Here is a 57671-nt window from a genome sequence, read left to right on the forward strand (position 1 = left end):
TTCGGGTTCCTGCTCACCCTCGACGAGCCGCTCGGGTTCGACGTCGACCTGCGCACCTCCGGCCTGCTCGTCCCGATCGCCCAGGCCGTCGTCGCGATCCCGCTCGTCGTGCGGACCGTGCTGCCCGTGCTGCGCGCGATCGACCCGCGCCTGCGCGAGGCCGCCGCCACCCTCGGCGGGTCGCCCGGCCGGGTGCTGCGCACGGTCGACGTGCCGCTCGCGGCCCGGTCGCTGGGCCTCGCCGTCGGGTTCGCGTTCGCGGTGTCGCTGGGGGAGTTCGGCGCGACGTCGTTCCTCGCCCGCCCCGACACCGCCACCCTGCCCGTCGTGATCTACCGGCTCATCGGCCTGCCCGGGGCCGAGAACTACGGGATGGCGCTCGCGGCGTCCGTGGTGCTGGCCGTGCTCACCGCGAGCGTCATGATGGTGGCCGAGCGTCTCCGCGGGGACGCCGGCGGAGGGGAGTTCTGATGACGCGGACGACCGGTGGTGCGGGCCTGTCCGTGCGCGACCTCGTCGTGCGGTACGCGGCCCGCCGGGGTCCCGGCACGACGGCGGTGGACGGCGTCTCCCTCGACGTCGCGGCCGGGGAGGTGGTCGCGCTCCTCGGGCCGAGCGGTTGCGGGAAGTCGTCCCTGCTGCGCGCCGTCGCGGGCCTGGAGCCGCCCGCCGGGGGAACGGTCGCGTTCGACGGCGAGGACCTCGCCGGGGTGCCCGTGCACCGGCGCGGGTTCGGGCTGCTGTTCCAGGACGGCCAGCTGTTCCCGCACCGGGACGTGGGCCGCAACGTCGCCTACGGCCTGGAGGTGCTCGGGGTGCCGCGGGCCGAGCGCGACGTGCGGGTGGCCGAGCTGCTCGACGCCGTCGGCCTGGCCGGGTTCGCGCGCCGCGCCGTCACGACCCTCTCCGGCGGGCAGCGGCAGCGCGTCGCCCTCGCTCGGTCCCTCGCCCCGCGCCCGCGGCTGCTGCTGCTCGACGAGCCGCTGTCCGCGCTGGACCGGCAGCTGCGGGAACGGCTCGCCCTCGACGTCCGCGCCACGTTGCGGGACACCGGGACGACGGCGCTGTTCGTCACCCACGACCACGCCGAGGCGTTCACCGTGGCCGACCGCGTCGCCGTCATGGACGCCGGGCGGCTGCTCCAGGTGGGGACGCGCGACGAGCTGACCTCCGCGCCGTCGTCGGAGCGCGTCGCGGAATTCCTCGGCGTCTGATCTCGCGCCGAGCGTCTCTGAACGTCTCGCATCAGCGCCGGATGCGGGACTTTCAGAGACGCTCGGCGGCCGTGCGGGCGGGCGGGTCAGCGGGCGAAGACGGCCCGGGCGTGGGCCATGAGGAGCAGCAGGGGGTCGCGACGGGCGGTGAATGCGGGCAGCTCGACGACGCCGAGGTCGTAGCGGCGGTGCAGCATCGCGAGCTCGGTGGCGGCCTGCTGGTAGTCGGCCAGGGCGCGCGCCGGACCGCGGCCGAGGCGGGCCCGGACCCGCTCGCGCGCCTGCCGGCGGGCGCGCAGCGTCGACAGCATGCGGACGTCGGCGGGCGTGACGACGCCGGTGGGCTCGTAGGGCGGCAGGTAGGTGCGCACGAGGCCGACGATGCGCAGCCGGTCCCGGTGCAGCACCACGCCCAGCACGACGAGCACCGCGGCGCCGGCCACGTACGCCACGAGCAGCCCGCCGAGACCGAACCCGGTGGACGCGTTCCACAGGGCGTGCAGGCCGATGGCGCCCGCGAACCCGGCGACCACCGGCCGGGCCCGGCCGGCACCCCGAGGACGCAGGGCGGCGGCCGCCACCCCGACGCCGACGAGCGACGTGCACAGGGGGTGCAGCAGCGGCGACACGACGCCGCGCACCACGAACGTCCACGCCAGGGTGCCGGGGGCGGCGAACGCGTAGTAGCTGATGTTCTCGACGGTGGCGAACCCGAGGCCGACCATCGAGCCGTAGATGATCCCGTCGGTGGGGCCGTTGAGCTCGTGGCGGCGGAACCACAGCAGCCCCACGAGCACCGTGCCCTTGACGAGCTCCTCCACGACCGGCGCCACCAGCGAGACGGTGGCGTACGTGCCGCCCTCCACGCCGAGCAGCGGCGTCCACAGCTCGAGGCCGGCGGTGTTGACGAGCAGGGCGAGCAGCACGGAGACCCCGGCGCCCCACGCGAAGGCCGCGACGAGGGCGTCGGGAGGTTCCGGCTCCAGCCGGTCCAGCGCGAGCACGCCGGCGAGCAGCAGGGGCAGCGGCGCGAGGGCCAGCACGACGGACGTCGCGACACCGGACGCGCCGTCGTGCAGCATGAGGGCGAGCGCGACGGCGAGGCACACCGACGACGCCGCGACGGTCACGACGACGCCGACGGACGGGCGCGCCGTGGGACGGCCGGCGAGGACGGCCCGCGGATCGAGGGGCGGCACGGCGACGACCCTACCGAGCGCTCGGAGCGGGTGCGATGAGTTCCGGTCCGCGGACCGGTCGGCAGTGCACGAACCGACGGAAGGAACCACCATGACCAGCGTCGTCTCCACCCTGTTCGTCGCGCTCGACGGTGTCGTCGAGCCGGACGAGGTGTGGCACTTCCCGTACTTCGACGAGCAGATGGGCGCGGCCGTCGGCGACGACTACGCCGGGACGGACGTCCTGCTGCTCGGGAGGGTCACGTACGACAGCTTCGCGGGCGCCTGGCCGGAGCGGGAGGCCGCGGGCGGCGAGGACGCCGCGTTCGCCGCGGTGCTCGGCGACCTGCGCAAGGTCGTCGCGACGCGCGCCGGGGGTGACCTCGGGTGGCGGAACGTCGAGGCCACGGACGACGTCGTGGGGCACGTCCGAGAGCTGAAGGAGACCGGGGAGGTCGGCAAGGTGCTGATCCCGGGCTCGGTGAGCGTGGTGCGCCAGCTCCTCGCGGCCGGGCTGCTCGACGAGCTGCGCCTGCTGCTGCACCCCGCCACGGGCGGCGGGTCGCGCCTGCGGCTTTTCGCCGACGACGACGTCTCGCGCGCGTTCGACCTCGTGTCGGCCGAGGCGCTGCCCCGGGGGGCGGTGCGGCTGATCTACCGGCCGGTCGCCGGACCCGGTGCGAAGGCCTACGACGACGTCACCGGCGAGGTGCCGACGGGCTCCTGACCCCGGGGCGTGCGGCGGGCCACGACGATGGCGACGTCGTCGTCCCGCACGTCGTCGAAGCGTGCGAGCAGGGCGTGGCAGACGTCGTCGGGCTCCTGTCCCGCCGTCGCGGCGGCGGCGGTGGCGAGCCGGTCGAGGCCGTCCCGCAGGGTGCTCTCCCGGCGCTCGATCAGCCCGTCGGTGACGAGCAGCAGCTGGTCGCCGGGCGCGAGCACGACCTCGGCGGGCGCGCGCTCGTCGGGACTGGGCAGGCCGAGGAGCCGCGACGACCGCTTGACCGTCTCGACGGTGCCGTCGGCGCGCACGAGGAGGGCGGGCAGGTGGCCGGCGTCGGTGACCTCGGCGGCGCCCGTGCCCGGGTCCACCAGGCACAGGCACAGGGTGGCCATCTCGCGGTGGTCGGCGCGGAGCGTCTCGTTGAGCAGGTGCAGGGCGCGCTCGGCGGTGTGGCCCTCGCGCAGGTAGGCGCGCAGGGTGAGACGCACCTCCGCCATGACGGTCGCGGCGCGCAGGGAGTGCCCCTGGACGTCGCCGATGACGACGGCGACGCGGCCGTCGGGCAGGTCGAACGCGTCGTAGAAGTCGCCGCCGACGTCGAGACGGGCGTCGGAGGCCACGTAGCGGGCGGCGACGTCGAGGCCGGGGTGCTCGCCGAGGCGCGCCGGAAGCATGGTCCGCTGCAGCGTCATCGCGATGCCGTGCTCCTCGGTGTACGTCCGCAGGTTCGCCAGGGCGACCGACGCCGCCCCGATGAACCGTTCGACGGCGGCACGGTCCTCGGCGGACACGTCCTGCGCGTCGTCGGCGCACAGGGCGAGACCTCCGACGAGGACGCCCTCGTCGTCGTGCAGCCAGACGGTCCACCAGCCCGCCGGCTCGAGCCCCGCCCGGTCGGCGAGACGCTGCCACGGCTCGGGGACGGCGTCGGCGGGGAAGTGGGTGGGGCCCGCCGGGCCGGGGGGCAGGACGGGGCTGGAGCCGGTGCCCCGCACGAGCGGTGCGCCGGGGGCGGGGCGCAGCGCCCGCAGGACGGTCGTGGGGTCGACGACGACCATCGCCAGGGCGCCGCGCTCGAGGACGGTCGCGGCACCGGTGGCGAGCCGGTCGACGGCCTCCTCGTACGTGCTGGCCCGGTGCACGCGGACGAGGGACTCGCCGAGGAGCTCCAGCCGGCGGGCCGAGCGGCCGATCCCGCGCACCTGCTCGTGCCCGCGGCACAGGGTGTCCAGCGTCGCGAGGAACTCGGCGCGGTCCAGCGGCTCGGCCAGGTAGGCGTCGGCCCCGCCCTGGAGGCCTGCCGTGCGGGCGGCCGCGTCGATGTCGGTGGCCGACACGTGCAGCACGGGCACGCGGGCGGTGGCCTCGGCGTCCTTGATGCGACGGCAGACCTCCCGGCCGGAGAGGTCCGGCAGGTTGACGTCCAGCACGACGGCGTCGGTGTCGGCGGTCACCAGGGCGAGAGCCTCGGCGCCGGTCCCGGCCTCCACGACGTGGAACCCGGCCCCGCGCAGCCACGTCGCCATGACGTAGCGGTGGGCGGCGGTGTCGTCGACGACGACGACGGTGCGCGTGCCTGCGGACGTGGTCGTCGTCATGGTGCCGTCCGTCCGGCGAACGCCGCCGCGAGGGTGGCCCGGTCGAGCCGGGCCTTCGGCAGGAACGGGGTCCCGGCGAGATCGTCGGGGAGGTCGGGCGCGGGGCCGCTCGACATGAGCACCGCGGGCAGGCGCGGCACCTCGGCGCGCAGCCGGGCCAGCAGGGTGATGCCGTCCGTCCCGGGCATCCGGACGTCGAGCGCGACCGCGTCGGCCGGGTCGTCGCGCAGCAGCGCCAGCGCGTGCTCGGCGTCGTGGGCCAGGCTGACCCGGGACGCGTCGTCGCGCAGCAGGCCCGCCACGACGGCACCGAACGCGCGGTCGTCGTCGACGACGAGCACGTGGCCGAGCGTGCCGGGCTCCTCGACTGCCTCGACTGCTTCGACGGCCCCGGCGGGTCCGGCGGGTCCGGCGGGCAGGGTGAGGGTGAACGTGCTGCCCCGGCCCGGCGTCGACGCCGCGACGAGGGTGCCGCCGAGCGCCTCGGCCACGCGCCGCGCGTACGGCAGGCCCAGGCCGGTGCCGCGCGCACCCGGCTGGAGGTGGTTGGGCACCTGGACGAACTCCTCGAAGACGTCCTCCAGGTGCTCGGCGGGGATGCCGACCCCGGAGTCCTGCACGGTGAGGACGACCTGGCCGTCCACGGTGGCCGCCCGCAGCCGCACCGCCCCCCGCTCGGTGAACTTCACCGCGTTGGTCAGCAGGTTGCGCGCGATCCGCGCGACGAGCCGCCGGTCGGTGACGAGCGCGACGCCTGCGGGGTCGTCCACGACCAGCTCGACGCCGTCGCGCACCAGCGGCGCGGTGGTGCCGCGGAGCTCGTCGAACAGCGCGGCGAGGTCGACGGGGGCGGGCTGCACGTCCAGGTGCCCGGCCTCGGCGCGGGCGAGCTCCAGCAGCTCGTCCACCAGCGTCAGCAGGGTGCCCGCGCTGTCCGCGAGGAACCCGACCTGGTCGGCCTGCGCTGCGTCGAGCCGCGACTCCGCGAGCAGGGAGGTGAGCCCGATGATCGAGTTCACGGGCGTGCGCAGCTCGTGGCTGACGTTGCGCAGGAACCGTGACTTCGCCTCGTTCGCCGCAGCGAGCTCGCGCCCTCGCTCGTCCAGCTCGCCGTAGAGCGCGACCACGCCCGAGTTGGTCTCCTCCAGCTCGGCGGAGAGCTGGGCGTACATCGCCTGCGCGTCCGCCTGTGCGCGCGCCAGGGTGGAGTTCAGCCGCCGCAGCTCGTCCCGCTGCGCCCGCAGCTCGTCGTGGGCCCGCAGCAGCTCCGCGTGCCGGGCGCGGAGCTCGTCGAGGGCGCCCCCGTCGTGCCCCAGGCCGAGCGTGCCGCGCAGGTCCGCCAGGTCGTCCGTGCGGGCCCCCGGTGCGAGGGCCATGCCGAGCGTGACCGTGCGTCGGTCGTCCGTCACGTCGAGGACGTCCACCAGCCGGGCCGCGGCGGGCACGCCCCCGTCCGCTGCGGCGCCGTGGACGGCGAGCGGCGCCGACGCGACCAGCTCCGCGCGCAGCAGGGGCGCCGCCCCCCGCGGCACCACGGCGAGCTGCACGTCGACCGGCCCGCCGGGCAGCGCCGCGCGGCCCACCTCGGACAGCGCCGTCGCCAGCCGCACCTGGGCGTGGGGGTCCAGACCGAGCGCACGCGCGGCCTCCCGGCCCGACCGGCGCAGGGCCAGCAGGTCGGTGTCGCCCGCCAGGCGGGTCACGAGCAGCACCGTCGTCACGGCTGCCCCCGGGCGGGGAGCACGGCGAGGCAGGCGTCGTCGCGGCGCACCCCGAAGTCGCGCAGCAGGACGCCCGCCACCACCAGCGGCGTGCGAGTGGCGAGCCCCGGGTAGTCGGCCATGCTGACCCGGTCCGTCAGGCCGTCGCTGGACAGGGTGACGACGTCGTCCGGACCGAGCGGGTACGACGTCTCCTGGATCGTCGACGCGTGCGACCCCGCGATGCCCGGGTTGCTGAGGAGCGACCGGGAGCGGGTGCCGTGCAGCGTCCCGGCGACGTTGCCGACGCCGGCGTGCCGGAGCGTGTCCCCGGACCGCTGGACGATCGCGACCGCGGCGCCCCGGGTGCCGCGCAGGGCGTCGTGCACGCGCCCCAGCAGGGCGCGGGGCGTGCCGCCGGGTCCGTCGTGGAACGCCCGGACGGCCGCGTGCGACGCCGCTGCGGCGAGCGGGCCGTGCCCGAGCCCGTCCGAGACCATCAGCGTCGTCGTGCCGTCGTCCTCGCGCCAGGCCCACCCGTCGCCGCAGACCGTCTGCCCGGTCATCGCGCGGGTGATCCCCGTCGGCACGGCCGGTTCCGGGGCCGGGCCCGAGACGGCGAACACCGCGGCGACGGCCGTGCCCCGGCCGGGCGCCGACCACGCGTCCCACGCGGTGGTGAGCCGCACGAGCGTGCCGAGGCCGATGCCGAGGGTGCCGCCGGACGAGACACCGTCGAGCATCGCCGCGGAGACGTCGCGCATGCCCGGTCCGGCGTCGACCGCGAGGACCTCGAGCGCCGCCTCCAGGCCGGTGCGGCGCACCCGCAGCAGCACGGAGCCCGAGCCCGCGTGCCGGACCTGGTTCGTCGCCAGCTCGGTGACGACGAGGCTGACCTCGGCCGCGCGGGAGGGGGACATGCCCAGGTGCAGCGCCGTCGTGGACGCCGCACGGCGCACCCCGCCCACCGCCGACGGGTGGTCGATGGTGTACCAGGCACCGTTGTCGAGGACGCTCAGCGGGGACTCGGGGTCCACCACGCCCGTCATCGGGACCAGGCCGTGATGACGACGCGCGTGCCCACGCCCGGCGTCGTGTCGATCTCGAAGTGCTCCACGAGGCGCCGGGAGCCCGACAGGCCCAGCCCGAGCCCGCTGCCGCTGGTCCAGCCGTCGGTCAGGGCGAGGTCGAGGTCGGGGATGCCCGGACCGGAGTCGGCGAAGACGGCGCGCACGCCGTCGCGACGGCCGTCGGACACGTGCTCGATCTCCGCGACGCCCCCGCCGCCGTGGATCAGCGTGTTGCGGGCGAGCTCGCTGGCCGCCGTGACGAGCTTGGTCTGGTCCACGAGGGACAGCCGCGCCTGCTGGGCGACGGTGCGCACCAGCTGGCGGACACGCACGACGTCCGAGTCCGTGCGGACCGGCAGCTGCGTGACGGACGGCAGGGCGGTCATCCGGACCTGCGTTCGGCGGCGGCGAGGAGCACGTCGGCGGCGGAGTCCTGCGTGGGGGCGAGCAGTGCGAGCCCGCGGTCCACGTCGAGCGCGGTGCGGACGCCGCCGAGGGACAGCCCCAGCTCCACCATCGTGATCGCGACGGCGGGCCGCATCCCGACGACGACCGTCTGCGCGTCGAGCACGCGGGAGATCGACGCGACCGAGGCGAGCATCCGGCCGATGAAGCTGTCGACGATCTCCAGGCCGGAGATGTCGATGATCACGCCGCGCGCGCCGGTGCGGGTGATGCGCTCGGCCAGGTCCTCCTGGAGGCGCAGGGCGGTGTCGTCCTGCAGGTCGACCTGGATGGACACGAGCAGGGTGGAGCCGATCTTGAGGATCGGCACGCCGTCGTTCACGCGAGCACCTCGTTCCGGGTGGACGCCCGGCTCCGCAGCGCGTCGACCAGCGCGTCGGCGAGCGAGGCACGGGTGCTGATGTCCCCGAACTCGATGCCGAGCGCCACGATCGTCTGGGCGATCTGCGGGCGGATGCCGCTGATCGTGCACTCCGCGCCCATGAGCCGGGCCGCGACGACCGTCTTGAGCAGGTGCTGCGCGACCTGGGTGTCGACCGCCGGCACCCCGGTGATGTCGATGATGGCGTGGTCGCTGCCCGTCTCGACGAGGGTGTTGAGCAGCTTCTCCATGACGACCTGGGTGCGGGCCGAGTCGAGCGTGCCGACCAGCGGGACCGCCACGATGCCGTCCCACAGCTTCACCACCGGGGTCGACAGCTCGAGGAGCTGTTCCGCCTGCTCCGCGATGATCGACTCGCGGGCCGCGGCGAACGACTCGAACGTGAACAGGCCGAGGGCGTCGACGAGCCGCAGCAGCGGGCTGACGTCGTCGCGCACCTGCGCGTCCAGCACGTACAGGCCCTCCTTGAGGGCGAACACGGCCACGGCGGTCTCTCGCGGCGTGAAGCCGAGGCGGGCGCGCGCCGAGGAGACGTCGGAGAGGGTGCCGCGCAGCTGGTCGAACGCCGGGTGGTCGAGCGAGGTCGCGCCCTGGGCGAGCCCGTCGACGAGGGCGTCGAAGATGTCGGACTGCTCGCGCTCCAGCTCGCCGCGGGACGTGCGGCCGCGCAGCTCGTCGGCGACGGCGCTCAGCCAGGCCGTCCGGACGGCGTCGGCGTGGTCGGCGAGGATCTGGTGCAGCGGGGTGCCGGGCATTCGTGCTCCTTCGATGTCGCCGCCGGGGGGTGAGCGGTCGCGGAGCCGATTCTAGGGGCCGGAGTCGTCGCGGCGTGAGGTGAGGCGTGGTGACGTTGTCGGTCTGTGGCGAGGGGCCCGCCGGGGCGACCCGGCGGACCCCTCGTGGCTGTGCTGGTCAGGCGCGGTGCGCGCGGTAGTACTCCACGAGCGCCTTCGTCGACGAGTCCTGCGCGGCGAGCGCCTCGTCGTCGCCGGACACCGCGGGCGCGATCTCCAGGGCGAGCTTCTTGCCGAGCTCGACGCCCCACTGGTCGAACGAGTCGATGCCCCACACGACGCCCTGGACGAACGTGACGTGCTCGTACAGCGCGACGAGCTGGCCGAGCACGGACGGCGTGAGGGCGGGCGCCATGATCGACGTCGTCGGCCGGTTGCCGGAGAACGTGCGGGCGCTCACCAGGTGCTCGGCGGTGCCCTCGGCGCGGACCTCGTCGGCGGTCTTGCCGAACGCGAGGGCCTTCGTCTGGGCGAAGAAGTTCGCGAGGAACAGCTCGTGGACGTCGGCCCCGGGCCGGACGGCCCCGCCGTCACCGTCGGCGTCGGTGAGCGGGTAGGCGGGCGTCGCGAACGCGATGAAGTCCGCCGGGATCGTGCGGGTGCCCTGGTGGATGAGCTGGTAGAAGGCGTGCTGGCCGTTGGTGCCGGGCTCGCCCCAGAACACCTCGCCGGTCTGCGACGTGACGGGGGAGCCGTCCGCGCGCACCGACTTGCCGTTGGACTCCATCGTGAGCTGCTGGAGGTAGGCCGGGAAGCGGTGGAGCTGCTGGGCGTAGGGCAGCACGGCGTGGGTGTGGGCGTCGAGGAAGTTGACGTACCAGACGTTGAGCAGGCCCATCAGCGCGGGCACGTTCCGCTCCAGCGGGGTGCTGCGGAAGTGCTCGTCCATCGTGCGGAAGCCCGCGAGGAGCTCGCGGAAGACGTCGGGGCCGAACGCGATCGCCAGCGAGGTGCCGATGGCGGAGTCGACGGAGTAGCGCCCACCCACCCAGTCCCAGAAGCCGAAGGCGTTGGCGGGGTCGATGCCGAACGCGGCGACCTTGTCCAGCGCCGTCGAGACGGCGACGAAGTGCTTCCCGACGGCGGCCTGGCGGGCCTCGTCGGTGTCCTCGATGGCGCCGGCCGCGACGAGGCCCTCCCAGAGCCAGGCGCGGGCCAGCCGGGCGTTGGTCAGCGTCTCCAGGGTGCCGAACGTCTTCGACGCGACGATGAACAGCGTGGTCTCGGGGTCGAGGCCGGCGGTCTTCTGCGCGACGTCGGTGGGGTCGATGTTGGAGACGAACCGGGCGGCGGGGCCGCCCTCGCCGTAGGGCGCGAGCGCCTCGTAGACCATGACCGGGCCGAGGTCGGAGCCGCCGATGCCGATGTTGACGACGGTGCGCACCGGCTTGCCGGTGACGCCCGTCCAGGCGCCCGAGCGCACCTGGTCGGCGAACGCGCTGAGCTTGTCGAGCTCGCGCGCGACGTCCGCGTCGACGTCCTGGCCGTCGACGACGAGCGGCGGCTGCGTGCCGGGCGCACGGCGCAGGGCGGTGTGCAGGACGGCGCGGTCCTCGGTGACGTTGATGTGCTCGCCGGTGAACATCGCCTCGGTGCGGGCGGGCAGGTCCACGTCGTGGGCGAGGCGGACGAGGATCTCCAGGGTCTCGTCGGTGACGAGGTTCTTGGACAGGTCGACCAGGAGGTCGCCGGCGGTGCGGGTGAGCCGCTCCGCGCGGCCCGGGTCGGTGGCGAACCAGCCGCGCAGGTCGCCGCGGAAGTCGCGGTGGTGGCGCTGGAGGTCGGCCCAGGACGGCGTGGCGGTGGCGTCGGCAGGGGTGGTCGTCATGGTGCCTACGGTAGTGACCGCCGGGGAGTGCCGCGCGATCGTCCCACCAGAGGGCAAGCGCTTTCCTCGTTGCTGTGGCGGGGGCCGGAGGGCGGTGCCAGGATCGGGACGGTCGGTCCGGGACAAGCCGGACGATCCCGGACGTCGCACCATCCGAAGGAGAAAAGCTCATGGCCAACTTCACGGTCTGGAAGTTCGACACCCCCGAGGGCGCAGGGCGGGCCGCGTCGATCGTCAAGGACGCCGCCGGTGACGGGCTCGTCACGCTCGTCGACCACGCCGTCGTCTCGTGGCCCGAGGGCGCCGAGCACCCCGAGACCCACGGCATCAACGACGACGCCGCCAAGTCCGGCGGCTGGGGTGCCCTGTGGGGCCTGCTCATCGGTGCCCTCTTCTTCATCCCCGTCATCGGCGCCGTCGCCGGCGCGGCGATCGCCGGGCTGTCGAGGGCGCTCTCCGACGTCGGCATCCGCAAGGAGGACCTCGTCAAGATCAAGGAGGAGGTCGTCCCCGGCACCTCCGCGCTCTTCCTCGTGCTCGAGCAGACCGACACCGACCGCTTCGCCGAGCGCCTGCACGGGCTCAAGGCGACCCTGGTCAGCTCGAACCTGTCCGACACCGAGACCCGGGAGCTCAAGGAACGGTTCGGCTCCTGAACCGCGCACCCGCGCCCGCCACGACGCCCTCCGTCCCCCCGTCGGGGCGGAGGGCGTCGTCGTCCCCCGCACCTCGTCACGTCCGGATGAGAGTTCTCTCATCCGGGCCTCCTCCGCGTCTCATGCCCGGCACCCAGGCTGAGGAACGTCAACGAAGTCCGTTCGGAGGGGAACGCCATGAGGTCGTCGGTGAGGAAGCGTTGGGCGGTCGGGACCGTCGCGGTGCTCGGCATGGGAACCGTCAGTGCGGCGGCGCTGGGACTGCTGGACAAGGTGCCGCTCGGCGAGAGCGCCGCGGCCGTGACGCTCTCGGCCGAGGATCTCGCCGCGGCACGGGCCGCCGCCGACGTGAGCCCCACGCCGTCCCCGAGCTCCACGGCCGTCCCGAGCGCGAGCTCGGCCCGGTCGGCGCAGTCCGCCGGGACGCAGACCGGCGCCTCCGCCGCGTCGGCGCGGTCCGCCGCCTCGGCCACCGGCGCCTCCGGCCAGCAGGCGTCCGCAGCGTCGGCCCGGTCGGCGGCCTCCGCCCGGTCGGCCGCGTCCGCGCGGTCCGCGGCGTCGCCCGCCGCCGCCCCGCGTCAGCAGGCCGCCTCCGCGGCGTCGGCCCGGTCGGCCGCGTCGGCCCGTTCGGCCGCGTCCGCGCGGTCCGCGGCGTCCCCGGCCGCCGCCCCGCGTCAGCAGGCCGCCTCCGCGGCGTCGGCCCGGTCCGCGGCGTCCCCGGCACCCGCCCCGAAGAAGGCCCCGGCCGCCTCGCCGGCGTCACCCGCGACGCCCGACTCGCCCGCCTCCGCGGCCTCGCCCGCGTCGCCGGCCTCGCCCGACTCCCCGGAGTCCGCGGACTCCGGGGACTGACCCGCCACGACCCCGATGAGACCACTCTCATCGGGGTCTCCCGGAGGTCTCATCCCCGGGTCCCACGATGGTCGTACCCCGCACCGAGCGGGCACCGCAGCACACGAGGAGCAGCACCATGAAGCCGTCCGTCACGAAGCGCTGGATCGTCGCCGGCACCGCCGCCGCCCTGGGGGTGGGCGTCGTGAGCGCCGCCGCCGTCGGCCTCGACGACAGGGCCGCGCCGACGGAGACGGTCGCCGCGGTGACGCTGCCGGCCGCGCAGACCACCCCGGCGGCGTCCACCACGGACGCCGTCCCGGGCGACGTCGACCCCTCGCCCGAGTCCGCGGACTCGCCCGCCGAGTCCGCCGTCGACTCCGCCGACTCCCCACAGGCGGCGCAGCCGCGCGCGAACGAGGTCGTCGAGACCGCGGCCTCCGCCGGCAGCGGGCAGTCGCCCCAGTCGGCCGACTCGACCGACACCCCGCCCTCGGTGCAGTCCGCGCGGTCCGCCGACTCCGCGCGCTCGGCCGGCTCGGCGGACTGACGTGCGCGCGACGGGCGCCGTCCTGGACCGGCGTGGTGAACGAGCGCACCACGCCGGTTCTGGTGAGGATGGGGCCGTGGCGCAGAACGACCTGGACCTCCTGACGGGCGAGGACGCGACCGAGCTCCTCGCGACCGCCGTGGCGACCGCGGGGGGTGAGCTCGTCGACTGGTCCGTGCGGCAGGTCGACCACCGGCCCGGCCGGTCGACGACGGTGGCCTACCGGGCGCGCGTCCGGTGGGCGGGCCCGGGCGAGGGGACGGTCCGCACCGAGACCCTCGGCGCCTCGCTCGGCCGGCCCGCCGACCAGCAGGTCCCCGGGGTCCTCACCCTCGACGACGGCGAGCACGCCGTGGCGGTGTGGCGGTTCCCCGGCGACCCGGCGCTGCCCGCGCTGGCGACCGCGTTCGACGCGCACGCCGTGGCCACGCTGCTCGGCGACCTCGGTGTGCCCGAGGTCGCGCGCGGGCCCGTGACGCTCAAGGTGCGGGCCTACCGGCCGACGCGCCGCGCCGTCATCGAGGCCAGCACTCCCGGGGCCCGGGTGTTCCTCAAGGTGGTGCGGCCGGACAAGGTCGACGACCTGCACGCCCGGCACGCCCTGCTCGCCGGGGCGGGCCTGCCCGTGCCCAAGCCGCTGGGCCGCAACAACGACGGTCTGCTCGTCATCGCGCCGCTGCCCGGGGAGTCGATGCGGCACGCCGTCCGGGACGGCGGTGCCGTGCCAGGCCCGGAGGAGGTCGTCGAGCTGCTCGACCGGCTGCCTCGCGACGTCGCCGACCTCCCGCGCCGCACCTCGTGGAGCGAGAACGCCTCGCACTACGCGTCGGTCATCGGTGCCGCCCTGCCGGGCGAGGCGCAGCGTGCCGCCCAGCTCGCCACCGCCGTCGAGCAGCGCATCGCCGGGCTCCCCGCCGACGACCCGACGCACGGCGACCTCTACGAGGCGCAGGTCATGCTCACCGACGGCCGCATCACGGGCCTGCTCGACGTCGACTCCGCCGGGCCGGGCCGCCGCGCCGACGACCTGGCGTGCCTCGTCGCGCACGTCGAGACCCTGGCCCTGCTGCGCGGCTGGGACACCGAGCGGCTCCACGGGCTCGCCGTGCGGTACGCGCACGGGTTCGCCGGCGTCGTCGACCCGGACGAGCTCACCGCCCGGATCGCGGGCGTGCTGCTGTCGCTCGCGACCGGTCCGCACCGGGTGCAGGAGGCCGACTGGCCGGCGCAGACGTCCGTGCGCCTGGACGCCGTCGAGCGGTGGTTCGCCGGGATCCCGGGGTGAGCGGGCGACGGCGCGGCTGGCGCCCGTCGTCCCTGCCCGTCCGCACGAAGGTCCTCGCGTCCGTCCTGACGATGACGGCGCTGGGCCTGCTGATCGCGTGGGTCGTCACCGACGCCATCCAGGCGCGGGGCCTCACCGCGCGGATCCACGACGAGCTCGACCAGGAGGTCGAGGAGTTCCGGGTGCTGGCCGAGCAGGGCGTCGACCCGGAGACCGGCGACCCGTTCGCCAGCGTCGACCAGCTCCTGCGCGTCGCGATCGAGCGCAACGTGCCCGGGCCCGACCAGATGCTGGTGACGTTCGTGCAGGACGTCCCGCAGCTGTACGCGCCGCAGTGGGCGCGGCCCGTCGTCGACGACCCCGCGCTGCTGGACCTCGTCGCCGCGATCCCGCCCGACGCCGCACGGGTCGTGGAGACGACGATCGACACCGACGTCGGCCGGATGCGCGTCGCGGCCGTGCCCGTGCGGGTCGACGACGGTGACGAGCACGGCACGTACGTCGTCGGGGTGGACACCCACCTCGCCCGCGAGCAGCAGGACGAGCTGCGGCGCACGTACGTGCTGGTGTCGGCGGGCACCCTGGTGCTGGTCGGCGTCGTCGGCTGGCTCGCGACCGGGCGGCTGCTGCGCCCGCTCATGCAGCTGTCCGCGACCGCGCAGCAGGTCGGCGGCGACGACCTGTCGCTGCGCGCACCGGTCACGGGCGACGACGACGTCGCGACCCTCGGCCGGGCGTTCAACACGATGCTCGACCGGCTGGCGGCGGCGTTCGAGACGCAGCGCCAGTTCCTCGACGACACCGGCCACGAGCTGCGCACCCCGCTGACGGTGCTGCGCGGCCACCTGGAGCTGCTCGACCCGCACGACGCGCACGACGTCACCGAGACCCGCGCGCTGCTGCTCGACGAGACGGAGCGGATGAGCCGGATCGTCGAGGACCTGGTGCTGCTGGCCAAGGCCGACCGGCCCGACTTCGTCCGGCCGGGCGAGGTCGACCTGGGCCGCCTCACCGACGACCTGCTGGACAAGGCCCGCGCGCTCGGCGACCGTCGGTGGCGGGTGGACGCCCGGTCCGAGCGGACGGTGCGGGGCGACGAGCAGCGCCTCACGCAGGCCGTCCTCCAGCTCGCGGACAACGCCGTGAAGTACACCGCGCCCGGCACGACGGTGGCGGTGGGCAGCGCCGTGGTGGACGGCCGGGCGCGGCTGTGGCTGCGCGACGAGGGCCCCGGCGTGCCGGACGGCGACCACGACCGCATCTTCGAGCGGTTCGTGCGGGTGGACGCCTCGCCCGACGTGCGCGGGTCCGGCATCGGCCTCGCCATCGTCGCGGCCGTCGCGCAGGGCCACGGCGGCGACGTGACCGCCGGGGCCGGGCGGCCCGGCGCGGCGCCTCCGGGTCTGCGGGTGGAGCTGTCCTGGCCCGCCGGTGCGGCGGGCGAACGGGACGTGCCCGACGACGTGCCGGACGACACGACCCCAGGACCCGGGCGACCGGGCGACGAGCAGGAGGGACGACGGTGAGCAGCATCCTCGTGGCCGAGGACGAGGCACGGATCGCGCAGTTCGTGCGCAAGGGCCTGCGCGCCCACGGGTTCGCGCCGACGGTGGTGGGCGACGGCCTGACGGCGGTGCAGCACGCCCTGAGCGGGGAGTTCGACCTCATGGTGCTCGACATCGGGCTGCCCGAGCTGGACGGGTTCGAGGTGCTCGAACGGCTCCGCGGGTCGGGCAGCACCATGCCGGTCATCATCCTCACCGCGCGCGACTCCATCACCGACCGCGTGGCGGGCCTGGAGGGTGGCGCCGACGACTACATGGCCAAGCCCTTCGGGTTCGAGGAGCTGCTGGCACGCATCCGGCTGCGGCTGCGCGAGCCGGCTCGTGCCGAGCAGTCGGCGCTGGAGCACGGCGGGCTGCGGCTCGACCCCGCGACCCGGCAGGTGAGCGTCGCCGGGCGCGCCGTCGACCTGTCGGCGCGGGAGTACACCCTGGCCGAGGTGTTCCTGCGCCACCCCGGCCAGGTGCTGTCGCGCGAGCAGCTGCTCTCGCGGGTGTGGGGCTACGACTTCGACCCGGGCTCGAACGTCGTCGACGTGTACGTGCGCTACCTGCGCCGCAAGATCGGGGCGGAGCGCATCGAGACGGTCCGGGGGATGGGGTACCGGCTGGTCTGAGCCGTGGCCCCGGCGCTCCGCCCGGCGCCGGCCGGGGCGGTCAGGCCGGGGCGGGGCCGGTGCTGGCGCGGACCACCAGGGACGTCGGCAGCCGCAGGTGCTGCTCGCGCGGGGTGCCCTCGAGGACGTCGAGCAGCATCCGCAGCGCCTCGGCGCCCATGCGGTGCAGCGGCTGGGCGACGGTGGTCAGCGGGGGAGACGTGGTCGCGGACTCGGGGATGTTGTCGAAGCCGACGACGGAGAGGTCCTCCGGGACGCGCAGGCCGAGCTCGGCGGCGACCTCGAGGACGTGGATCGCGGACTGGTCGTTGGCCGCGAAGACGGCGGTGGGGCGCTCGCCGCGGGTCGGCCGCAGGAGCTCGCGGGCGGGGGTGTCGGCGGTCTCGGGGCGGTAGCCGCCGACCCGGACCAGCGCGGGGTCGACGCCGATGCCGGCCCCGTCGAGCGCCTGCCGGTAGCCGAGCTCGCGCAGGCGGGCGGACTCGAGGTCGGTGCGGCCGCCGAGGTGCGCGATGCGGCGGTGGCCGAGGGCGACGAGGTGCTCGACGGCCTCGCGGGCGCCGGTGGTGTTGTCCGAGTCGACGGTGTGCGTGCCCTCGGGGCCGGTGTGCGGGTCGACGGCGACGACGGGGATGCCGTTGGCCTCGGACAGCACCATGGTGGGGGTGACGACGATCGCGGCGTCGATGAGCGTGCCGGCGAGCCGGGACAGGGAGCGGCGCTCCCAGCCGGTGACCGTGCCGCCGTCGGACCCGCCGGAGTAGGCGAGGAGCTCATAGCCGGTGCCGGCGACGGCCGACGAGATGCCCTTGAGCAGCTCGGTGGAGTAGGGCTCGAACTCGGCGACGAGGACGCCGACGACGTTGGTGGACTGGCGGCGCAGGCTGCGCGCGACGAGCGACGACTCGTAGCCGAGGTCGGCGACGACGCCGAGGACGCGCTCCGCGGTGGCGGACGCGACGCCGTACCGGTTGTTGACGACCTTGGAGACCGTGGCGACGGAGACCCCGGCGACGCGCGCGACGTCGGAGATCGTCACGCGGCCGGTGTACGGCTGCGCGGCAGGCTGGTCGGCGGCTGTGCTCACCCCTGGAGCGTAGCCGTCCCGGGCCCGGGACGCGGGCGTCCGTCCGCGTTGTGAAACCGTTATCGAAAACGATTGACAGCGGTCCTCCAGGTTTGCGACGGTAGGCCTGCGCGGGAGCTCGGACCTCAGCGACGCACCGCGCCGGCATTCCGTACGACGAGTCGACGACGACCAAGGGGTTCACGATGACGAGGACAATGCGCCGCGCAGGAGCGGTCGCGATGGGCGCCACCATCGCCCTCCTGGCCACGGCCTGCGCCGGCCAGGGCACCGCCAACACCGACACGGAGGAGACCGCCAGCGCCGGCGGCGACACCACCGTCGAGTGGTGGCACAACTCCAACACCGGTGAGGGCAAGGAGTACTACGACCAGGTCGCCGCCGACTTCGAGGCGGCCAACCCGGGCGTCACCGTCCAGGTCGAGGCCATGCAGCACGAGGACATGGTCACCAAGCTGCAGGCGGCCATGCAGGCCGGCACCGACGTCCCCGACGTGTTCATGAGCCGCGGTGGCGGCGAGCTGCAGGCCGACATCGAGGCCGGCCTCCTGCGCGACCTCACCACCGACGCCTCCGACACGATCGAGAAGATCTCCTCGTTCGCCGGGCAGTACAGCGTCGACGACAAGGTCTACGCCCTGCCGTTCTCCATGGGCATCGTCGGGTTCTGGTACAACAAGGACCTCTTCGAGCAGGCCGGCATCACCGACGTGTCGCCCAGCCCGACCATCGAGGAGTTCGACGGCTACCTCGACCAGCTCAAGGCCGCGGAGATCGACCCGATCTCCGTCGGTGCGGGCGACAAGTGGCCGGCCGCGCACTACTGGTACTACGGCGTCGTGCGCGAGTGCGGCTTCGACACCGTCGAGGCGGCGATCGACTCGGGCGACTACTCCGACGAGTGCTTCCTCAAGGCCGGCGAGAACGTCCAGGACATCATCGGCCAGGAGCCGTTCAACCCCGGCTTCCTCGCCACCGCCGCGCAGTCCGGCCCGACGTCGGCCTCCGGCCTGCTCGCCAGCGAGCGCGTCGGCATGGAGCTCGCCGGTCACTGGGAGCCCGGTGTCGTCGGCGGCCTGCGCGAGGACCAGCAGGTCCCGGACTGGCTGGGCTGGTTCGCGTTCCCGACCTTCGAGGGTCAGGCCGGCGCCCCCGCCGACCAGATGGGTGGCGGTGACGCCTGGGCCGTGTCCCAGGACGCCCCCGACGCCGCCGTCGACTTCGCCGCGTACCTGCTGAGCGACGAGGTCCAGACCGGCTTCGCCGAGCTCGACATGGGTCTGCCCACCAACCCCGCCGCGACCGGCTCGCTGTCCAACGAGACGCTCGCCCAGCTCATCCCGGTGCGCGACGGCGGCGGCGAGACCCAGCTCTACCTGGACACCCGCCTCGGCCAGTCCGTCGGTGGAGCGATGAACGACGCGATCGCCCTGATGTTCGCCGGCGAGGCCGGCCCGCAGGACGTCGTCGACGCCATCGAAGAAGCCGCTGCGGCGCAGGGGTGACCGAGATGGCAGACGACGCCGCCGTCACCACGACGGCCGCCGTGTCGCCTGCCACCTCCTCCCGCCCGGCTGCCGGTGCGACCCGCGAGGGTCGACCGGCAGCCGGGCGTCCGGCGGGAGGTCGGCGGACGAGCGGCAAGGACCTCCGCAAGCGCCTGGAGATCGCGTTCTTCGTGACCCCGGCCCTGGCGATGCTCGTGCTCTTCGTCGTCTGGCCGGTCCTCACGGCCGTCCAGATGTCGGTCTACCGCTGGAACGGGCGCGGCCCGCTCGTGGACTTCGTCGGGCTCGCGAACTACGTGTCGGTGCTCACCGACGACGTGTTCGTCGGCTCGCTCGTCAACAACCTCGTGATCGTCGTGGCCTCGATCGCGATCCAGCTCCCGCTGGGTCTCGCGATCGCCCTGCTCCTCAACCGCAAGATGCGGGGACAGGGCGCGCTCCGCACGATCATCTTCGTGCCGTACGTCCTCGCCGAGGTCGTCGCCGGCGTCATCTGGTTCCAGCTCCTGCAGCCCTACTACGGCGTGCTCGACACGCTCCTGCAGGCCGTCGGCCTCGAACCGCCGGCCCAGGGCTGGCTCGGTGACCCGGACCTCGCGCTATGGACCGTGCTGGTCATCCTCACCTGGAAGTACCTCGGCCTCGCCGTCATCCTCTTCCTCGCCGGCCTGCAGAGCGTGCCCGAGGAGCTGTACGAGGCCGCCCAGCTCGACGGGGCCTCCTGGTGGCAGGTCCAGCGGCGCATCACCATCCCGCTGCTCGGCCCCACCATCCGCACCTGGGGCTTCCTGTCCATGATCGGGTCGCTCCAGCTGTTCGACATGGTCTGGATCCTCACCAAGGGCGGCCCCGCGAACGCCACCAGCACCATGGCGATCTTCCTCGTCAACGAGGGAACCCGGAGCAACAACTTCGGCATCGCCGGCGCCGCCTCCGTGATCCTGTTCGGCATCGCGCTCGTCATGGCCGTGCTCTACCAGCGACTCATCCTGAACCGCGACAAGGGGGTGGCGTGATGGCCACGACGACCCGACCGCCGGCCGGCCCGCCGGCCACCGCGCCGCAGCAGACCGCACGGCGGCACAGCGCGTCACGCCGGTTCCAGGGCGGCAGCCCGCTCGTCTACGCGGTGGCGTTCGTCGTCGTCTGCGCGACCCTCGGACCCGTCGTCTACGGCGTGCTCAGCGGGTTCCGCAGCAACGGCCAGCTCACCGAGGCGCCCGCCGCCCTGCCGGACCCGTGGGTCTTCACCAACTACACGGGCGTGCTCACCAACCCGTCCTTCTGGCAGTACTCCCTCAACTCGGTGATCATCGCGGTCGTCACCACGGCGATCGTCGTGGTCTTCGGGGTCATGGCCGCCTATCCGCTGGCGCGGTACACGTTCCGCGGACGCGAGGCGCTGTTCATGGTGTTCGTCGCCGGGCTGCTGTTCCCCGCCACCGTCGCCGTCATCCCGCTGTTCATCCTCCTCACCCAGAACTTCGGCCTGGGGAACACCTGGTGGGGCGTCGCGCTGCCGCAGGCGGCCTTCGCGCTGCCGATGACGGTCGTCATCCTGCGGCCGTTCCTGCAGGCCCTGCCGAAGGAGCTCGAGGAGGCCGCCCAGCTCGACGGGACCAGCCGCATCGGGTTCTTCTGGCGGATCCTGCTGCCGCTGTCCGGCCCCGGCATGGTCACCGTCGGCGTCCTCGCCTTCGTCGGCTCCTGGAACGCCTACCTGCTGCCGCTGCTGCTGCTGCAGGGCGACATGAAGACGCTGCCGCTGGGCGTCGCCGACTTCTCCTCCGAGCACTCCGCCGACACCGCCGGCGTGTTCGCCTTCACCTCCCTCGCGATGATCCCCGCGCTCGTCTTCTTCCTCGCGATGCAGAAGCGCATCGTCAACGGCCTCCAGGGCGCGGTGAAGGGATGACCGTGCAGAAAGAGAACCCGATGTCCTCCACGCACCTCCCGGCGACGCCGCAGGTCTCCGACCGCGTCGCCGCCCTCCACGCCCGCATGACCCTCGAGGAGAAGCTGGCGCAGATCGTCGGCTACTGGCTCGACAAGGGCGGCGAGGTCGTCGCACCCCTGCAGGGCGAGATGACCGCCCACCAGGCCGGCGCCGACAAGCTCGGCGAGATCACCCGGCACGGCCTCGGCCACTACACCCGCGTGTACGGCACCCGACCCGTCGCACCCGCCGAGCGTGCCGCGTGGCTGTGGGGCGAGCAGAAGCGGCTCAAGGCCGAGACCCGGCTCGGGATCCCCGCGCTCGTCCACGAGGAGTGCCTCACCGGGCTCGCCGCGTGGCAGGCCGCCACGTTCCCCACCCCGCTCGCCTGGGGTGCGTCGTTCGACCCCGAGCTCGTCGAGGAGATGGGCGCCGCCATCGGCGAATCCATGCGCGAGCTCGGCATCCACCAGGGCCTCGCCCCCGTGCTCGACGTCGTCCGCGACCCCCGCTGGGGCCGCGTCGACGAGTGCATCGGCGAGGACCCCTACCTCGTCGGCACCGTCGGCACCTCCTACGTGCGCGGCCTGCAGTCCGCCGGGGTGCACGCCACCCTCAAGCACTTCGTCGGCTACTCCGGCTCCCGGGCCGGGCGCAACCACGCACCCGTGGCGGCCGGCGCCCGGGAGATCGCCGACGTCTACCTGCCGCCCTTCGAGATGGCCGTCAAGGACGGCGGCGCGCGCTCCGTCATGGCGTCGTACGTCGACGTCGACGGCGTGCCCCTGCACGCGTCGTCCGAGTACCTCACCGACCTGCTGCGCGAGCAGTGGGGCTTCGACGGGACCGTCGTCGCCGACTACTTCGGCGTCGCGTTCCTGGAGGTCATGCACCACGTCGCCGCCGACCGCGCCGACGCCGCCGGGCAAGCGCTCGCCGCCGGGCTCGACATCGAGCTCCCCACCGGCGACGCGTTCCTCGAACCGCTCGCCACCGCCGTCCGCGACGGCCGCGTCGACGAGGCGCTCGTCGACCGGGCCGTGCTGCGCGCCCTCGCGCAGAAGGAAGAGCTCGGCCTGCTCGACGACGACGCGTTCGCCGGCGACGCCCCCACCGACATCGACCTCGACACCCCCCGGCACCGCGCCATCGCACGCCGCCTCGCCGAGGAGTCCGTCGTCCTGCTCTCCAACGACGGCCTCCTGCCGCTCGCCGGTCGCCCCACCGCCCCGCAGCGGGTCGCCGTCGTCGGGCCCAACGCCCACCGCGCCGACGCCCTCATGGGCTGCTACTCGTTCGCCAACCACGTGCTCGCCCACCACCCGCAGCACGAGCTCGGGTTCGAGATCCCCACCGTCCTCGAAGCGCTCGGCGGCGCCTTCGCCGCCGCCGGGGCCAACCGCCCCGCGCTCGCCCACGCCCGCGGCTGCGACGTCGAGGGCGAGGACACCTCCGGCTTCGCCGAGGCCGTGGCCACCGCGTCGTCCTCCGACGTCGCGATCGTCGTCGTCGGCGACCAGGCCGGCCTGTTCGGCCGCGGCTCCGTCGGTGAGGGCAACGACACCGAGACCCTCGACCTGCCCGGCGTGCAGCGGCGCCTCGTCGAAGAGGTCGTCGCCACCGGCACCCCCGTCGTCATGGTCGTCGTGTCCGGGCGTCCGTACGCCGTCGACTGGGCGCTCGACGGCGACCGCCGACCCGCCGCCGTGATCCAGGCGTTCTTCCCCGGCGAGGAGGGCGGCACCGCCATCGCCGGCGTCCTCACCGGAGCCGTCAACCCGTCCGGCCGCCTGCCCGTCTCCCTGCCGCGCTCCGCCGGCGCCCAGCCCTACTCCTACCTGCACCCCGCCCTCGGCGGACCCAGCGACGTCACCTCCGCCGACTCCACCCCGCTGCGCCCCTTCGGGTTCGGGCTGTCCTACACCGAGTTCGCGTACGCCGACCTCGTCGTCGCCCCCACCGCCGGCACCGACGCGGGGCTCACCGTCTCCGTGCGCGTCACCAACACCGGGGACGTCGACGGCGCCGACACCGTCCAGCTCTACGGCCGCGACGTCGTCGGCTCCGTCGCCCGTCCCCTCGTCCAGCTCCTCGCCTACCGGCGCGTGCCGCTCGCCGCCGGGGAGTCCGCCGTCGTCACCTTCGACGTCCCCGCCACCCGCCTCGCCTTCACCGACCGGCGCGGCGTCCGCGTCGTCGAGCCCGGCGACCTCGAGGTGTGGGTCGGCTCCCACGTCGCCGCCGTCGCCGGCGAGACCACCGAGCCGGACGACGCCACCGGTGGCGCCATCTCCAACGCCAAGGCCACCGCCAAGCGGGAGCTGCCCGGCACCGCCACCGAGCGCGCCGTCGTCCGGCTCACCGGCCCCGTGTACCCGCTCACCGGCGACGAGCCCCGGCTCGTCGGGGTGACCGTCACCGGCGGCTGAACCCCAGCCACCTGCCGGACCGTTCGCCCCCCGGGCGGTCCGGCAGGTCTTTCACGTGGCGAGTCAGCGCAGGTTGGCGCGAGTCAGCGCTGATTGGCGCGAGTCAGCGTGAACTTCGTTCAATCAGCGCAGGTGGGCGCCAGTCAGCACACGGCGGCGTGAGGCAGCGTGCTTCGGGTTCCGGACGGCGGAGGGTGCCGCGCGTCGTCGCGTTCACGGGCCCCAGGGGGCCCTCCACTTCGGGTTGGACGACGACGCGCGGCACCCTCCGCCGTCCTTCGTCGTCGTCACGTCGGGCTTGGGGTGTTGACGACGACGGTGGCGGCGACAGCGAGGCAGTCGCGTCGGGCTGTCGTGCACGGTCGTGTGCTGACTGAACGACGTTCACGCTGACTCGCGCCCGCCTGTGCTAACTGGGTGAGAACTGCGCTGACTCGCGCCGTCGTGTGCTGACTGAACGACATTCACGCTGACTCGCGCCCGCTTGCGCTGACTGGGCGAGCCCTGCGCTGACTCGCGCCCGCTTGCGCTGACTCGCGTCGAACCGCGCTGACCGGCGGCCGATTGCGCTGACTCGGCGGCGGGCCGGCGTGGGAGAGTGGACGGATGCGGATCGACATCTGGCTCTGGGCGGTGCGGCTCTTCAAGAGTCGCTCGGTGGCGGCCTCGACGCTGCGGTCCGGCAGGGTCCGCGTCAACGGGACGGTCGCCAAGCCGGCGACGTCGGTGCAGGTCGGTGACCGTGTCACGTGGCGTGACCCGCTGCGGGACCGTGTCGTCGTCGTCCGAGAGCTCCTGCCGAAGCGGGTCGGTGCGCCCCTCGCCGTCAAGGCCTACACCGACCAGAGCCCGCCCGTCCCGACTCGCGAGGAACGCGCCGAGGTCGGTCTGCGCGACCGTGGCGCCGGACGACCCACGAAGCGGGAACGCCGCGACATCGACAGGTTGCGCGGGCGCCGGTAGTCGACGGCCCCGGCACCCGCGGTGCGCGCCGCGGACGCGCCGCGCACACTGGTCGGATGGCGAGAACCAGCGCGGGGCTGCTGCTCTACCGTCTCGCCGGGCAGGCCCTCGAGGTGCTGGTCGGCCACATGGGCGGCCCCTTCTGGGCGCGCAAGGACGCCGGCGCCTGGACGGTGCTCAAGGGTGAGGCGGAGGACGGCGAGGACCTGCACGCCGCCGCCGAGCGGGAAGCCGTCGAGGAGCTCGGCCTCGTCCTACCGCCGTCGTCCGGCGACGTCGACCTGGGCGAGGTGCGGCAACGCTCCGGCAAACGCGTCGTCGCCTGGGCGCGGGAGTGGCCGCCGCCCGGTCCCGACCTCACGGCGGCGCGGAGCAACACCGTCGCGATCGAGTGGCCGCCGCGGTCCGGGCGCACCGTCGACGTTCCCGAGATCGACCGGTTCGCCTGGTTGGCGCCCGACGATGCGCGACGGCTGCTCGTCCCGGCCCAGGCCGCCTTCGTCGACCGACTGTGCGCGGCCGTCGCCCACGCGGAGGTGCGCTGACTCGCGCCGTCGTGCGCTGACTGGCGCCGACCTGCGCTGACTGGCGGCCACCGGCGCTGACTCGTGCCGACCTGCGCTGACTCGCGCCGCGCTCAGACGCCGAGGGAGCGGGCGGACCAGGTGAGGCCGAGCGCCTGGAGGACGTCGGACGGCTCCCGGTCGGCGGCGTCGGCGTACGCCTGCAGGGACAGCACGGACGCGGTGAGCATCGTCGTGATGACCTGCCGGGCCAGCCGGGGGTCGGAGGTCGCCTCGTCCAGCATCTCCTGGACGACGGCGGACCGGATCCCGAGGTCGGGATCCGAGCATGCGGTGAGGAGCGCGATCGTCGTCGCTCCGGCGTCACTGGCCATGCGCACCCCCCGATGTCACGACGTGTCACCATCCGGTGTACCGCAGCGGAACGATCTCCGCGACCCGAGTCGAACCGTTTCGCCTCCGGGTGGCGCTACCATGACGCTCCGGCAGCCAGGGCGGCTGCCGACGACGACGGGGCAGACGTGGCACGAACGGATCGACCGGCTATCCACCTCCTCGCTCGACGGGTCGCCTCGACGGCGGCCGTCGTGGCGCTGGCGCTCGTGGGGCTGGTCGTCGCCCCGACGGCCCCGGCCTCGGCGGCGAACGGCCTCACCGAGGAGTCGCACGCCCGGTACACGGTCTCGGCCAAGGGCCGGGTCACGGCCGAGGTGACCACCACCATCACCAACGTGACGCCGGACCGGGGCAGCACCTACTACTTCTGGGACGCGTACAGCATCCCCGTGCCGACGGGTGCCGACGACGTCACCGCGACGAGCGGCGGTGCGCGGCTGGCCACGTCGACCCGCGGCACCGACGACCCCGACACCGAGGTGGTGCAGGCCTCGTTCTCGCCGCTGCGCTACGGGGCCAGCCGCACCATCACGTGGACGTACGAGGTCGACGGCGCACCGGTGCGCTCGCAGCGCTGGACGCGCGTCGGGCCCGGGTACGCGACGTTCGCCGCGCAGTCGTGGGGCGACGACGGACGCACCACCGTGGAGATCGACGTCCCGCGGGACATGACGCTCGACTCCACCGCCGCGTTCACGCAGGCCCGGGGGGACCGCAACAAGCGCACCGTCTACTCCCTGGACGACCAGAACGCCGACGGCGGCATCTGGGCGGCGGTCTCCGTGCGGGACCCGGACCGCGCCGACGAGCGTGAGGTGACGGTGGGCGACGCCACCCTCACCGTCGAGGGCTTCCCCGGCGACGAGAAGTGGCTGGCCTTCGCGGCGAAGCAGGTCGAGGCGGGGCTGCCCGAGCTGGAGCGGCTCGTCGGCAGCCCCTGGCCCGCCCGTGTGGACGTCGTCCGCGAGGACGTGTCCCCGCAGGTGCTCGGCTACGCATGGTTCGACGACCGGGGGAACGAGATCGTCGTCGGGGAGGAGCTGGACGCCGCGACGATCTTCCACGAGCTGGGCCACGCCTGGTTCGACGACGAACGGTTCGAGGGCCGCTGGCTGTACGAGGGGCTGACGGAGGTCACCGCGCACCGGGTGCTGGCGGCGACCGGCGGTGACGGCGCGCCGCGCCGGGCCCCGGCCCGGGACGCGAAGCACGCGCTGGCGCTGACGGGCTGGTCGGAGCAGGACCGGGACCACGACGTCGACGACTACGCGTACGCCGCGGCCTCCACGGCGGTGCACCGGATCCTCGGCGACCTCGACGACGAGACGTTCACCGCCGTCGTCCGGGCCGCCCACGCCGGCGAGAGCGCGTACGAGGAGCCGGGCAGCAGGGTCGGCACCCGGCGGACGGTCGGCTGGCAGGGCTTCCTCGACCTCGCCGCCGAGCGCGGCGGCGTGGACGGCTCGCAGGTGTACCGCACGTGGGTCCTCACCCCGAAGCAGGCGAGGACGCTCGACGCGCGCGCCGACGCCCGCGACGCGTACGCGGCGTTCGACGAGTCCGACGGCGACTGGCAGGTCCCCGCCGGGCTGCGCGCCCACATGACCGACTGGGACTTCGCGGACGCGACGGAGGACCTGACCGTCCTCGGCCCGGTCGCCGAGCAGGCCGTGGCCGTGCAGGCCGCGTCCGCGGCGTCGGGCCTGGCCGTGCCGGACACGGTGCGCGGCGCGTACGAGCGGGCCCGGGACGCCGACGACTACGCCGAGGTCGCGGACCTCCTGCCGCGGGCCGCGACGGTCCTGACCGCCGTGGGCGCGGTCTCCGACGACGTGGCGGCCGAGTCCGACCCCGTCACCGAGCTGGGGGAGCGGCTGCTCGACGCCGAGGGCTCCGCCACCGGGGCACGGGCGGCGCTCGCCGACGGCGAGCTCGACCTGGCGGCGGCGCGCGCCGACGACGCCGAGACCCGGGCGGACCGGGCCACGCTGGTCGGGGCGGGGGTCGTCGCGGGGGTCCTGCTGGTCCTCGCGCTGCTCGTGCTGGTCCCCGTGCTGCTCGTGCGGCGACGTCGGCGGCGCCGGGCGGAGGCGGACGCCACGGACGGCACGGACGGCGCGCCGGCCGGGACCGCACCCGCCCCCGGGGCGCCGGAGGGCGACGACGCCACGCCGGCCGGGCAGCCGACCGGGCAGGAGGACCGCCCCGCGCGCACCGGCGCCGAGGCGTAGCGTGGACGCATGGGCCCCGACGTCGTGCGCGTCGTCCTCGTGGACGACCACGAGGTGGTCCGGCGCGGGGTGGCCGACCTCCTGGAGGCCGAGCCCGACATCGAGGTCGTGGGGGAGGCAGGCTCGGTCGCGGAGGCCCTCGCCCGCGTCCCGGCCCTGCGGCCCGACGTGGCGGTGCTGGACGTCCGGCTGCCCGACGGCGACGGCGTGGGGCTGTGCCGGGAGCTGCGGTCCCGCACGGACGTCGCCTGCCTCGTGCTGACGTCGTTCGACGACGACGAGGCGCTGTTCGACGCGATCCTCGCGGGGGCCGCCGGGTACGTGCTCAAGCAGGTGCGCGGCACCGACCTCGTCGCGGCGATCCGCACGGTCGCCGCGGGCGGCTCCACGCTGGACCCGCGGGCGGCTGGTCTCGTCATGGAGCGGCTGCGGGCGCAGGAGCACCCGGACGCGGACCCGCTGGCCGACCTCACCGAGCAGGAGCGCCGCGTGCTGGCGCTGGTGGGGCAGGGCCTGACGAACCGGCAGATCGGCGAGCGGCTGTTCCTCGCGGAGAAGACGGTGAAGAACTACGTGTCGCACGTGCTGGCGAAGCTGGGCGTGGAGCGGCGGGTGCAGGCCGCGGTGCTGGCGGCACGCCTCGAGCAGCGGTCCTGACGCCCCTCACCGCGGCAGCGGCACCGCCCAGCGCAGCCGCGTCCCGGGCGTGCGCGACCGCGTGGTGAACGTGCCGCCCAGCTCGACGGCGCGCCGCTCCAGGTTCGCCAGGCCGCTGCGCGGCGCGTCCGGCGGGAGGCCGACGCCGTCGTCGTCGACGACGAGCACCACGGCGTCCCCGACGGCCAGGTGGACGTCGACGTGGCCGGCCCCGGCGTGCCGGGCCGCGTTCGACAGCGACTCCCGCAGCACCGCCACGAGATGGTCGGCGACCGGCGGCGGCACGAGCGTGTCGACGGTGCCCGTCATCCGCAGGGACGGAGCGAACCCGAGCGGGCCGGCCGCGGCCTCGACCTCCGCCAGGAGCCGGGCCCGCACCCCCACCGTGCGGGACCCGCCGAGAGCGGGGGACAGCCCGCGGATCGTGGTGCGCACGAGCGCGATCGTCTCGTCGATCTCCTCGACGGCCGCCGACACCCGTGCGGCGTCCTCCGGGCGGTCCTGCAGGCGTCGGCCGACCACCTGGAGCGACAGCCCGGTCGCGTACAGCCGCTGGACGGCGAGGTCGTGCAGGTCGCGGGCGATGCGGTCGCGGTCCCGCAGGACGGCGAGCCGCTCGGCGTCGTCGCGCCGCTCCGCGAGCTCCAGGGCGACGGCGGCGTGCCCCGCGAACGCGACCAGCGCGTCCACCACCACCGCCGGGAACGCCGGGGTGCCGCGTCGTCGGCCCACCAGCAGCACGCCCGCCGTCCGCCCCGGGCCGCCGAGGGGGAGGGCGGCCAGCGGCCCCACGACCTCCGGGGGGTGTGCCGTGAGCGTGCCCAGGGTCGCCGTCGCGGCGTCGGCGGTGACGACCGGCCGTCCGGTCGAGCAGGCCTCGGCCGCGAACGTCCCCCGCGCGGGGAGCACCGTCCCGACGAGGCCGTCCGTGCCCGGACCCAGCGCGGACCGCACCCGCAGGTGGTCGGGTGCCGCGTCCGTCGCCGTGGCGAGCACCGCGACGTCGGCCTCCGCGACGCGCAGCGCCTGCTCCGCGACGACGTCGAGCACGGTGCCCGGGTCGTGGCCGGCCAGCACCCGGCGGGAGATCGCGTCGTCGCCGACCGCCCACCGTTCGCGCAGACGGGCCTCGTCGTACAGGCGGGCGTTCTCCACCGCGACGCTCGCCGCGGCGGCCAGGCCCTCGACCAGCCGTTCGTCGTTCGCGGTGAACGGCTCGCCCGTCCGCTTCTGGGTGAGGTAGAGGTTGCCGAACGGCTCGCCGTGGACGTGCAGCGGCACCCCGAGGAAGGACCGCATCGGCGGGTGGTGCGCCGGGAAGCCGGTCGCCCGCGGGTCCGCCGTGAGGTCGTCGAGGCGCAGCGGCACCGGGTGGGCGACCAGCTCGCCCAGCAGTCCCCGACCGCGTGGCGGCGGGCCGATCCGTGCCGCCTGCTCGGCGTCCATGCCCTCGGTGATGAACTCGGCGATCCGGCCGTCGTCGCCGAGGACCCCCAGGGCCGCGTAGCGGGCGCCGGTCACGTCCGCGGCCGCCCGCACGAGCCGGCGCAGCGTCGTGGGCAGGTCGAGCCCGCGACCGATCGACAGCACCGCCCCGAGCAGCACGCCGTCGGTCATGCTCCCACGGTAGCGATCCGGTGTCCCCGATGCCCGGTCCGGGACCATCGGTCGCGGGGTCGATGACCAGCGGCACTGCCGCCCCGGCGCCGCGGGTGCGGTACTGGGAGGAGGACGAAGGAGGACGTCATGAACACACGTCGTGCCGTGGTCGTCGGGGTCGACGGCTCCTCGGCGAGCGACCAGGCTCTCGACTGGGCCGCGGCGGAGACCGTCCGCCGCGCCGCGTGGCTGACCGTCGTGAGCGCCTATGAGCTGGTGAACGCCCCCGGACCGGCGGAGTTCGGGGTCGGGCTCGAGGACCTGCACCGGGCTGCGCAGGCCAACGTCTGGCGCGCCATGTCACGGCTCGACGGCGCACGGGAGCGCGGCTGCCTCGTCCCCGACGCCGCCGACGTCACCGGCGAGGTCGTGCACGGCCACCCTGCGGGGAGCCTCGTCGACCTGTCGGCCACGAGCGACCTCGTGGTGGTCGGCCGACGTGGCCTGAACGGGTTCGCCCGGCTCGTGCTGGGCTCGGTGTCGGCGGCCGTGAGCGCGCAGGCGCGCGGCCCGGTCGCCGTGGTCCCGGACGACCCGGTCGCGGCCCGGTCCCGCTGCCCGGCGGACGAGGTCGGCCCCGTGTGGCGGGTCGTCGCCGCGGTCGACTTCGACGACCACCTCGGCCGGGTCCTCGGCCAGGCGTTCGAGGAGGCGCGCCACGCGCAGGTGCCCCTGCTCGTGGTCCACGCGCTGGACCGCGAGCGCAGCCCCGTCGAGCACGCCTACGAGGCCCAGTGGGTGCGCGGCTACCGGGACGAGGCCGTCGCCGCCCTGCACGACGAGCTGGTCCGCTGGCAGGACAAGTACCCGCGGGTCGCGTGGACGACGACGGTCGAGCGCGGACGGCCTGTGGACCTGCTGGCCGCCACCGTGCAGCGGCGCGACCTGCTCGTCGTCGGCGGGCGGCCGCACGCGCCGATCACGGGACGCATCCTGCGCTCCGTGGCCGACCGGATCGGCCGCGACGTGGGCTGCCCGGTGGTGATCGCGCACCACCAGCCCTGAGGGCCTGCGGTCAGGCGGGGTCGTCCGACAGCACGCGCTGGAACAGGACGTGGTCCTGCCAGCGGCCCGCGATGTGCAGGTACTGCGGGGCGAGGCCGATCCGCACGAACCCGGTGCGGGCCAGGACCGCCTGGGAGGCGTGGTTGTGCAGCAGCGTCGCTGCCTGGAGCCGGTGCAGCCCGAGGACGTCGCGGGCGTGCGCGGCGCCGGCCTGCACGGCGGCGGTCATGACGCCGTGGCCGGTGAGGTCCGACGCCAGCCAGTAGCCGACGTGGGCGGACCGGGCGGCGCCCCGCTCGATGCCGGTGAGGTTCAGCCGACCGACGATCGCGTCGTCGCGGACGAGCACGAGCGGCACCGCGCGGCCCGCACCGTGCTCGAGCAGCAGCACCGGGATGCGCGCCGTGTGGTACCCCGCCTCGTGGAACGCCGCCGGGCGAGCCGGCTCCCAGGGCTCGAGGTGGTCGCGGTCGCGGTCGTAGGCCGCGGCGAGCGCAGGCCCGTCGCCAGGGTGCAGGAGCCGCAGCACCACACCGGCGGGCAGCTCGACCGGGGTGACGGCGGGCTGCTCAGGCATCCTCGGAGCGCAGCCGCGGCTCGGTGCGCAGGGCGGGGCGCAGCCCGGCCTTGTCGGCGTAGAAGGCGCGGACCCGGTCCATGTCGGCGCGGACGTCGCCGGTGAGCCGCAGGGTGGGCCCGAGGCCGGTCGTCATGGTGGTGCGGTCGACGTAGCCGAGCGTGACGGGCAGGTCGGCCTCACGGGCGATGCGGTAGAAGCCCGACTTCCAGCCGTCGCCGGACCGGGTGCCCTCGGGGGTGACGACGAGGTGGAAGACCTCGCCCCCGCGGACACGCCCGAGCACCTCGGTGACGACCCCGCTGGGGTCGCGACGGTCGACGGGGATGCCGCCGAGCGCCCGCATGACCGGACCCTTCCACCCGGCGAACAGCGTGTGCTTGCCCAGCCAGCGCGCGTCGATGCCGAGCTTCCACGCGATGGCGAGCATGAGCACGAAGTCCCAGTTGGACGTGTGCGGGGCGCCGATGAGGAGGCCCGCCTCGGCGGGGGCCGGCTCGGAGCGGAGCCGCCAGCGGCTCAGCCGCCAGTAGAGGCCCGCGGCGGTGCGGCGGAAGGGGGAGGACACGGCTGAATCGTACGGCGGGGCAGGGGATTCTCACGCATCAGGCGCCTCCCGCGTGAGGAACGACGGCGTCCCCACGGACAGCGCCGCGGCTCCTCAGGCATCGGTGCGTGATGCCTGAGGAACCGCGGCGCGGGTCCGGCGTTCCTGCGGGGCTCACCGGGGAGGCCGGGTCACCTCCCGCAGCGGACGGGCTCGTAGCCCGCCTCGTACCGCGTCGTCACCGCGAGGGTGCCCACGGTGCCGGTCGCGACGACGTCCGCGACGCCGCCGGTGCGCAGGCGGGCGGCGCCCGTGTCGAACAGCCGGTACGCGCCCTGGCCCGGGGCGACGTCCTCGACCGTGACCGTGCCCCACGGCGACGTCAGGGTGACGTCGGCGGTGTGCTCGCCGGTGTTGCGGGCGTGGACCGCGACCATGGCGCGGTCGTCCACGCACTGCGAGCGGGCGTTGACGACCAGGTCGAGGCGGCCGCCCACCTGATAGGTCCGCACCATCGCCTGGGTGACGGCGGAGCCGTCCGCGGCGGTCATCGTCGTGCGCAGGTGCACGAAGCTCCCCACGGGGGCGTCGGTCGGCACGTCGGCCGTCCAGGTGCCGTCGGCGCCGCGGGTGACGGCGACGTCGGTCCAGGTCGGGACCGCCGCGACGGTGGTCTGGTCGCCGACGGCGTACTGCAGGGTGACGGCGTCGAGGTCGACCCGCTCCTTCGTGGCGTCCGAGGACGCCGCGAGGGTGACGTGCGCGTCGGTGCCGGCCAGGACCCGGTTGGTGAGGTCCATGTCGACGTCCACGGACGGGACCAGCAGCGGCTGCGCCCCCTGGTCCGCCCGACCGGTCGGGAACGTCCAGTCCGTCGTGAAGGCCAGGCCGAGCGTCGTGACCGTGGACGGACGACGCGTGAACGCCGTCTGGACGTGCACCTCCGCGTCCTCCGCCGGCAGTGCGTAGACGCCGCCGACCGCGGGGTTCACCGCGACGTCGTCGACCCACACGCGGCGCAGGGTCGAGTCCTGGTAGGCCAGGCCGGTCGAGTCGTGCCCGGCCGCGTCGCCCCACGTCGACAGCGCCAGGCTGAGCGCGTTGAGGGAACGGGTGGCCAGCGGTCGGTCGTACGTGTTGCTGGTCGCCCCGAGCGGCGTCTTGAACCACGACGTCGGCTCGGTGCTCCCCGGTGCGTAGGTGCGCGGGCCGTCGAACGACGCCGCGCTGGCGATGTTCGAGGTCATGCGGGAGATCGTCGTCCACGCGAAGTCGTCCGACGCCGTGTAGTAGACGGTGCGCTCGGCCGGCGAGGTCACCGGCAGCATCGTGCCGCCGGCGTACACCGACGACGACACGCCCGGCATGGTCAGGGCGAGGTCGAGGTACCAGGTGCGCTGGTCGACACCCTGGGTGTAGAACGCGGTGGGCACGGTCGCGAGGTCGGACGCCTCGACGCGCTGGCGGCCGCCGGGGACCTTGCCGTCGACGACGGTGGCCACGTTGTACATGTACGGGCTGGACGCGACGGCGGTGCCGTCCCACGAGACGGTGGTCCCGCCGCCGGCGACCTCGGCGACGAGCGCCTCGGCGTCGGCGGCCGTGATCGAGGCCATCGGCAGGGTGACCCCGGAGCCGCCGAGGTTGATCCGGCCCACGTTCGTCGACGAGTAGGCGAGCAGGCCGACCGCGCCGCGACCCGCGAGGGCGCGGTCCCAGGCGAGGGTGTTGCCGCCCTGCACGGAGCTGCTCGCGTCGACGACGACGATCCTGCCCTCGACGTCCGCGGCGGCGAGGTTCTCCGCCGTGCCCGGGCCGACGTGGACGACCGGCGCGGAGCCGGTGCCGTCGAACGCGGCGGCGAAGGCGACCGGCAGGTCGTCGAGGGTGCGGCCGCCCGTGGAGGTGAACGTGACCCCCGGTGCGACGAGGCGCGCGGTGGCCTCGAACGTGTAGCGGTCGTCGACCCGTCCACCCGAGGTGTACAGGCCCTTGACGTAGGACGGCACGGTGGTGAGGACACCGGTGCGGCGCGAGCCCTCGTCACCGAGGGCGTACGTGTAGCCGATCGAGTAGCCCTGCGCCTCGGTGGGCCGGTCCGTCCGCCAGGAGAGCTCGCGGGCGTCCCGGGCGTCGAGCGCCACGGTGGTGTCGCCGTCGACCGTCACGGTCTCGTGCACGAGCGACACGGAGGCGACCTGACCCTGGTTGCCGGGCGCGTCCCGCGTGAGGAGGGTGCCCGCGATCTCGTAGGTGCCGTGCGGCAGCGTGAGCGCCACCTCGCCGGAGCCGACGCCGTAGCGGTAGTCGCGGCCACGCTCGACGTCGATCACCTGGAAGGACGAGTTCGAGTCCGGCGCCTGACCGAACCGGTCCGTGAGGGACACGACGACGGATGCCGTCGGGCCCTCCATGAGGACGGAGAACGGCACGGTGACGCGGGTGTCGCCGGCGGTGCCCACGAGGCGCGCCGTGACGGTGCCGTAGTCGTCGGCCTGGAGCGGGACGGTCGGGTCGATCGTGACGGGCACGTCGGCGGTGCCGCCGGCCGGGACGACGACCCGGTTCTTCTTCAGCCCGACGGTGAACATGCGGCGCGGGACGCTGCTGCCGTCCTGGCCGAACCCGTCGACGGTGAGGTCGAGCGTGACGTCCTCGTCGGAGGAGTTGCTGAGCCGCACGGCGCGGGTGCGCGGCGCGAGGTCGGCCTGCGGGTACCCGAACGACGCGAGCTCGGTGCCCGGGGCCCCGGTCACGTCCTGTGTGACGGCGCGGCCGACGTCCATCGGCCCGGCGCCCTGGTCGAGCGGCGGGGCGTCGGAGGCCTTCACGGCCGAGGTGAGCGCCGCCTTGACCTGGGCGGGGGTGTACTCCGGGTGCGCCTGGAGGACGATCGCGGCGCCGCCGGCGACGTGCGGGGTCGCCATCGAGGTGCCGGAGAACGCCACGTACGGCATGTCGGTGCCGCCGCCCGTGCGGGCGGAGACGACGTCGACACCCTGGGAGGCGATGTCGGGCTTCGCGGCGGTGCCGCCCACCGAGGGGCCACGGCTGGAGAACGACGCCGTGGCGTCGTCGCGGTCCACCGCGCTGACGGTCAGCGCGGCCGGCGCGCAGCCGGGCGTCGAGACCTGGCCGTGCAGGCCCTCGTTGCCGGCGGCGACGACGAACAGCGCCTCGTCGGACAGCGCCTGGACCAGGTCGACGTCGGGGCCGGAGCAGGACGTCGCGGCCGAGTTGCCCAGCGACATCGACACGACGTCCGCGCCGGCGTCCACGGCCCACTGCATGCCCGCGAGGATCCACGACGACTGGCCGGAGCCGTCGTCGCCGAGGACCTTGCCGACCAGGAGGTCCGCGCCCGGCGCGACACCCGCGTAGGTGCCGTCCGACGCCGCGCCCGTGCCCGCGACCGACCCGGCCACGTGGGTGCCGTGCCCGTTCGCGTCCTGGACGGTCGTGCCGCCGTACGTGACGAACGAGCGGGAGTCCGCGACCTGACCCGTCAGGTCGACGTGCGCGGCGTCGTAGCCGGAGTCCAGCACCGCCACGGTGACGCCCTCGCCGTCGAGCCCGAGCTCGTGGGCGGCGCCCGCCCCGGTGAGGGGGACGGTCGGGGCGAGGTCGTCGACGGCGGTGGCGCGCACCTTGGCGTCCAGCCAGATCTTCTCCACGCCCGCGCTCGACCGCGCGGCGGAGCCGGGCTCCAGGGCGCTCCACGCGGCTGCCGCCCGGTCCTTGTCGACCGACACCGCAGCGGCGTCGATCGCGTCGATCTCCACCGTCGTCATCGTCCCGCGGGCCTGGGAGCGGGCCCGCGCCCCGTCCGCGTACTCGACGATGATCGGCAGCGCGTCGGTGGACGCGTCGTCGTAGCCGTCCTCCCACAGCCCGGTGATGTCGAACAGGGCGAGGTCGAGCGAGCCGTCGTCGACGAGCGGCTGGGCCACCGACGGCACGAGGTAGGTGCGGCCGTCCCGGACCCACGTCGAGTAGACCGGGTCGACGTCCTCGGAGACGAGACGCACCTCGGCGACGTCACCGGCGGCGTCGATGCGGGCCTCGACGACGTCACCCGTGACGAGGGTGAACGTCGCCCAGGAGGACGCGGCCTCGACGGTGGACGTCGGGTCGGCGGGCGGCAGGTCGTCGGCGGTGGCGGTCCCCGCGACGGCCGTGGCCGCTGTGGTCGCGAGCAGGGCGGACGCGGCGATGGTGGCCGCCGTCCGCCGCACGCGGGCGTGCTGGATCATGAAGAGCTCCCTTCGGTGCGCTCACCCTCCCTGACGAGCGGGTGTCCGGGGAGGCCCAGGAGCTGGCGAGAACCCGCCATGTCGGACAGTCGCCACACCGGCGGCACGCAGCGGTGCGGCCACGTCTCGAAGCGGCGCGGGGGCGGGTGCTAGCGTGCGAGGCGCCCGACCGCACCCGACCTCTGGAGGGCCCCATGGCCGCCGCCGACCGACGCTCCGACGACGCGCGGGCCCGCAAGCTCGAGAACCCGGTGATGGTGGGCGGGGCGGTCGCGGTCGTGCTGGCCGTCGTCGGCGCCTTCGCCGGCTTCGACCTGCTCGGCGAGGTCGCCGGGATCCCGGTGCTCGTCGTCGTGATCGTCGTGGTGTTCGTCGTCGGCGCCGTGCTGACGGCGCGGCGCATCGCCGCGCTGCGCACCCCCGAGGACTCCTGACCCGAGCGTCCCCGCGTCAGCGTCCGGTGCGGCCCCGCGCGTCGCGGCGTGCGCGGGCCGCGGCCAGGCGGGCCTGGCGCTCGCGGGCGTCCAGGGCGGTGACGGGCACGTCACCGGCACCGGTGGCGGCGTCGTCGAACCGGCGTCGCCAGGCGCGCCGGGCCAGGACGGTGCTCCAGGCCGCGAGGCATGCCGCGGCGGCGAGCAGCAGCACCCGCGCCGGGGCGGGCAGGTCCTGCGCGAGCCCCACGAGGGCCAGCAGCCAGGCGGCGCCCGCAGGCAGCATCGCGACGAGCTGGCCGGCCCGCGGCTGCCAGCCCGTGACGTACCAGCGCATGAGGAGGTCCGTCGCCCGGGTGGCGTGGACAGGCTGCAGGGAGAGCGCGACGCCGAACAGCGTGGGCAGGCCCGTCGCCCGGCCGGCCCCCACGTATCGGGTCCCCGAGAGCGGGCCGGTGGCGTACCGCGGGTCGAACGACCGGCCCACGTAGAGGAACGACAGGGCGGCCAGCGGCCAGGTCGCGGCGGTGAGCACGCCCAGCACGCCCGGACCCCAGATCAGCACGATCAGCGGGACGCAGAGCAGGAACGCGACCAGCTCGCCAGGCTCCGCGGCGAGCCCGTCCACGATGCCGCCCACCGTCATCGTGCCGTCGAGGGCGATCCACACCAGGACGCCCGGCCCCAGGGCCAGGACCACGAGCGCGAGCACCGTCCAGACCAGGCCCACGAGCAGGTAGCCGACGGGGCGCAGCACGCGCCGGGACACCGGCAGGGGCGGCTCGGCGTCGACCGGTCCGGGCACCGGGTGGGTCATGACCCGTCCGCCGCCGTGGCGGGCTCGGCGGTGCGGGCGGGCTCCATGAAGGTCAGGGAGTCCATGATCTCGTCGAACAGCGTCGCGAACGGCTCCGCGGACGGGATGCCCGGGACGTTGACGCGGGCCAGGAGCAGCCGCGAACGGTCCGGGTAGGGCACGTGGTACTCGAGGCGCATCGTGAGCACCTCGTCGCCGTCGGGCGTCGTCCCGCGGGTCATCTCCACCACCCGCGCGACCGGTCCGGTGCGCTGCTCGGCCACCTCGCCGTCGGGGTAGGCGGCCCGCAGCGCGGCCTCGACGTCGCCCGCGGCGAGCGCGTCGGCGGCCGCGGTGGGCCACTCCTCGTCGATCGCGAGGAGCGCCGCGGGGAACGGCACGCCCGGCAGCAGCTCGAGCGACGTGAGATAGGTGTGGACGCCCGCCGCGCGCGCGGCGGTCACGTTGTCGAGGATCTCCTGCGTCGCCTCGCGGCGGGCCCGGGCGAGCCGGTCCGCGGGGCCCACCTGCCGGCGCACCAGGCGGCGGACGTACGCCGCGGCGGCCTCCGGGTCGGCCAGGGGCACGTTGCCCCAGGTGCCCGGCAGGACGATCCGCATCCGACCCTCGTGGAACCCGACCGCGCGCGTCATGCCCGCCCCAGCTCCGGGGTGAGGCCCCCGGCGAGGTCGATGACGGTCTGCGGCATGTCGTCGAAGACGTCGACGCCGGCGGACACGGCGGTCAGCTCGATCATGTCGGGGCAGTCGGGCGGGAACACCCCGAGCACCACCCGTTCCTCGAGGTGCGCGACCTCCTGCCCGAGCTCGGGGTCCACGTGCCCGATCATGAGGTGCGCGCCGTGCGCCGCGCCGCCCGGCAGGTCGGCCTCGACCTGCTGCGCGTACAGGTACGGCGGGTCGTCGGACTCTGCGACCAGGCGCTCCAGGTCGGCGAGGAAGGCCTCCGGGGTCAGGCCGGTCTGCGCGACGAGCGTCACCATGGCGTCCACGCTCCCCGTCGAGGGGTCGCGCACGAGGAACGCCGTCGTGAGCGCGTCGACGCCCGTGCCCGACGCCGAGGCCACCACCGCGGTGATCGCCTCGGCCAGGTCCGCGACCGGGTCGGCGGGGGGCTCCGCCGCGAACGCCGCCCCCGCCTCGGGGGACAGCGACGGCGGCTCCCCGGTCGCCGGGGGAGCGCCGGGGCCGACGAGGTGGCGTGCCGCCTCCAGCGCCCACGTCGTGACGTCGAACGGGGCCTCGGGCACGACCGTCCAGCCGTCGCCGAGCGCCAGCTCGTAGCCGACCAGCCTGAGTGTCACGGGGTCCTCTTCTCGGGTCGCGACGCCCGTCGAGGGGCGCCCCGCCATCGTACGAGCATCAGTTCGGCGGGATCGCGCTGCCCGCGACGTTGATGACGCCGCCGACCAGGTTGCCGTAGGGGCCGCCGAGCGGGCTCGACCCGAGCGAGACGCCCGGACCCAGCGCCTGACCGGGGTCGCCGTAGCCGAGCTCGCTCGCGGCCGAGACCGTGTTCCGCACGCCGTTGAACGTGGTGATGCCGATCGCGCCCACCGCGGCGACCGACGCCGTCGTGGAGGCCACGTTGTCGACGCGGGTCCCCGTGATCGCCATCGTGCTGAGCATGTCGGCCACGTCGTCGTTGCGGAACAGGGCTCGCATCCCCGCCCCGGTGAACGGGTTGGGGAACAGCTTCTTGGCGGCCTGGCCGTAGGCGCCGTTCTTGATCATGCCGGCCACGGCCTTGTCGCCCGCCGACCGGATGAACGGGGACTTCAGGACGCCCGTGACGCGCTGGCCGGTCGTCATCGCGAACACCTTGCGCGTGCTCTTGAGGGTGGACGTCCCGAACGTCGCCTTGGCGACCCGCGGCGTCATGCGTCCTGCGGACTGCACGACGATCCGCGCCTTGGAGTACTTCGCGATCGCGCTGATCGCGCGGCCGCCGAACAGCGACAGCACCGCGAGGCCCGCCGCCCCGACGACGCCCCACCACGACCCCTTGCCGCGCGCCGCGTCGAACACGGCGTTGACCACGGCCAGCACGGCGCCGACGGCTGCCAGCACCAGCAGGACCTGACCGAGGATCGGCACCCACGACAGGAAGATCGCGAGGATGCCCGCGACGTCGCAGATGATCTTCACGACCTTGTACACGCTGTCCCAGACTTCGCCGGCCTTGTCCCAGAACCCGTCCTCCAGGCCGTGGGCGTTCTTCCCGGTGACGACCTCCTGGATCTGGGAGGCCGCGGTGCGGGCGGCGGAGTCCTTGGCCTCGTGGCCGGCCGTCCACTCGCCCTCCTGGCGGGTGATCTCGGCCTCGAGGTCGTCGACGCGGTCACCGGCGCGGGTCTCCGCACGGGTCGCGTCGGCGCGCTCGGCGGGGGTGGCGGTGGAGGGCAGCGCGTCGGTGGACGTCTGCGCGGCCCACGCCTGGCCGCGGGCGGTGTCCAGGTCGGAGCGCAGCCGCCGCAGCTCGCGGGCCGCCGGGTTCGCCCGCTCCTTGGCGGCCTCCAGCTGGTCGGCGTACGTCGTCAGCGCGTCGCCGGCCTCCCGGTAACGGGTCTGCGCCTTGTCGATGGACTCGCTCACGGTCGCGGCGAGCTTGCGCGTCTCGTCCATCGCCAGCGACTTCGTGCCGATCTCGTCGACGATGCTGTCGAGCGCCTTCGTCGAGCGGGCGATCGCCTCCGCGATCCTCGTGTACCGCTCGCCCTTGGTCCGGACCAGGTACGCCGACCCGTCCAGCTCTTCCCACTGCGTGTCCGCCATCGCCCGCTCCTACTTCTCCGCCGCGTCCTCGAGCGCCCGCGCCAGGTCGGCGTCGACCTGCGTGAACGTGTCGACGATCTGCGTCATGATCCCGCTCAGCTTCTGCACGTCGGACAGCATGTCCTCGCGCTTGATCCGCCACTTGTCCGAGAAGTCGTGCAGGCGGTCCGCGAGCTCGTCGTGGCCCGTCGCCTCCGCGGCCGAGCCCGCCCGGTCGTCGGCGTTCTCCAGCTCGCGCACGATCGCGGACAGGTCGTCGGCCAGCGTGCTCAGCGTGCCCATGTCGATGGACAGGTCGTACCCGGCCACTGCTCCGCTCCCTGCGCTCGTCCCTCTGGTCGGGGAAACCGTAGCCCGGCGCACCGGCGCCGTCGATGGGGAGCACTCCCCATGCGGCCGACGGCCCGTGCCGGTGTGCCCGGGAGGGGACCGGTAACGGCGCAGTAACGGCCGCTGCCTAGCGTGCGAGCCACCCCTGCACCTGCTCCTGGAGGAATGCTCCGATGCACCAGTCCCGACCCCCCGGGCGCCGCCGCGCCGCGTGGACGGTGGCCACGCTCACCGCGGCCGCCCTGCTGACCGGGCCGCTGACCGCGGCCGCCGACACCGCCGGCCCCCTCGCCGACAGCCCGAAGGTCGACCCCGCCCTCGCGAGCGCCGTCTCCGACGGTGCCGAGGCGACCTTCTTCGTCGTCCTGAAGGACCAGGCCGACCTGGCCGCGCCGCGCGCGAAGCGGTCCCACGCGGCGAAGGCGGAGGCCGCCTACGACGAGCTGCGCGAGCACGCCGCGTCCAGCCAGAAGTCCCTGACGGCCTTCCTGGACCGCAAGAAGGTCGGGCACGAGGACTTCTGGATCGCCAACACGGTCCAGGTGACCGGCGACGCCGACCTGGTCGCCGAGCTGTCGAAGCGGTCGGACGTCGCGTCGGTCGTCCCGGAGCAGACCTACTACCTGGACGCCACGGAGGCGTCGCCCGCCGGCGACGTGGAGTCCGAACGGGCGACCACCGCCGCCGCCCCGGAGTGGGGCGTCGCGGACATCAACGCGGACGACGTGTGGGCGCAGTACGAGGACCGTGGCGAGGGCATCGTCATCGCCAACATCGACTCCGGCGTGCAGTACGACCACCCGGACCTCGTGGGGACCTACCGCGGCAACGACGGTGACGGCACGTTCACCCACGACTACAACTTCTACGACCCGACGGGCACCTGCACCGACGGGCCGTGCGACAACAACGGCCACGGCACCCACACGATGGGCACGATGGTCGGCGCGAACGGCATCGGCGTCGCGCCCGGCGCCACGTGGATCGCCGCGAAGGGGTGCGAGGCGCGGTCCTGCTCGGACGCCTCGCTGCTCAAGGCCGGCCAGTGGATCCTTGCCCCGACCGACGCCGAGGGCCTGAACCCGCGCCCGGACCTGGCGCCGAACATCGTCAACAACTCGTGGGGCGGCGGCCGGACGACGTTCTACCAGGACATCGTCGAGGCCTGGAACGCCGTCGGGATCTTCGAGGCGTTCGCCGCGGGCAACTCCGGCGACGGCGCCACCTGCTCGACGACGGAGTCGCCGGGTGCGCAGGCTCCCGCCTACGGGGTCGGCGCGTACGACGTCACGGGAACCATCGCGGACTTCTCCGGCTTCGGTCCGTCGCCCGTCGACGGCTCCGCCAAGCCGAACATCGCCGCACCGGGCGTGAACGTGCGCTCCACCGTCCCGGGCTCCGCCTACCAGGCGAACAACGGGACCTCCATGGCGACGCCGCACGTCGCCGGTGCCGTGGCACTGCTGTGGGCGGCGTCCCCGGCGCTCATCGGTGACATCGCCGGGACCCGCGAGCTGCTGGACGCCGGTGCCCGCGACGTCGACGACACGCACTGCGGCGGCACCGCCGCCATGAACAACGTCTGGGGCGAGGGCAAGCTCGACGTGCTCGCGTCGGTCGAGCTCGCGCCGCGGACGGCCGGCACCCTGACGGGCACCGTCAAGGAGAAGGGCACGGGCACGCCGCTGGAGGGCGTCACCGTCACGGCCGAGAACGCGGCGGGCGTGCGCTCCGTCGTCACGGGGCCCGACGGCACCTACCGCCTCAACCTGGTGCCGGGCACCTACGACGTCACGATGCGCGGCTACGGCTACGCCACCCGGACCTTCACCGGCATCGAGGTCACGGACGGTGCGACGACGAAGCGCGGCGCGCAGCTCGCCGCGACGGCCCAGCACGCCGTGACCGGCACCGTGCTCGACGTGACGGGAGCGCCGCTGGCCGGTGCGACCGTCCAGGTCGAGGGTGCGCCGCTGGCCGCGGTCACCACCGGCGCCGACGGTTCCTTCCAGGTGCCGGCCGTGGCCGAGGGCGACTACGCGCTCGTCGCGACGCCCGCCGAGCCCGTGCTGTGCAACGGCACCTCCCGCACCGACCTCACGGTCGACGGGGCGGAGGCCCGCACGGTGCAGCTCCCCGCCAAGGCCGACTTCTTCGGCAACTCCTGCACGCCGGTGGAGTACTCCTGGGTCAAGGGCGCCTCCACGGTCGCGCTCAGCGGCGACGAGGACGCGGCGACGATCTCGCTGCCGTTCTGGGTGAGCCTGTACGGCGTCGACTACTCCAGCGCGTCCGTCACGACCAACGGTCTGGTGAACTTCCTGTCCCCGCGGCTCGGCGACTACGAGAACACCGCCCTGCCGGAGGCCGCCGCCCCCAACGGCGTCGTCGCCCCGTTCTGGGACGACCTGATGCTCGACAAGAGGTCCAGCGTGCAGACGGCCACGAAGGGCAAGGCGGGGAACCGCACCTTCGCGATCGTGTGGAACAAGGCGGTGCTGGTCGACGACGGCGGGCGCGTCACGTTCGAGGTCCTCTTCCACGAGGCCTCCGGCGACGTCACGTTCCAGTACCAGTCCGTGCCGGGATCCGGCGCGTCGGCCACCGTCGGCATCGAGAACCAGACCGGTGCCGACGCCCTCCAGTACTCGTTCGACCAGCCCGTCCTGACCGACGGCTCGGCGATCCGCATCACCCCGGGAGCCTGATCATGAGAAACCCTCGAACCGGGCGGGCCGCGCAGCTCGCCTCCACCCTCGTCGCCGCGAGCCTCGTGCTCGCCGCGGCACCGCAGGTGGCCACGGCCGCCGACGACGAGACGCTCACCCTCAGCACCACCGAGGCCGAGGCGCTCGCCGACCGACTGGGCGCCGTGGTCTACGGCGGCCAGGACGCCCTCGAGACGATCGAGGCCGAGACCGGTGTCTCCCTCGACGCGGCGGACGCACCGTCCGCCGCCGCAGCGGACGCGGGCGCGGGCGCGACCGCTGACGTCGACCCGACCACGCCCGTGACGTTCACGGCGACGTCGTCCCTGGAGGGGGCGCGCGGCCTCGGCGTCACGCTGCCCGCGGCGGGCCAGAAGTACTTCACGCTGCACAGCCTCGGCCAGGTCCAGCTGAGCAGGCCCGACGGCAGCGCGGTCTGGCAGCGCACGGCCACGTCGCTCATCGCCGACTGGGGCGTCAAGCCGGTCCGCGTGTGGGAGAGGGAGATCTACCCGCCGCAGGTCCTCATGGGCTACAACGCCGTGAGCCCGTTCACGCCGACCTCCGACGCGGGCTACGACACCGGCGACCTCACCGGCGACGGCACCCCGGACGTCGTGTTCTCGGCGGCCTTCGGCATGAACCCGCCGACCGGCGTCACGCTGCCGGGCTCAACGATGCGGGCCGGCACGATCGTCACCGTCCTCGACGGTGCGACCGGGACGATGGCCTGGTCGAAGGTGTACCCCTTCGCCGCGCTGGCGCAGGTCGTCGGCGACACCCTGCTCGTCGGCGACGCCCCGCGGCAGAACCAGTACGCGCCCGCCGCGGCGACCGCGACCCTCACCGGCATCCGCTTCACGTCCGCCGACGGCGTGCTCACCCCGGTGTCCACGTGGACGTACGACACGGGTCTGACCTCCGCGGCGACCTGGGGCGACGTCGAGGACCTCGGTGACGGCCGCGTCGCCGTCTCCTGGAACCAGCGCCGGACGGACACGACCCCGGCGGCGGGCCGCACGCTCGTGCTCGACACCGCCGACGGCTCCGTCGTCTGGCGCACCGACGCCGGCCTGTACGGCCGCCAGCTCCACCTGGACGGCGCCCGCGGCCGGGTCGTCGCCCTCGAGCAGGCCGACACCTCCGACGCCGTGCGGTACGCGATCGTCGCCTACGACGTGGCGACGGGCGAGCGCACCGTGCTCAGCACCCGCGAGAACGCGCTCGCCACGGCCATGACCGTGGGGAACGCCGCCCAGGGCAAGGGCACCGAGTACGTCGTCAGCGAGTCGACGCTCGACGCGAACCTCTACCTCAACTCGTCGACGGTCCGGGTCCTGGACGGCAAGGACGGCGCCACCGTCCGGTGGACCTCGACGACGAAGCGCGGCGCGGACAACCACGGGGACGCCCCGAGCACGTGGAGCCTCGACGCCGCGGGCGGCATGCTGGTCGCCACGTCCCAGGACGACACGGGCATGTCCACCGCCGACAACCCGGGCGGCCTGCGCTACGGCACCGTCACCGGCTACACGGACGCCGGCAAGGTCCGCTGGCAGCACGAGGGCACCGAGGCCTCCCCGGTGTTCCAGCAGGTGTACCGCTCCGGCGGCACCGACCACGTCCGCGTGGTCGACCAGGGCCAGAACGTCCGCACCTACACGGTGGCCCAGGGCAAGGAGAAGAGCCTCGTCCCGCTGCAGGGCGACCTGAGCTCCGGCCAGGCCGTGGACCTCGACGGTGACGGGAAGGACGACGTCGTCGCCGGTGGCAGCTCGCGCGGCGTGTGGGCCTGGAAGGGCACCTCGCTCGTCAAGGGCGCGCCGAAGGAGCTGTGGCGGGCGACGGTTCCCGGCGAGGTGCACGACGTCGAGACCGGCGACGTGAACGGTGACGGACGACCCGAGGTGGTCGTGGCCGCCGACACCGCGACGGTCGTCCTCGACGGCGCCACCGGCAACGTCCTCACCACGATCGACGGCGGTGGGCAGTACGTCCGCTCCGTCACCGTGGCCGACGTGGACGGCGACGGCAAGGACGAGGTGGTCGTCCCGACCGACGCGCTGCGCGTCCACAACGCCCGCGGCAAGCTGCTGTGGGTCTACGAGGCCCCCGCCGAGGCCGGCGACGTCGTCTTCTCCGACGCGGTCACCGGTGACGGCCGCGTGTACGTCCAGTACTCCGAGGTCGGTGCGCTCGCCGTGGCCGACGCCGTGGAGAACGGCGTCGCGCTGGACGGGAGGACGGGCGCGGAGCTCTGGACGGCCGACCCGGTCGCCCCCGCGAGCGCGGCCGACGGCAAGCTGCACGGCGCGCTGCTGCGCAACGCCGTGTTCGCGTCGCCGAACATCCCGTACGCCGACGGTCACGCCGTCGCCTACACCTGGATCGCGAGCATGGCGCCGAACGCGGCCGACACGTCCGCCCTCCCCAGCCCGAGGGTCGTCGTCGAGATCCGCGACGGTCGCACCGGCGAGCTGCTCCGCCAGGAGGCCACCGGCAGCCCGTGGTCGCACGACAACTTCTTCATCGACGGCCCGGGCGACCCGCTGTACGCGCTGAGCTTCGGCACCCTGCGGGGCTTCGGCGCCGACGGCGCCGACACGTCCAGCTCGGTGGTCTCCCCGCTGCGCGGCGTGGAGTTCATCACCGGGCCGGGCGGCCGCAAGCTGCTCGCCGGCGGGACCGAGGGCGGCGTCGGGGCGTGGGACCCGTCGGTCCTCACCACCGGGTGGTCGTTCCAGAACGGCGTCGGCACGGGCAGCGCGTCCGGCGGGCGCAGCTACCTCGCCGGGGACCTCGACGGGGACGGCGGCGACGAGCTGGTCTCGCTCAACTTCGACAGCCACGGGTACGACCGCATGGCCCAGTCCCTGGGCAGCCGCGTGCTGTCGCTGGACGACTCCACCCACAAGATGGTGACGTTCAAGCTCTCCTGACGGCGGTCCGCGAGCCGGACCGCCCCACCTGACCACAGGACCCCTGGCCCACCCCCGAGGCCGGGGGTCCTGTGCTCTGGGCTACTGTTCGACGTCATGACCGCACGGCCCGCCACCGGCGCGGCGCCCGGAGGTCCCTCCCCGGCGCCGCTCCTGCGCCTGCACCTCCTGGGCGGGTTCCGCGTCACCCGTGACGGCGGCCCCGAGCTGCCGGAGCGGTGGCCGCGGCCCGGCGCACGAGCCCTGGTCAAGCTGCTCGCCGTGGTGCCCGACCACCGCCTGCACCGCGAGCAGGCCATCGACGTGTGCTGGCCCGACGCCGACCCCTCGGCGGCCGTGGGAAGCCTGCGCGTCGCGCTGCACGCGGCCCGGCATGCCATCGAGCCCGAGCTCGCCCCGCGGGCGGCGTCGTCGTACCTGGTGGCGGACGGCGCCCTGCTCCGCCTCGACCCGCAGCGCGTGTGGATCGACGCCGACCACGCCGAGGAGGTCGCGCTGGCCGCGCTCGCCGGCGGGTCCGCCGCCGACCTCGCCGCGGCGCTCGAGGAGTTCGTCGGTGAGCTGCTGCCCGAGGACCGGTACGCCACCTGGGCACAGGCCCGCCGCGACCGGCTCGGAGCGTTGCGCGACCAGGTGCGGCTCGCGCTCGCGGCCGCCCACCTGCGCGCCGGGGACCTCGCGTCCGCGGTCGCCCGCGCCGAGCAGGTGCTCGCCGACCACCCGGCGGAGGAGCCCGCCCACCAGGTGCTCATCGAGGCGTACCTCCGCCAGGGCCTGCGCCGCCGCGCCGTGTACCAGTACCACGCGTGCCGGGAGGCGCTCGACGCTGAGCTCGGCGTCCGGCCGGGCCCCGAGACGGAGCGGCTCCACGGGCTCGCGCTGGCGGCCGCGCCGGTCGGGGCACCGTCCGCCACGACGCCCCTGCCGGCACCGCTGCGGGCACCCGATCCCTCCCCGCTGCGCGGCCGGGACACCGCCGTGGACCGGCTCGGCGAACCCGCCGGACCGCCCGTCCGGGTGCTGTCGGGCGAGCCCGGCGTCGGCAAGACCCGGCTCGTCACCGAGGTGGCGCGGCGTGCGGCCGCCGACGGCGCGACGGTCCTGTGGGGAGGGGGGCACGAGGCCGAGGGGCACACGCCCTACGGGGCGTTCGCGGAAGCCCTCGACGGCTGGCTGGCCGAGCAGGACGCCACCGCGCGCGCCCGGGTCGGGGCGGAGCACCCCGAGCTCGCCGCGCTCCTGCCGTCGCTCGGCCGGACCGACGCCGTCCGGCGCAGCCCGGAGGAGGAGCGCGACCGGCTCTTCCGCGCCACCGCGGCCCTGCTGGACGACCTCGCGTCCGTCCGCCCCGTGCTCGTCGTGCTGGACGACCTGCACGCCGCCGACGCGGGCTCGTTCCAGCTGCTCGGCCACCTCGCACGGCACGCCTCCCGCAACGCCGGCCGGCTGCGGTTCCTCGTCACCCTGCGCGAGGAGGAGCTGCCCGAGGGTGACGCCCGCCGGACGGGGATGCTGTCCCTCGCCCGCGCCGGGCTCGCCGTCGAGGAGGAGGTCGCGCGCCTCGACCGGGACGCCTGCCTGGCCGTCGCCGCCGACGTGACCGGGCCTGCCGGCGGCGACCCCGACCACCTCGCGCGGGTGTGGGAGCTCTCGCTCGGCAACCCGCTGTTCGCCGCCGAGCTCGCCAGGGCCGGCGGCCGGGACGACGTGCCCGGCACGCCGGGCAGCGGCACCGAGACGGAACCCGGCGACGCCGGCGCGACCCCCGCCGGGGTCCGGCGCGTCGTCGCGGAACGGCTGGGACGGCTCGACGGCGACGCCCGCCGCGTCGTCGAGGCCCTCGCGGTCGCCGGCGCCGACGCCGCGCTCACCGAGGTGCTCGACGTCGCCGCGTCCGGGCTGCACCCGCCGCTCACCGGAGCGGCCGCCGCCGACGCGGTGGAGCGCGCGCTCGCCGCCGCGGTCGTCGAGGAACGGGCCGTCGTCGTCGGCGGGCGCACCGAGACCGGGCTCGCGTTCCGGCACCCGCTCGTGCGCCTCACCTGCTACGAGCGCCTCAGCGGCGTCCGGCGGCGGCTGCTCCACGCGGCGTACGCCCGCACCGTGCTGCGCCGCCGGCCCGACGACGTGGACACCCTCGCCGGGCACCTCGCCCGCGCCGACGACCCCCGCGCCGCCGAGTACCTGCGCCGGGCCGCGGAACGCGCCGCCGCGCTGTACGCCAACGACACCGCCGACCGCTACTACCGCGACCTCGTCGCCCGCCTCGACGCCGACGCCGCGCGGGCCCGGCTGGACCACGCGCAGGTGCTGCGCCGCATGGGGCAGTTCGACCAGGCCGCCGACGTGCTGCGACCCGCGCTCGCCGAGCTCTCCCGGCGGGGCGACGACGACGGCGCGGTCCTCGCCGCGGCCCGCCTCGCCGAGATGGTCGTCCGCACGGGCGACCTCGACCACGGCCGCCAGGTGCTGGACCGGTACGCGCCCGCGGCCGGGACCGCGCCCGAGCCCGCCACCGCGCACCACCTGTCCCGTTCGGCCCTGGAGAACAAGCAGGGTCGGTACGGCGCCGCGCTCGCGGCGGCGGACCGGGCGCTCGCGGCCGCCCGGGGCGTACCGGGCGCACCCGGTGTCGGGCTCGTCGCCCGCGCCCACGCGCAGCGGGCGACCAACCTCGGCCTGTCCGGGCGGGTCGACGAGGCCCAGGCGGCGGCCGCGCAGGCGCTGCCGCGGGCCGAGGAGTTCGGCGACCCCACGCTGCTCGGCAGCGTGCTGTCCACCTGCCGGGAGAACGCCCGCCGCGCCGGGCGGCTCACCGAGGCCGTGCGGATCGGGCGCCGGGCCCTCGACCTGGTGGCCGGATCGGGCGACCCGGTGTCCGCGGCGTTCGAGCGCGCCAACCTCGCCGAGCTGCACCTGCTCCTCGGCGAGGTCGACGTCGCCCGCACGCTCGCCGAGGAGGCCGTGACCGGGGCCGAGGGCGAGGCGGGCTGGATCCTGCCGTACGCGCTGATCGCCCTCGGCCGGGTCCGGGCCGCGACCGGTGACCCGGACGACGCGGCGCGCCTGTACGGGCGGGCCGCGGAGTCCGCCGAGCGGCTCGCCGACCGGCAGGCCCAGCGCGAGGCGAGCGCCGCCCTCTCCGGCCTGGACCGCCCGTCGGTCGAGCCGCCCGGCTGACGGCGCCACGGCCGGGCCCGCGCCGACGTGCGGCACGCCACGTCGAGAACAGGCCCGGAACCGGCCGGAACGCGCCCGAGCGCGGCCCCGGCGGGGGACACTGGGAGACAGCAACCTCTGCCGAGACAAGGAGTTCACCGTGCCGCAGGGAACAGTCCGATGGTTCGACACCGACCGAGGGTTCGGTTTCATCGACCTCGGGAACGGGGCCGACGACCTGTTCGTCCACGCGTCCGAGATCGTCGGCGACGACGGTCCCAAGCAGCTCCGCGAGGGGCAGTCCGTCGAGTTCGAGGTGGGCGAGGGCGACCGCGGCCCGCAGGCGCGTCGCGTCCGGGTCACGGGTGACCTGGCCGCCGGCGCACCCGTGGGCGTGCTCGGCACCGTCGCCTGGTACGAGCCGGCCAAGGGCTACGGCTTCGCCACGACCGAGGACGGTCGCGAGATCTTCGTGCACAGCTCCGCCATCGTCACCGGCGGCGTGATCGTGGAGGGCCAGCGGGTGGCGTTCCTCGTCGTCGACGGCGAGAAGGGGCCGCAGGCGGACAACCTGCTGCCGCTCGCGGCGGAGGCCGCCCGTCCGGCGTCGGACGGCGCCGACGGCACCGTGACCTGGTACGACGACGCCAAGGGCTTCGGGTTCATCGCCCCCGACGCGGGCAGCGAGGACGTCTTCGTGCACGTCAAGGCGCTCGGCCGGGGCACGACCGAGCTCGCCGAGGGCGCCCGCGTGTCGTTCGACGTCGTCGCCGGCGACAAGGGGCCGAACGCCCGCAACGTGCAGGTCGTCGGCGGACACCGCGGCGCACGCGGGGGCGCGGACCGCGGCCGGTCGGGCCGTCCCGGGGCGTCCGGCGGGCCGGTGCGCGGCGGCGAGGGCACCGTCTCGCGCTACGACGAGGACCGCGGCTTCGGCTTCATCACCCCCGACGCCGGGGGTGACGACCTGTTCGTGCACGTCTCGGTCGTGCGGGGTTCCGAGGTCCTGGAGGAGGGCGACCGCGTCCGCTTCAAGGTGCGCCAGAGCGACCGGGGGCCGCAGGCCGACGGTGTCGAGATCGTGTGAGCCGGCGATCGCTCAGGGCGAACCGGTGCCTCCGCCTGGGGGAATAGCCGCGTCGGGTCCGAGGTTGAGCCATGCAGACTCAACTTTGGGCCCGTCCGGCTGGACACCTCCGGATCGGCGTCCTAGGTTGAGTGCAGACGACTCAACCCCGATCACGAAGGAGCGCCAACATGGCTCGAGCAGTCGGCATCGACCTCGGCACCACCAACTCGGTGGTCACCGTCCTGGAGGGTGGCGAGCCCACCGTCATCGCGAACGCCGAGGGCGCCCGCACCACCCCGTCGGTGGTCGCGTTCTCCAAGACCGGTGAGGTCCTCGTCGGTGAGGTGGCCAAGCGTCAGGCCGTCACCAACGTCGACCGCACCATCTCGTCGGTCAAGCGCCACATGGGCACCGACTGGTCGACCCAGATCGACGACAAGAAGTACTCCGCGCAGGAGATCAGCGCCCGCATCCTCGGCAAGCTGAAGCGTGACGCCGAGGAGTACCTGGGCGAGCCCGTCACCGACGCGGTCATCACCGTCCCGGCGTACTTCAACGACGCCGAGCGCCAGGCCACGAAGGACGCCGGCCAGATCGCCGGCCTCAACGTGACCCGCATCGTCAACGAGCCGACCGCGGCCGCGCTCGCCTACGGCCTCGACAAGGGCAAGGAGGACGAGCTCATCCTCGTCTTCGACCTGGGTGGCGGCACGTTCGACGTCTCCCTGCTCGAGGTCGGCAAGGACGAGGACGACTTCTCCACGATCCAGGTGCGTGCCACCTCCGGCGACAACCGCCTCGGCGGCGACGACTGGGACAACCGGATCGTCGAGCACCTCATCAAGCAGGTGAAGAACTCCGCGGGCGTCGACCTGTCGAAGGACAAGATCGCGCTGCAGCGTCTGCGTGAGGCCGCCGAGCAGGCGAAGAAGGAGCTCTCGTCCGCGACGAGCACCAACATCTCGATGCAGTACCTCTCGATGAGCGAGAACGGCCCCGTCCACCTGGACGAGAAGCTGACCCGCGCGCAGTTCCAGCAGCTCACGCAGGACCTGCTCGACCGCACCAAGGCGCCGTTCCACGCCGTCATCCGTGACGCGGGCGTGTCGGTCTCCGAGATCGACCACGTCGTGCTCGTCGGTGGTTCGACCCGCATGCCGGCCGTCTCCGAGGTCGTGCGCGAGCTCACCGGTGGCAAGGAGCCCAACAAGGGCGTCAACCCGGACGAGGTCGTCGCCGTCGGCGCCGCCCTGCAGGCCGGCGTCATCGGCGGTGAGCGCAAGGACGTGCTGCTCATCGACGTCACCCCGCTGTCCCTCGGCATCGAGACCAAGGGCGGCGTGATGACCAAGCTCATCGAGCGCAACACGGCCATCCCGACCAAGCGCAGCGAGATCTTCTCGACGGCGGAGGACAACCAGCCGTCGGTGGCGATCCAGGTGTTCCAGGGCGAGCGCGAGTTCACCCGGGACAACAAGCCGCTGGGCACGTTCGAGCTCACCGGCATCGCCCCGGCCCCCCGCGGCGTCCCGCAGATCGAGGTCACCTTCGACATCGACGCGAACGGCATCGTGCACGTGTCCGCCAAGGACCGTGGCACCGGCACCGAGCAGTCGATGAAGATCACCGGCGGTTCCGCCCTCCCCAAGGAGGACATCGACCGCATGGTGAAGGAGGCCGAGGAGCACGCGGAGGAGGACAAGAAGCGCCGCGAGGAGGCCGAGACCCGCAACCAGGCCGAGTCGTTCGCGTACGCGATGGAGAAGCAGGTCGCGGACAACCGTGACAAGCTCCCCGCCGACGTCGTGACCGAGGTCGAGGCGGACGTCGCCGCCGTGAAGTCGGCCCTCGAGGGCGACGACGCGGACGCCGTGAAGTCGGCCTACGAGAAGCTGGGGCAGTCCTCGCAGAAGATCGGCGAGGCGCTCTACTCCGCCGAGCAGCAGGCCGCGGCCGGCGACGCCGGCGCGACCGGTGACGCCCCGTCCGCGGAGAACGCGGACGAGGACGTGGTCGACGCCGAGATCGTGGACGACGAGGACGACAAGGACCGCAAGTGACGGCCGGCGAGTCGCAGGGCACCCCCGAGCAGCCCGAGGGCGGCTCGGGGGACTCCCCCTTCCACTTCACGGACAAGCGCAAGGTCGACCCGACCACCGGTGCCCCCCGCGAGGGTGGCACCGGGTCGGACGGCCCGTCGGGCGAGCCCGCCGACCCGCTGGACGCGCTCGACTTCGAGCCGTCGGTCGAGGCCGTCGAGGACTCCGAGCTGCTGGCCGCCAAGGCCGAGGCCGCGGAGCACCTCGACGCCCTCCAGCGGGAGCGGGCGAGCTTCACGAACTACCGCAACCGGGCGCTGCGCGACCAGGAGGCCGCGCGGACGCGGGGCACCCAGGACGTGCTCGCCGCCCTGCTGCCGGTGCTCGACGACATCGAGCGGGCCAAGGCCCACGCCGAGCTGTCGGGCCCGATGGCGGCGATCGCGGAGAAGCTGGACGCGTCCCTCGCCAAGTTCGGCGTGGAGCGGTTCGGCACGGTCGGCGAGGAGTTCGACCCGACGGTGCACGAGGCGCTCATGCACTCGACCGACGCGGACGCCGAGGCCACCACGGTGAACCTCGTCGTCGAGCCGGGCTACCGGATCGGCGACAAGATCGTCCGGGCGGCCCGGGTCGGGGTCGTCGGACCCGAGTGAGGATGTCGGTGCTGCGGGGCCCTGTGCGCTCGAATGATTCGCTCGTTCCTCGCTCGGCTCTCGCGAACAGGGCCCCGCACCACCGACCACGAGCCCGGCGCCGCCCGCGCCGGGCGCAGTAGGAGACGAAAAGAGGCGTCGTGACCGGTCAGGACTGGATGGAGAAGGACTTCTACGCTGCGCTGGGCGTCTCCAAGGACGCCGACCAGGCGGAGATCAAGAAGGCGTACCGCAAGCTGGCGCGCCAGTTCCACCCTGACCAGAACCAGGGCGACCCGAAGGCCGAGGCGCGCTTCAAGGAGATCGGCGAGGCGTACTCGGTGCTGTCGGACGCCGAGCAGAAGCAGCAGTACGACGCGATCCGCTCGATGGCGGGTGGCGGTGCCCGCTTCGCCGGTGGTCCGGGCGGCGGCCCGGCGGGGTTCGAGGACGTCTTCGGCTCCATGTTCGGCGGCGGGGCACCTCCGGGGCGTGCCGGCGGACCCGGGGGACCGCGCGTGCAGTACCAGCAGACGGGCGGCTTCGAGGACATCCTCGGGCAGATGTTCGGCGGCGGTGCCGGACGGCGCCCGGCCGGGTTCGGCGGGCCGCAGCAGCAGCGCGGTGCCGACATCGAGCACAAGGCCTCGCTGTCGTTCCGGGCCGCCGTGCAGGGCACGACGGTCGATCTGACGGTCGACGGCCGGGACATGACGGCCCGCATCCCCGCGGGGGTGCACGACGGGCAGCGGATCCGCCTGCGAGGCAAGGGCCGCCCCGGTGTGAACGGGGGCCCGGCGGGCGACCTGATGATCCGCATCCAGGTGGAGCCGCACCCCGTGTTCTCGATGGACGGCGACAACCTCCGCATGACGCTCCCGGTGACGTTCGCCGAGGCGGCGCTCGGCACCACCGTCGAGGTGCCCACCCTCGCGGGCGAGACGGTGCGCCTCAAGGTGCCCGGTGGGACGCCGTCGGGCCGGGTGCTGCGGCTCAAGGGCCGCGGCCTGGCCACGGCGAAGCACACCGGCGACCTGCTGGTCACGGTGCAGGTCGTGGTCCCGCAGAAGCTGAGCCGCGTCGCGAAGAAGGCGCTGGAGGAGTTCGCCGCCGTGTCGGACGGCGAGGACGTGCGCGCCGGACTGGCTGCCCGCGCCGCGCAGTAGCCGGCGTCGGCGGCGTCCGCCCTGGTGGTGGGTGCCGCCGACGGTAGCCTTCGGGCCGGGAGGAGGTCGTGATGGTCACCGACGACGCACCCGTGCTGACGGTCTCGCAGGCCGCGCAGCTCGCGGGCATGCACCCGCAGACGCTGCGGCAGTACGACCGGCTGGGGCTCGTGGTGCCGCGGCGCACCCGCGGGCGCGGCCGCCGCTACTCGCGCCGCGACGTCGCACGCCTGCTGGAGGTGCAGCGCCTCGCGCAGGAGGACGGCGTCAACCTGGCGGGCATCAAGCGGATCCTCGAGCTGGAGCAGCACGTGACCGTGCTCGAGCAACGGTTGCACGACCTCGCCCGGATGCTCGCGGAGCGTGAGCACGCGAGCGGTCGGGTGTTCACGGCGGGCTCCGGCGGCGACGTCGTCGCGATGCCGCTGGGTCGCCGTGTGCGCCGCACGGACCTGCGGGTGGACGTGCAGACGCACCAGGAGAGCGGTGCGCTCGTGCTGTGGCGTCCGCATCCGCGAGGCTGAGCTTTAGGAAACACGGCTGTTTCCTATTCCTTCCACCATTCGGCAAGGCTCTCCTTATTTTTACTCGGGTCGAATTCTTTGGTGGCCAGAATGCGAATTCGCTCCTATGATCGAGAGATCAGAGCGAGGCGCGACGGCCGACGAGGAGCTGACATGACGACCCTGATGGAGATGCCCGAGGTCACCGAGTGCTCGATGGACGGGTGCGGTTACAACCACGACCACGACTGTCACGCGGGCGCCGTCACCATCGGTGGCGTCCCCGGTGACGCCGCCTGCGCGACCTTCATCCCGCTCGGCACCAAGGGTGGGCTCGACAAGGTCGTCGCCCACGTCGGCGCCTGCCAGCGCGTCGACTGCGTCCACAACGAGCACCTGGAGTGCGGGGCGTCCGCGATCCGCGTCGGTGCCGGCCCGCAGGACGAGGGCCACGCCGACTGCCTCACGTTCCAGAGCACCTGAGCCCCGCCGGCCCACAGCGGCCGACGGAACCCCCCGACGGGCCCGGACGGATCCCTCCGTCCGGGCCCGTCGTCGTCCCGGGGAGCTCGCCCGGCGCCGTCGTTCCTCCGGCGTCACGGTCTGATGCGTGAGGTGGTGCAGCGCGGGGCGTGGCCGCGCCGTCGCACCTCCCGCGTGACAGGTGGATGCGTGAGGTGGTGCAGCGCGGCGGGTGGAGTCAGCGGCGCAGGTGCTGGAGCAGGTCCACGGCCGCCGCGTGCGACGACGGTAGCCGCTCCAACCAGACCCGCACCGGGCGGCGCAGGGTGCCGGCGACGCCGAGGATCTGCGCGTTGCGCTCGATGATGCGCCGGACGGACTGGGACAGCCGGGCGACGTCGGGCGAACGCTCGCACAGGACGGCGAAGACGCCGTCGCTCAGCGAGGCCATGGGGTGCCCGCTGCCGAACACCTGGTCGAGGGTGCGGCCGACGGAGGCGGCGCGGGCCATGCGCTGCCAGGCGTCGAGGTCGTCGACGGCGACGTCGACGACGACGAGGCAGTGGGTCTCGGACACGGGCAGCGCAGCACCGGTGGCGCGCCCGTAGGTCTCCCGCAGACGCTCGCCGAGGTAGTCGACCGTCGGCAGCCCGGTGGCGGGGTCGCGGACGCCGGACAGCGTGGGTTCCCGCTCGCGGCCCTGGACCCAGCCGAGCGCCGCGCCGCGCACGACGTCGACGTCGACGGGCGCTCCGACGGCGCGGTAGAGGCAGGCGACGTCCTCGAGGGTCTCGTCCAGACCGATGCCGGCCGACGAGCGCGCGACGCCGAGCCGGTGCGCGGGCGCCTCGGGGGAGCGGCCGTCCGCGACAGCCTCGACGACGGCGTCCACCGCCGGGTGGTACCAGTCACCCGGGCGGAGCCAGACGTCGGTGAGGCTCGCGGTGCGCCAGCGCTCGCGCGTGTCGACGGCCCATGCGCCGCCGGTCGGCATGGTCATGCTGGAGAGACCTCCCTCTGCCACGTTCATGACGCGGTTTCGGCGGGTGAAAACGTGCCAAGGGTGTTTCACCCGCCCGCGCCCTGTTCCGGCTTGGGGCGCTCCCCGTAGAGTAACGCTGACCCGTGCCCGACGCGGCCCGGGCTTTTCCGAGAGTGGGACGAAGCGGGGCCGACGTGACCGACGTGTTCGTGGGATCGGACGGTACAGCTCCCAGTGACGGCGAGCTGATCCTTGAGGTGCGCGGAGGCAGCCTCGACGCCTACGGCGCGCTGTACGAGCGCCACGCCTCCGCGGCCCGGATCCTCGCCCGCCAGTACGTGCGCAGCCAGGCCGACGCGGACGACGTCGTGGCCGACGCCTTCCAGCGCGTGCTCGGCGTCCTGCGTCAGGGCAGCGGCCCGGACACGCACTTCCGCGCCTACCTGTTCACCGTCGTCCGCCGTCTCGCCGCGGACCTCGCCGCCGGTGCGCACCGCACCCGACCCACCGCCGACGACGGCACGTTCGAGCTGGCGCTCGGACCGTCCGGATCGTCGGAGGACCCGGCGCTCGCCGGCTTCGAGAGCTCGGTCGTGGCGCGCGCCTACGAACGGTTGCCGGAGCGCTGGCAGGCCGTCCTCTGGTACACGGAGGTCGAGCGCCTGTCGCCGGCCGACGTCGCGCCGATCCTCGGCCTGACGCCCAACGGCGTGTCCGCGCTGGCGTACCGCGCCCGGGAGGGGCTGCGCGTCGGCTACCTGCAGGAGCACCTCACGGCGGTGCCCGCGGACTCGTGCCGGGTGGTCAACCCGATGCTCGGCGGGTACGTGCGCGGCAGCCTGTCGCAGCGGGAGGTCGCCAAGGTCGACGGCCACCTGGGCGGCTGCGACGACTGCCGGATGCTCGTCCTCGAGCTGGGCGACGTCGCCCACGGCATGCGGGTGGTCATCGCACCCCTCGTGCTGGGCGTTGCCGGGCTCGCCCTGATGGGTGCGCTCCCACTCGGTGCGGTGACGGGTGCCGGGCTGGCCGGCGTCGCGGCGGCCGGTGCCGGTGGCACGGGAGCCGGCGTCGCGGGCGCGGGTGCGTCCGTCGGCTCGGGCGTGGCGTCGGGCGGCGCCGGGCTCGCGACCGGGTCGGCCGCGACGGCCGGAGCGGGGGCGGGTGCCGCAGGAACGGGTGCCGCAGGCGCCGCGGGTGCTGCAGGTGCGGGCGCAGGTGCCGGAGCAGGTGCGGCCGGCGCCGGAGTCGCCGGTGCGGCCGGCTCCGCCGCCGCGAGCGGCACCGCCGCGGCGACGGCGGCGACCACGGCGGCGACCGCCGCCACCGCCTCGACCGCGACGTCGGTCGCGACCACGGCGGTGGTCGCGACGGGCACGGCGGGGATGTCCGCGGTGACGGTCGCCGCGTCCACCGGGGCGGTCGCGG

General features: G+C 74.6%; 49 protein-coding genes (2 of these 49 only partly in view). 29 read left to right on the forward strand and 20 right to left on the reverse strand.

The window, feature by feature from the left end; all coding sequences use genetic code 11:
• Together I598_RS13870 and I598_RS13875 are read left to right on the forward strand one after the other, a co-directional pair.
• Positions 1-471, forward strand: partial view of an ABC transporter permease gene (locus I598_RS13870; RefSeq protein WP_068203456.1) — the 3' end only. Its footprint begins 1233 nt before the window's first position; only the last 471 of its 1704 coding nucleotides appear in the window; its start codon lies beyond the left edge, outside the window; the stop codon is at positions 469-471.
• A complete protein-coding gene (locus I598_RS13875; protein ID WP_068203457.1) occupies positions 471-1214 on the forward strand; it encodes an ABC transporter ATP-binding protein in 744 nt (247 codons plus the stop codon). Before I598_RS13870 ends, I598_RS13875 begins: the two co-directional genes overlap by 1 nt.
• 86 nt (positions 1215-1300) lie before the next feature.
• On the opposite strand, the gene I598_RS13880 is transcribed toward I598_RS13875, so the two are convergent.
• Positions 1301-2413: a PrsW family intramembrane metalloprotease gene (locus tag I598_RS13880; protein WP_068203458.1), complete on the reverse strand. Its 1113-nt coding sequence runs from the start codon at positions 2411-2413 to the stop codon at positions 1301-1303.
• 91 nt (positions 2414-2504) lie between these two features.
• Between I598_RS13880 and I598_RS13885 the strand changes: the two genes are divergently transcribed.
• Positions 2505-3119 carry a dihydrofolate reductase family protein gene (locus I598_RS13885; protein ID WP_068203459.1) on the forward strand — a complete coding sequence of 205 codons (615 nt, stop codon included), beginning with the start codon at positions 2505-2507 and terminating at the stop codon, positions 3117-3119.
• Here I598_RS13885 and I598_RS13890 read toward each other — a convergent pair.
• The 7 genes from I598_RS13890 to pgi all read right to left on the reverse strand — a co-directional run bounded on the left by I598_RS13890 (position 3080) and on the right by pgi (position 10953).
• Complete coding sequence (locus I598_RS13890) at positions 3080-4714, reverse strand: fused response regulator/phosphatase (protein WP_068203460.1); 1635 nt, start codon at positions 4712-4714, stop codon at positions 3080-3082. The two genes, I598_RS13885 and I598_RS13890, sit on opposite strands and share 40 nt — an antisense overlap.
• Positions 4711-6435, reverse strand: a complete 1725-nt coding sequence (locus I598_RS13895; protein ID WP_083973326.1) for an ATP-binding protein — start codon at positions 6433-6435, stop codon at positions 4711-4713. The genes I598_RS13890 and I598_RS13895 overlap by 4 nt, the downstream gene beginning before the upstream one ends.
• Positions 6432-7463 (reverse strand): ATP-binding protein, encoded by a 1032-nt coding sequence (locus I598_RS13900; protein WP_068203461.1) that lies wholly within the window; start codon positions 7461-7463, stop codon positions 6432-6434. Before I598_RS13900 ends, I598_RS13895 begins: the two co-directional genes overlap by 4 nt.
• A complete protein-coding gene (locus I598_RS13905) occupies positions 7460-7870 on the reverse strand; it encodes an ATP-binding protein (RefSeq protein WP_068203462.1) in 411 nt (136 codons plus the stop codon). The genes I598_RS13900 and I598_RS13905 overlap by 4 nt, the downstream gene beginning before the upstream one ends.
• Entirely contained in the window at positions 7867-8271 is a 405-nt protein-coding gene (locus I598_RS13910; RefSeq protein WP_068203463.1) for an STAS domain-containing protein, read from the reverse strand. Before I598_RS13910 ends, I598_RS13905 begins: the two co-directional genes overlap by 4 nt.
• Positions 8268-9086: an STAS domain-containing protein gene (locus I598_RS13915; protein ID WP_068203464.1), complete on the reverse strand. Its 819-nt coding sequence runs from the start codon at positions 9084-9086 to the stop codon at positions 8268-8270. The genes I598_RS13910 and I598_RS13915 overlap by 4 nt, the downstream gene beginning before the upstream one ends.
• A gap of 157 nt (positions 9087-9243) precedes the next feature.
• On the reverse strand, positions 9244-10953 hold the full coding sequence (gene pgi, locus I598_RS13920; RefSeq protein WP_068203465.1) for a glucose-6-phosphate isomerase: 1710 nt from the start codon (positions 10951-10953) through the stop codon (positions 9244-9246).
• A 170-nt stretch (positions 10954-11123) separates the two neighbouring features.
• On the opposite strand from pgi, the gene I598_RS13925 reads away from it, so the two are divergent.
• The 6 genes from I598_RS13925 (at position 11124) to I598_RS13950 (ending at position 16454) form a co-directional block, all read left to right on the forward strand.
• The gene (locus tag I598_RS13925) at positions 11124-11609 is read left to right on the forward strand and encodes a DUF1269 domain-containing protein (RefSeq protein WP_068203466.1); all 486 of its coding nucleotides are present in this window, start codon (positions 11124-11126) and stop codon (positions 11607-11609) included.
• Between the two features lie 177 nt (positions 11610-11786).
• Positions 11787-12461, forward strand: coding sequence for a hypothetical protein (locus I598_RS17700; RefSeq protein ID WP_157557246.1), 675 nt, complete (start codon positions 11787-11789; stop codon positions 12459-12461).
• 118 nt (positions 12462-12579) lie between these two features.
• A complete protein-coding gene (locus I598_RS13935; RefSeq protein WP_068203468.1) occupies positions 12580-12990 on the forward strand; it encodes a hypothetical protein in 411 nt (136 codons plus the stop codon).
• Between the two features lie 76 nt (positions 12991-13066).
• Positions 13067-14275: a phosphotransferase gene (locus tag I598_RS13940; protein WP_232314166.1), complete on the forward strand. Its 1209-nt coding sequence runs from the start codon at positions 13067-13069 to the stop codon at positions 14273-14275.
• A complete protein-coding gene (locus I598_RS13945) occupies positions 14272-15801 on the forward strand; it encodes a sensor histidine kinase (protein WP_068203469.1) in 1530 nt (509 codons plus the stop codon). Before I598_RS13940 ends, I598_RS13945 begins: the two co-directional genes overlap by 4 nt.
• Positions 15798-16454: a response regulator transcription factor gene (locus I598_RS13950; RefSeq protein WP_068203470.1), complete on the forward strand. Its 657-nt coding sequence runs from the start codon at positions 15798-15800 to the stop codon at positions 16452-16454. The genes I598_RS13945 and I598_RS13950 overlap by 4 nt, the downstream gene beginning before the upstream one ends.
• Positions 16455-16494: 40 nt before the next feature.
• Here I598_RS13950 and I598_RS13955 read toward each other — a convergent pair whose 3' ends face one another.
• Positions 16495-17541 (reverse strand): LacI family DNA-binding transcriptional regulator, encoded by a 1047-nt coding sequence (locus I598_RS13955; RefSeq protein WP_232314167.1) that lies wholly within the window; start codon positions 17539-17541, stop codon positions 16495-16497.
• A gap of 185 nt (positions 17542-17726) precedes the next feature.
• On the opposite strand from I598_RS13955, the gene I598_RS13960 reads away from it, so the two are divergent.
• The 6 genes from I598_RS13960 (at position 17727) to I598_RS13985 (ending at position 24922) form a co-directional block, all read left to right on the forward strand.
• On the forward strand, positions 17727-19046 hold the full coding sequence (locus tag I598_RS13960; protein ID WP_068203472.1) for an extracellular solute-binding protein: 1320 nt from the start codon (positions 17727-17729) through the stop codon (positions 19044-19046).
• Between the two features lie 5 nt (positions 19047-19051).
• Positions 19052-20065 (forward strand): carbohydrate ABC transporter permease, encoded by a 1014-nt coding sequence (locus tag I598_RS13965; protein ID WP_068205310.1) that lies wholly within the window; start codon positions 19052-19054, stop codon positions 20063-20065.
• Complete coding sequence (locus I598_RS13970) at positions 20065-20964, forward strand: carbohydrate ABC transporter permease (RefSeq protein WP_068203473.1); 900 nt, start codon at positions 20065-20067, stop codon at positions 20962-20964. Before I598_RS13965 ends, I598_RS13970 begins: the two co-directional genes overlap by 1 nt.
• Positions 20965-20984: 20 nt before the next feature.
• Complete coding sequence (locus I598_RS13975) at positions 20985-23414, forward strand: beta-xylosidase/alpha-l-arabinosidase (protein WP_232314168.1); 2430 nt, start codon at positions 20985-20987, stop codon at positions 23412-23414.
• Positions 23415-24020: 606 nt separating this feature from the next.
• On the forward strand, positions 24021-24377 hold the full coding sequence (locus I598_RS13980; RefSeq protein WP_068203475.1) for an RNA-binding S4 domain-containing protein: 357 nt from the start codon (positions 24021-24023) through the stop codon (positions 24375-24377).
• A gap of 56 nt (positions 24378-24433) precedes the next feature.
• Positions 24434-24922 (forward strand): NUDIX hydrolase, encoded by a 489-nt coding sequence (locus I598_RS13985; protein ID WP_068203476.1) that lies wholly within the window; start codon positions 24434-24436, stop codon positions 24920-24922.
• Positions 24923-25014: 92 nt separating this feature from the next.
• Here I598_RS13985 and I598_RS13990 read toward each other — a convergent pair whose 3' ends face one another.
• Positions 25015-25275, reverse strand: a complete 261-nt coding sequence (locus tag I598_RS13990; protein WP_068203477.1) for a hypothetical protein — start codon at positions 25273-25275, stop codon at positions 25015-25017.
• A 147-nt stretch (positions 25276-25422) separates the two neighbouring features.
• Between I598_RS13990 and I598_RS13995 the strand changes: the two genes are divergently transcribed.
• Together I598_RS13995 and I598_RS14000 are read left to right on the forward strand one after the other, a co-directional pair.
• Positions 25423-27528 carry a gluzincin family metallopeptidase gene (locus I598_RS13995; RefSeq protein WP_157557247.1) on the forward strand — a complete coding sequence of 702 codons (2106 nt, stop codon included), beginning with the start codon at positions 25423-25425 and terminating at the stop codon, positions 27526-27528.
• 9 nt (positions 27529-27537) lie between these two features.
• Positions 27538-28185, forward strand: coding sequence for a response regulator (locus I598_RS14000; RefSeq protein WP_068203479.1), 648 nt, complete (start codon positions 27538-27540; stop codon positions 28183-28185).
• Positions 28186-28191: 6 nt separating this feature from the next.
• On the opposite strand, the gene I598_RS14005 is transcribed toward I598_RS14000, so the two are convergent.
• Entirely contained in the window at positions 28192-29802 is a 1611-nt protein-coding gene (locus I598_RS14005) for a sensor histidine kinase (RefSeq protein ID WP_068203480.1), read from the reverse strand.
• Between the two features lie 129 nt (positions 29803-29931).
• Between I598_RS14005 and I598_RS14010 the strand changes: the two genes are divergently transcribed.
• Complete coding sequence (locus tag I598_RS14010; RefSeq protein ID WP_068203481.1) at positions 29932-30849, forward strand: universal stress protein; 918 nt, start codon at positions 29932-29934, stop codon at positions 30847-30849.
• A gap of 10 nt (positions 30850-30859) precedes the next feature.
• Here I598_RS14010 and I598_RS14015 read toward each other — a convergent pair whose 3' ends face one another.
• The 3 genes from I598_RS14015 to I598_RS14025 all read right to left on the reverse strand — a co-directional run bounded on the left by I598_RS14015 (position 30860) and on the right by I598_RS14025 (position 36226).
• Positions 30860-31426, reverse strand: a complete 567-nt coding sequence (locus I598_RS14015) for a GNAT family N-acetyltransferase (protein ID WP_068203482.1) — start codon at positions 31424-31426, stop codon at positions 30860-30862.
• The gene (locus I598_RS14020; protein ID WP_068203483.1) at positions 31419-31994 is read right to left on the reverse strand and encodes a 1-acyl-sn-glycerol-3-phosphate acyltransferase; all 576 of its coding nucleotides are present in this window, start codon (positions 31992-31994) and stop codon (positions 31419-31421) included. The genes I598_RS14015 and I598_RS14020 overlap by 8 nt, the downstream gene beginning before the upstream one ends.
• 170 nt (positions 31995-32164) lie before the next feature.
• A complete protein-coding gene (locus I598_RS14025; protein WP_068203484.1) occupies positions 32165-36226 on the reverse strand; it encodes a S8 family serine peptidase in 4062 nt (1353 codons plus the stop codon).
• A 194-nt stretch (positions 36227-36420) separates the two neighbouring features.
• On the opposite strand from I598_RS14025, the gene I598_RS14030 reads away from it, so the two are divergent.
• Positions 36421-36660, forward strand: coding sequence for a hypothetical protein (locus I598_RS14030; protein WP_068203485.1), 240 nt, complete (start codon positions 36421-36423; stop codon positions 36658-36660).
• A 16-nt stretch (positions 36661-36676) separates the two neighbouring features.
• On the opposite strand, the gene I598_RS14035 is transcribed toward I598_RS14030, so the two are convergent.
• Genes I598_RS14035 through I598_RS14055 form a run of 5 tightly spaced genes read right to left on the reverse strand, consistent with a single transcriptional unit; the run spans position 36677 to position 40560 of the window.
• Positions 36677-37477 carry a hypothetical protein gene (locus I598_RS14035; RefSeq protein WP_068203486.1) on the reverse strand — a complete coding sequence of 267 codons (801 nt, stop codon included), beginning with the start codon at positions 37475-37477 and terminating at the stop codon, positions 36677-36679.
• Positions 37474-38109 carry a hypothetical protein gene (locus I598_RS17705; protein WP_068203487.1) on the reverse strand — a complete coding sequence of 212 codons (636 nt, stop codon included), beginning with the start codon at positions 38107-38109 and terminating at the stop codon, positions 37474-37476. Before I598_RS17705 ends, I598_RS14035 begins: the two co-directional genes overlap by 4 nt.
• The gene (locus I598_RS14045; RefSeq protein ID WP_068203488.1) at positions 38106-38780 is read right to left on the reverse strand and encodes a hypothetical protein; all 675 of its coding nucleotides are present in this window, start codon (positions 38778-38780) and stop codon (positions 38106-38108) included. Before I598_RS14045 ends, I598_RS17705 begins: the two co-directional genes overlap by 4 nt.
• Before the next feature lie 58 nt (positions 38781-38838).
• Positions 38839-40251 carry a hypothetical protein gene (locus I598_RS14050; protein WP_068203489.1) on the reverse strand — a complete coding sequence of 471 codons (1413 nt, stop codon included), beginning with the start codon at positions 40249-40251 and terminating at the stop codon, positions 38839-38841.
• A gap of 9 nt (positions 40252-40260) precedes the next feature.
• The gene (locus I598_RS14055; RefSeq protein ID WP_083973333.1) at positions 40261-40560 is read right to left on the reverse strand and encodes a hypothetical protein; all 300 of its coding nucleotides are present in this window, start codon (positions 40558-40560) and stop codon (positions 40261-40263) included.
• A gap of 194 nt (positions 40561-40754) precedes the next feature.
• Here I598_RS14055 and I598_RS14060 point away from each other — a divergent pair, with 194 nt between their 5' ends.
• From I598_RS14060 to I598_RS14100, 9 genes are all read left to right on the forward strand, one after another.
• Positions 40755-43289: a S8 family serine peptidase gene (locus tag I598_RS14060; protein WP_068203490.1), complete on the forward strand. Its 2535-nt coding sequence runs from the start codon at positions 40755-40757 to the stop codon at positions 43287-43289.
• 2 nt (positions 43290-43291) lie between these two features.
• Positions 43292-46228, forward strand: coding sequence for an FG-GAP-like repeat-containing protein (locus I598_RS14065; RefSeq protein ID WP_068203491.1), 2937 nt, complete (start codon positions 43292-43294; stop codon positions 46226-46228).
• Between the two features lie 96 nt (positions 46229-46324).
• Positions 46325-49408, forward strand: coding sequence for an ATP-binding protein (locus I598_RS14070; RefSeq protein WP_068203492.1), 3084 nt, complete (start codon positions 46325-46327; stop codon positions 49406-49408).
• Between the two features lie 139 nt (positions 49409-49547).
• Positions 49548-50474, forward strand: coding sequence for a cold-shock protein (locus tag I598_RS18335; protein ID WP_068203493.1), 927 nt, complete (start codon positions 49548-49550; stop codon positions 50472-50474).
• Positions 50475-50644: 170 nt separating this feature from the next.
• Positions 50645-52516, forward strand: coding sequence for a molecular chaperone DnaK (gene dnaK / locus I598_RS14080; RefSeq protein ID WP_068203494.1), 1872 nt, complete (start codon positions 50645-50647; stop codon positions 52514-52516).
• Positions 52513-53151, forward strand: coding sequence for a nucleotide exchange factor GrpE (gene grpE, locus I598_RS14085; protein WP_068203495.1), 639 nt, complete (start codon positions 52513-52515; stop codon positions 53149-53151). Before dnaK ends, grpE begins: the two co-directional genes overlap by 4 nt.
• 140 nt (positions 53152-53291) lie before the next feature.
• Positions 53292-54296: a DnaJ C-terminal domain-containing protein gene (locus I598_RS14090; protein ID WP_068203496.1), complete on the forward strand. Its 1005-nt coding sequence runs from the start codon at positions 53292-53294 to the stop codon at positions 54294-54296.
• A 71-nt stretch (positions 54297-54367) separates the two neighbouring features.
• Positions 54368-54820 (forward strand): heat shock protein transcriptional repressor HspR, encoded by a 453-nt coding sequence (locus I598_RS14095; RefSeq protein WP_068203497.1) that lies wholly within the window; start codon positions 54368-54370, stop codon positions 54818-54820.
• 153 nt (positions 54821-54973) lie between these two features.
• On the forward strand, positions 54974-55282 hold the full coding sequence (locus I598_RS14100; RefSeq protein WP_068203498.1) for a DUF1540 domain-containing protein: 309 nt from the start codon (positions 54974-54976) through the stop codon (positions 55280-55282).
• Positions 55283-55499: 217 nt separating this feature from the next.
• Here I598_RS14100 and I598_RS14105 read toward each other — a convergent pair whose 3' ends face one another.
• A complete protein-coding gene (locus I598_RS14105) occupies positions 55500-56261 on the reverse strand; it encodes a hypothetical protein (protein WP_068203499.1) in 762 nt (253 codons plus the stop codon).
• 176 nt (positions 56262-56437) lie between these two features.
• Here I598_RS14105 and I598_RS14110 point away from each other — a divergent pair, with 176 nt between their 5' ends.
• Positions 56438-57671 carry the beginning of a sigma-70 family RNA polymerase sigma factor gene (locus I598_RS14110; protein ID WP_198155699.1) on the forward strand. Its footprint extends 2756 nt past the window's final position, so 1234 of the gene's 3990 nt are visible here — the first part of the coding sequence; the start codon lies at positions 56438-56440; the stop codon falls past the right edge of the window.

Source organism: Isoptericola dokdonensis DS-3 (assembly GCF_001636295.1).
Lineage (GTDB): Bacteria > Actinomycetota > Actinomycetes > Actinomycetales > Cellulomonadaceae > Isoptericola > Isoptericola dokdonensis.

Bases quoted from the DNA above. Each gene is read 5' to 3' on its own strand.
- I598_RS13875 (WP_068203457.1), top strand. From the start codon at position 471: ATGACGCGGACGACCGGTGGTGCGGGCCTGTCCGTGCGCGACCTCGTC.
- I598_RS13885 (WP_068203459.1), top strand. From the start codon at position 2,505: ATGACCAGCGTCGTCTCCACCCTGTTCGTCGCGCTCGACGGTGTCGTC.
- I598_RS13890 (WP_068203460.1), bottom strand. From the start codon at position 4,714: ATGACGACGACCACGTCCGCAGGCACGCGCACCGTCGTCGTCGTCGAC.
- I598_RS13900 (WP_068203461.1), bottom strand. From the start codon at position 7,463: ATGACGGGCGTGGTGGACCCCGAGTCCCCGCTGAGCGTCCTCGACAAC.
- I598_RS13905 (WP_068203462.1), bottom strand. From the start codon at position 7,870: ATGACCGCCCTGCCGTCCGTCACGCAGCTGCCGGTCCGCACGGACTCG.
- I598_RS13915 (WP_068203464.1), bottom strand. From the start codon at position 9,086: ATGCCCGGCACCCCGCTGCACCAGATCCTCGCCGACCACGCCGACGCC.
- pgi (WP_068203465.1), bottom strand. From the start codon at position 10,953: ATGACGACCACCCCTGCCGACGCCACCGCCACGCCGTCCTGGGCCGAC.
- I598_RS13925 (WP_068203466.1), top strand. From the start codon at position 11,124: ATGGCCAACTTCACGGTCTGGAAGTTCGACACCCCCGAGGGCGCAGGG.
- I598_RS17700 (WP_157557246.1), top strand. From the start codon at position 11,787: ATGAGGTCGTCGGTGAGGAAGCGTTGGGCGGTCGGGACCGTCGCGGTG.
- I598_RS13935 (WP_068203468.1), top strand. From the start codon at position 12,580: ATGAAGCCGTCCGTCACGAAGCGCTGGATCGTCGCCGGCACCGCCGCC.
- I598_RS13960 (WP_068203472.1), top strand. From the start codon at position 17,727: ATGACGAGGACAATGCGCCGCGCAGGAGCGGTCGCGATGGGCGCCACC.
- I598_RS13965 (WP_068205310.1), top strand. From the start codon at position 19,052: ATGGCAGACGACGCCGCCGTCACCACGACGGCCGCCGTGTCGCCTGCC.
- I598_RS13970 (WP_068203473.1), top strand. From the start codon at position 20,065: ATGGCCACGACGACCCGACCGCCGGCCGGCCCGCCGGCCACCGCGCCG.
- I598_RS13975 (WP_232314168.1), top strand. From the start codon at position 20,985: ATGTCCTCCACGCACCTCCCGGCGACGCCGCAGGTCTCCGACCGCGTC.
- I598_RS13980 (WP_068203475.1), top strand. From the start codon at position 24,021: ATGCGGATCGACATCTGGCTCTGGGCGGTGCGGCTCTTCAAGAGTCGC.
- I598_RS13985 (WP_068203476.1), top strand. From the start codon at position 24,434: ATGGCGAGAACCAGCGCGGGGCTGCTGCTCTACCGTCTCGCCGGGCAG.
- I598_RS13990 (WP_068203477.1), bottom strand. From the start codon at position 25,275: ATGGCCAGTGACGCCGGAGCGACGACGATCGCGCTCCTCACCGCATGC.
- I598_RS14000 (WP_068203479.1), top strand. From the start codon at position 27,538: ATGGGCCCCGACGTCGTGCGCGTCGTCCTCGTGGACGACCACGAGGTG.
- I598_RS14005 (WP_068203480.1), bottom strand. From the start codon at position 29,802: ATGACCGACGGCGTGCTGCTCGGGGCGGTGCTGTCGATCGGTCGCGGG.
- I598_RS14010 (WP_068203481.1), top strand. From the start codon at position 29,932: ATGAACACACGTCGTGCCGTGGTCGTCGGGGTCGACGGCTCCTCGGCG.
- I598_RS14015 (WP_068203482.1), bottom strand. From the start codon at position 31,426: ATGCCTGAGCAGCCCGCCGTCACCCCGGTCGAGCTGCCCGCCGGTGTG.
- I598_RS14025 (WP_068203484.1), bottom strand. From the start codon at position 36,226: ATGATCCAGCACGCCCGCGTGCGGCGGACGGCGGCCACCATCGCCGCG.
- I598_RS14030 (WP_068203485.1), top strand. From the start codon at position 36,421: ATGGCCGCCGCCGACCGACGCTCCGACGACGCGCGGGCCCGCAAGCTC.
- I598_RS14035 (WP_068203486.1), bottom strand. From the start codon at position 37,477: ATGACCCACCCGGTGCCCGGACCGGTCGACGCCGAGCCGCCCCTGCCG.
- I598_RS17705 (WP_068203487.1), bottom strand. From the start codon at position 38,109: ATGACGCGCGCGGTCGGGTTCCACGAGGGTCGGATGCGGATCGTCCTG.
- I598_RS14050 (WP_068203489.1), bottom strand. From the start codon at position 40,251: ATGGCGGACACGCAGTGGGAAGAGCTGGACGGGTCGGCGTACCTGGTC.
- I598_RS14060 (WP_068203490.1), top strand. From the start codon at position 40,755: ATGCACCAGTCCCGACCCCCCGGGCGCCGCCGCGCCGCGTGGACGGTG.
- I598_RS14065 (WP_068203491.1), top strand. From the start codon at position 43,292: ATGAGAAACCCTCGAACCGGGCGGGCCGCGCAGCTCGCCTCCACCCTC.
- I598_RS14070 (WP_068203492.1), top strand. From the start codon at position 46,325: ATGACCGCACGGCCCGCCACCGGCGCGGCGCCCGGAGGTCCCTCCCCG.
- dnaK (WP_068203494.1), top strand. From the start codon at position 50,645: ATGGCTCGAGCAGTCGGCATCGACCTCGGCACCACCAACTCGGTGGTC.
- I598_RS14095 (WP_068203497.1), top strand. From the start codon at position 54,368: ATGGTCACCGACGACGCACCCGTGCTGACGGTCTCGCAGGCCGCGCAG.
- I598_RS14100 (WP_068203498.1), top strand. From the start codon at position 54,974: ATGACGACCCTGATGGAGATGCCCGAGGTCACCGAGTGCTCGATGGAC.
- I598_RS14105 (WP_068203499.1), bottom strand. From the start codon at position 56,261: ATGACCATGCCGACCGGCGGCGCATGGGCCGTCGACACGCGCGAGCGC.